General features: G+C 37.5%; 43 protein-coding genes and 1 pseudogene (2 of these 44 running past the window's edge). 26 read left to right on the plus strand and 18 right to left on the minus strand.

Going from position 1 to position 57,671, the window contains the following annotated elements; all coding sequences use genetic code 11:
* The 8 genes from ABXZ36_RS02325 to ABXZ36_RS02360 all read left to right on the plus strand — a co-directional run.
* On the plus strand, positions 1-1,263 hold the 3' portion of the coding sequence (locus ABXZ36_RS02325) for a S41 family peptidase (RefSeq protein WP_354613852.1). Its footprint begins 366 nt before the window's first position; 1,263 of the gene's 1,629 nt are visible here — the last part of the coding sequence; its start codon lies off the left edge, out of view; the stop codon is at positions 1,261-1,263.
* Between the two features lie 199 nt (positions 1,264-1,462).
* Positions 1,463-3,412 carry a S9 family peptidase gene (locus tag ABXZ36_RS02330; RefSeq protein WP_354613853.1) on the plus strand — a complete coding sequence of 650 codons (1,950 nt, stop codon included), beginning with the start codon at positions 1,463-1,465 and terminating at the stop codon, positions 3,410-3,412.
* Positions 3,413-3,518: 106 nt separating this feature from the next.
* Entirely contained in the window at positions 3,519-3,995 is a 477-nt protein-coding gene (locus ABXZ36_RS02335; protein ID WP_354613854.1) for a nucleoside deaminase, read from the plus strand.
* 16 nt (positions 3,996-4,011) lie between these two features.
* Entirely contained in the window at positions 4,012-4,638 is a 627-nt protein-coding gene (locus tag ABXZ36_RS02340; RefSeq protein WP_354613855.1) for a CatA-like O-acetyltransferase, read from the plus strand.
* Positions 4,639-4,748: 110 nt separating this feature from the next.
* Complete coding sequence (locus tag ABXZ36_RS02345) at positions 4,749-4,940, plus strand: cold-shock protein (protein ID WP_354613856.1); 192 nt, start codon at positions 4,749-4,751, stop codon at positions 4,938-4,940.
* An 82-nt stretch (positions 4,941-5,022) separates the two neighbouring features.
* Positions 5,023-5,469: a DUF4174 domain-containing protein gene (locus ABXZ36_RS02350; protein WP_354613857.1), complete on the plus strand. Its 447-nt coding sequence runs from the start codon at positions 5,023-5,025 to the stop codon at positions 5,467-5,469.
* Between the two features lie 127 nt (positions 5,470-5,596).
* Positions 5,597-6,205 (plus strand): YkgJ family cysteine cluster protein, encoded by a 609-nt coding sequence (locus tag ABXZ36_RS02355; protein ID WP_354613858.1) that lies wholly within the window; start codon positions 5,597-5,599, stop codon positions 6,203-6,205.
* Positions 6,206-6,345: 140 nt separating this feature from the next.
* On the plus strand, positions 6,346-7,089 hold the full coding sequence (locus tag ABXZ36_RS02360) for a LytR/AlgR family response regulator transcription factor (RefSeq protein WP_354613859.1): 744 nt from the start codon (positions 6,346-6,348) through the stop codon (positions 7,087-7,089).
* Here the strand turns inward: ABXZ36_RS02360 and ABXZ36_RS02365 are convergent.
* Positions 7,086-9,050, minus strand: coding sequence for a sensor histidine kinase (locus tag ABXZ36_RS02365; protein ID WP_354613860.1), 1,965 nt, complete (start codon positions 9,048-9,050; stop codon positions 7,086-7,088). The genes ABXZ36_RS02360 and ABXZ36_RS02365 overlap by 4 nt on opposite strands.
* Before the next feature lie 203 nt (positions 9,051-9,253).
* On the opposite strand from ABXZ36_RS02365, the gene ABXZ36_RS02370 reads away from it, so the two are divergent.
* From ABXZ36_RS02370 to ABXZ36_RS02385, 4 genes are all read left to right on the plus strand, one after another.
* Complete coding sequence (locus ABXZ36_RS02370) at positions 9,254-9,790, plus strand: ester cyclase (RefSeq protein WP_354613861.1); 537 nt, start codon at positions 9,254-9,256, stop codon at positions 9,788-9,790.
* Between the two features lie 62 nt (positions 9,791-9,852).
* Positions 9,853-10,773: an ester cyclase gene (locus ABXZ36_RS02375; RefSeq protein WP_354613862.1), complete on the plus strand. Its 921-nt coding sequence runs from the start codon at positions 9,853-9,855 to the stop codon at positions 10,771-10,773.
* Positions 10,774-10,949: 176 nt separating this feature from the next.
* Positions 10,950-11,987 carry a methyltransferase gene (locus ABXZ36_RS02380; RefSeq protein ID WP_354613863.1) on the plus strand — a complete coding sequence of 346 codons (1,038 nt, stop codon included), beginning with the start codon at positions 10,950-10,952 and terminating at the stop codon, positions 11,985-11,987.
* A 26-nt stretch (positions 11,988-12,013) separates the two neighbouring features.
* The gene (locus tag ABXZ36_RS02385) at positions 12,014-12,778 is read left to right on the plus strand and encodes a hypothetical protein (RefSeq protein ID WP_354613864.1); all 765 of its coding nucleotides are present in this window, start codon (positions 12,014-12,016) and stop codon (positions 12,776-12,778) included.
* 84 nt (positions 12,779-12,862) lie between these two features.
* On the opposite strand, the gene ABXZ36_RS02390 is transcribed toward ABXZ36_RS02385, so the two are convergent.
* The 5 genes from ABXZ36_RS02390 to ABXZ36_RS02410 are packed head-to-tail and all read right to left on the minus strand — an operon-like array spanning position 12,863 to position 14,582.
* Positions 12,863-13,144, minus strand: a complete 282-nt coding sequence (locus tag ABXZ36_RS02390; protein WP_354613865.1) for a TIGR03643 family protein — start codon at positions 13,142-13,144, stop codon at positions 12,863-12,865.
* A 4-nt stretch (positions 13,145-13,148) separates the two neighbouring features.
* Positions 13,149-13,574: a DUF2452 domain-containing protein gene (locus tag ABXZ36_RS02395; RefSeq protein ID WP_354613866.1), complete on the minus strand. Its 426-nt coding sequence runs from the start codon at positions 13,572-13,574 to the stop codon at positions 13,149-13,151.
* Positions 13,575-13,606: 32 nt separating this feature from the next.
* Positions 13,607-14,155: a glutathione peroxidase gene (locus ABXZ36_RS02400; RefSeq protein ID WP_435601967.1), complete on the minus strand. Its 549-nt coding sequence runs from the start codon at positions 14,153-14,155 to the stop codon at positions 13,607-13,609.
* A 10-nt stretch (positions 14,156-14,165) separates the two neighbouring features.
* Complete coding sequence (locus ABXZ36_RS02405; protein ID WP_354613867.1) at positions 14,166-14,387, minus strand: hypothetical protein; 222 nt, start codon at positions 14,385-14,387, stop codon at positions 14,166-14,168.
* A 30-nt stretch (positions 14,388-14,417) separates the two neighbouring features.
* Positions 14,418-14,582, minus strand: coding sequence for a Lacal_2735 family protein (locus ABXZ36_RS02410; protein WP_354613868.1), 165 nt, complete (start codon positions 14,580-14,582; stop codon positions 14,418-14,420).
* Positions 14,583-14,899: 317 nt separating this feature from the next.
* On the opposite strand from ABXZ36_RS02410, the gene ABXZ36_RS02415 reads away from it, so the two are divergent.
* The 5 genes from ABXZ36_RS02415 to ABXZ36_RS02435 are packed head-to-tail and all read left to right on the plus strand — an operon-like array spanning position 14,900 to position 18,442.
* Complete coding sequence (locus tag ABXZ36_RS02415; RefSeq protein WP_354613869.1) at positions 14,900-15,289, plus strand: hypothetical protein; 390 nt, start codon at positions 14,900-14,902, stop codon at positions 15,287-15,289.
* A gap of 1 nt (position 15,290) precedes the next feature.
* Positions 15,291-16,832 carry a GMC oxidoreductase gene (locus ABXZ36_RS02420; protein ID WP_354613870.1) on the plus strand — a complete coding sequence of 514 codons (1,542 nt, stop codon included), beginning with the start codon at positions 15,291-15,293 and terminating at the stop codon, positions 16,830-16,832.
* 59 nt (positions 16,833-16,891) lie between these two features.
* The gene (locus ABXZ36_RS02425) at positions 16,892-17,140 is read left to right on the plus strand and encodes a pentapeptide repeat-containing protein (protein WP_354613871.1); all 249 of its coding nucleotides are present in this window, start codon (positions 16,892-16,894) and stop codon (positions 17,138-17,140) included.
* Positions 17,116-17,460 (plus strand): pentapeptide repeat-containing protein, encoded by a 345-nt coding sequence (locus tag ABXZ36_RS02430; RefSeq protein ID WP_354613873.1) that lies wholly within the window; start codon positions 17,116-17,118, stop codon positions 17,458-17,460. Before ABXZ36_RS02425 ends, ABXZ36_RS02430 begins: the two co-directional genes overlap by 25 nt.
* A gap of 1 nt (position 17,461) precedes the next feature.
* Entirely contained in the window at positions 17,462-18,442 is a 981-nt protein-coding gene (locus tag ABXZ36_RS02435; RefSeq protein WP_354613874.1) for an MBL fold metallo-hydrolase, read from the plus strand.
* A gap of 5 nt (positions 18,443-18,447) precedes the next feature.
* On the opposite strand, the pseudogene ABXZ36_RS02440 reads toward ABXZ36_RS02435, so the two are convergent.
* Positions 18,448-18,792, minus strand: a pseudogene (locus ABXZ36_RS02440) (HopJ type III effector protein).
* Positions 18,793-18,998: 206 nt separating this feature from the next.
* On the opposite strand from ABXZ36_RS02440, the gene ABXZ36_RS02445 reads away from it, so the two are divergent.
* Entirely contained in the window at positions 18,999-19,373 is a 375-nt protein-coding gene (locus ABXZ36_RS02445; RefSeq protein ID WP_354613875.1) for a hypothetical protein, read from the plus strand.
* Between the two features lie 42 nt (positions 19,374-19,415).
* Here ABXZ36_RS02445 and ABXZ36_RS02450 read toward each other — a convergent pair whose 3' ends face one another.
* Together ABXZ36_RS02450 and rpiB are read right to left on the minus strand one after the other, a co-directional pair.
* Positions 19,416-19,859: a GNAT family N-acetyltransferase gene (locus ABXZ36_RS02450; protein WP_354613876.1), complete on the minus strand. Its 444-nt coding sequence runs from the start codon at positions 19,857-19,859 to the stop codon at positions 19,416-19,418.
* 36 nt (positions 19,860-19,895) lie between these two features.
* Positions 19,896-20,327, minus strand: a complete 432-nt coding sequence (rpiB, locus tag ABXZ36_RS02455; RefSeq protein ID WP_354613877.1) for a ribose 5-phosphate isomerase B — start codon at positions 20,325-20,327, stop codon at positions 19,896-19,898.
* 627 nt (positions 20,328-20,954) lie between these two features.
* Between rpiB and rnr the strand changes: the two genes are divergently transcribed.
* Genes rnr through ABXZ36_RS02470 form a run of 3 tightly spaced genes read left to right on the plus strand, consistent with a single transcriptional unit; the run spans position 20,955 to position 24,554 of the window.
* Positions 20,955-23,141 (plus strand): ribonuclease R, encoded by a 2,187-nt coding sequence (gene rnr, locus ABXZ36_RS02460; RefSeq protein WP_354613878.1) that lies wholly within the window; start codon positions 20,955-20,957, stop codon positions 23,139-23,141.
* Positions 23,142-23,201: 60 nt separating this feature from the next.
* On the plus strand, positions 23,202-23,882 hold the full coding sequence (locus tag ABXZ36_RS02465; RefSeq protein WP_354613879.1) for a head GIN domain-containing protein: 681 nt from the start codon (positions 23,202-23,204) through the stop codon (positions 23,880-23,882).
* A gap of 6 nt (positions 23,883-23,888) precedes the next feature.
* Positions 23,889-24,554, plus strand: coding sequence for a LysE family translocator (locus ABXZ36_RS02470; protein WP_354613880.1), 666 nt, complete (start codon positions 23,889-23,891; stop codon positions 24,552-24,554).
* Between the two features lie 48 nt (positions 24,555-24,602).
* Here the strand turns inward: ABXZ36_RS02470 and ABXZ36_RS02475 are convergent, their stop codons facing one another.
* The 5 genes from ABXZ36_RS02475 to ABXZ36_RS02495 all read right to left on the minus strand — a co-directional run bounded on the left by ABXZ36_RS02475 (position 24,603) and on the right by ABXZ36_RS02495 (position 31,945).
* Entirely contained in the window at positions 24,603-25,109 is a 507-nt protein-coding gene (locus ABXZ36_RS02475) for an OmpH/Skp family outer membrane protein (protein WP_354613881.1), read from the minus strand.
* Between the two features lie 248 nt (positions 25,110-25,357).
* Entirely contained in the window at positions 25,358-26,185 is an 828-nt protein-coding gene (locus ABXZ36_RS02480; protein ID WP_354613882.1) for a class I SAM-dependent methyltransferase, read from the minus strand.
* A gap of 239 nt (positions 26,186-26,424) precedes the next feature.
* Positions 26,425-28,293, minus strand: a complete 1,869-nt coding sequence (mnmG, locus tag ABXZ36_RS02485) for a tRNA uridine-5-carboxymethylaminomethyl(34) synthesis enzyme MnmG (protein WP_354613883.1) — start codon at positions 28,291-28,293, stop codon at positions 26,425-26,427.
* A 9-nt stretch (positions 28,294-28,302) separates the two neighbouring features.
* Positions 28,303-28,722: an rRNA maturation RNase YbeY gene (gene ybeY, locus ABXZ36_RS02490; protein ID WP_354613884.1), complete on the minus strand. Its 420-nt coding sequence runs from the start codon at positions 28,720-28,722 to the stop codon at positions 28,303-28,305.
* Positions 28,715-31,945, minus strand: a complete 3,231-nt coding sequence (locus ABXZ36_RS02495; RefSeq protein ID WP_354613886.1) for a coiled-coil domain-containing protein — start codon at positions 31,943-31,945, stop codon at positions 28,715-28,717. Before ABXZ36_RS02495 ends, ybeY begins: the two co-directional genes overlap by 8 nt.
* A gap of 513 nt (positions 31,946-32,458) precedes the next feature.
* On the opposite strand from ABXZ36_RS02495, the gene gltX reads away from it, so the two are divergent.
* Entirely contained in the window at positions 32,459-33,970 is a 1,512-nt protein-coding gene (gene gltX / locus ABXZ36_RS02500; RefSeq protein ID WP_354613887.1) for a glutamate--tRNA ligase, read from the plus strand.
* 182 nt (positions 33,971-34,152) lie between these two features.
* The gene (locus tag ABXZ36_RS02505) at positions 34,153-35,097 is read left to right on the plus strand and encodes an SPFH domain-containing protein (RefSeq protein WP_354613888.1); all 945 of its coding nucleotides are present in this window, start codon (positions 34,153-34,155) and stop codon (positions 35,095-35,097) included.
* An 84-nt stretch (positions 35,098-35,181) separates the two neighbouring features.
* On the opposite strand, the gene ABXZ36_RS02510 is transcribed toward ABXZ36_RS02505, so the two are convergent.
* The 4 genes from ABXZ36_RS02510 to ABXZ36_RS02525 all read right to left on the minus strand — a co-directional run bounded on the left by ABXZ36_RS02510 (position 35,182) and on the right by ABXZ36_RS02525 (position 38,125).
* Positions 35,182-35,397, minus strand: coding sequence for a DUF6327 family protein (locus ABXZ36_RS02510; RefSeq protein WP_354613889.1), 216 nt, complete (start codon positions 35,395-35,397; stop codon positions 35,182-35,184).
* Complete coding sequence (locus ABXZ36_RS02515; protein WP_354613890.1) at positions 35,394-35,744, minus strand: hypothetical protein; 351 nt, start codon at positions 35,742-35,744, stop codon at positions 35,394-35,396. Before ABXZ36_RS02515 ends, ABXZ36_RS02510 begins: the two co-directional genes overlap by 4 nt.
* Positions 35,745-35,750: 6 nt before the next feature.
* Positions 35,751-36,080, minus strand: coding sequence for a YtxH domain-containing protein (locus ABXZ36_RS02520; RefSeq protein ID WP_354613891.1), 330 nt, complete (start codon positions 36,078-36,080; stop codon positions 35,751-35,753).
* 359 nt (positions 36,081-36,439) lie between these two features.
* Positions 36,440-38,125 (minus strand): glutamine--tRNA ligase/YqeY domain fusion protein, encoded by a 1,686-nt coding sequence (locus ABXZ36_RS02525; protein WP_354613892.1) that lies wholly within the window; start codon positions 38,123-38,125, stop codon positions 36,440-36,442.
* A gap of 261 nt (positions 38,126-38,386) precedes the next feature.
* On the opposite strand from ABXZ36_RS02525, the gene ABXZ36_RS02530 reads away from it, so the two are divergent.
* The 3 genes from ABXZ36_RS02530 to ABXZ36_RS02540 all read left to right on the plus strand — a co-directional run.
* Positions 38,387-40,645, plus strand: coding sequence for a T9SS type B sorting domain-containing protein (locus ABXZ36_RS02530; RefSeq protein WP_354613893.1), 2,259 nt, complete (start codon positions 38,387-38,389; stop codon positions 40,643-40,645).
* 29 nt (positions 40,646-40,674) lie between these two features.
* Positions 40,675-42,759, plus strand: coding sequence for a PorP/SprF family type IX secretion system membrane protein (locus tag ABXZ36_RS02535; protein ID WP_354613894.1), 2,085 nt, complete (start codon positions 40,675-40,677; stop codon positions 42,757-42,759).
* A gap of 484 nt (positions 42,760-43,243) precedes the next feature.
* Positions 43,244-57,671, plus strand: partial view of a T9SS type B sorting domain-containing protein gene (locus ABXZ36_RS02540; protein ID WP_354613895.1) — the 5' portion only. 2,498 nt of this gene lie beyond the right edge of the window; only the first 14,428 of its 16,926 coding nucleotides appear in the window; the start codon lies at positions 43,244-43,246; its stop codon lies off the right edge, out of view.

Consider the following 57,671-nt stretch of genomic DNA (forward strand, 5'->3'; position numbering starts at 1 on the left):
GGTTTAAAAGCGGGGGATGAAATCATCAAAATAGGAGATATTGGCATCTCTGAATTTAAGGATGATGGAAGCGAACTTTTAAAAGGAGCTAATAATACCTCTATAGAAGTGACTTATAAAAGACAGGGACAAACCAGTACAACCACTATTGTTAGAGAAGCTATTGAAGTGGACGCGGTTCCTTATTATAAAATGGTAGATGCCAAGACAGGATATATCGTATTGGCAAAGTTTAATCAGAAAGCATCTGATCAGACAAAAGAGGCCTTGATCAATTTAAAAAATGAAGGAGCTGAAAAAATTATATTAGACCTCAGAGGTAATCCTGGGGGTTTACTTTCAGAGGCCATTAATGTAACCAATCTTTTTATTCCAAAAGGAGAACTGGTAGTCACCACAAAATCTAAAGTCAAAAAATTCAATAGGGAATACCATACAAAAAATCAGCCCGTAGATGAAAGTATACCACTTGTTGTCTTGGTCAATGGCAGAAGTGCGTCAGCTAGTGAGATTGTTTCAGGAAGTTTACAGGATTTGGATCGTGCCGTAATCATGGGAGCTAGAAGCTTTGGAAAAGGGCTAGTGCAAAGACCGCTAAAACTTACTTATGGAACACAGTTGAAGGTAACCATTTCTCGCTATTATACTTCCTCAGGTAGATGTATCCAATCTCTGGATTATTGGAACCGTGACCAGGATGGAAGAGCGGTAAAAAACACCAAGTTTACCGACTTTAAAACACGTAATGGTCGTAAAGTACAAGATGGGGGAGGCGTTTTGCCTGATATAGAGATAAGCGCTTTACGAACCAATGCCCTAACAGAAGGCCTAATAAATAGTAATGTAATTTTTGATTTCGCTACTCAATTTTACTATCAAAATAAATTGAATAGTCCATCTGATTTTAGTTTTTCCGATACCAACTTTCAGGCTTTTAAAACCTTTGTAAACCAAAGTTCTTTTAGCTTTGAGACCAAAACGGAAAAGGCTTTAAAAGAAGCCATGACCCCCGAAGAAAAAGCCATCTATGGAACAGAAGTTGAAGACGGACTTAAAAACTTACTGTTGCAAATAAACAAAAGTAAGCTCACCGCTTTAGACACTTATAAAAACGAACTTGAGAAAAATTTAGAGGACGAAATCATCAAACGCTATTTCTACAGAGAAGGTCTTTATGACTATTACCTTGGTCATGATGATGCAATTTTGGCAGCCAAGGCATTGTTAGCCGACACTTCCAAATATAAGGATATCCTGAAATAATCTTGAAATAGGATTAACAAATTAGTGATAAAAAGGTTAGGATTTGTTCTAGCCTTTTTGCTTTTTATATGGCTATAGAAATAATATCTTATCATCGTTATATTTTATATCTTGGGTAATATTTTTTTTAAAAAAAAACACTATGATATCCAAACACCTTCTACTGCTATGCCTTAGCATGTTTTTAACCTATCCTTTAATGAGTCAAACCCACTTGGGGAAAAAACCCGTAACGATTGAGGAGCTTATGCACCTTAAATCAGTTAAAAATCCGGTACTCAGTCCGGACGGAATATGGGTGGCTTTTACGGTATCTGAAATGGATTTAAAGGAAGATTCTTGGGAGACCAGAATTTGGATGGTTCCGTCAAAAGGTGGGGAAGCCATCCCGATGACTGCAAAGGGTTATTCTGCCTCAGAACCCAAATGGAGCCCTGATAACAAATACCTCTCCTTTCTGGCCTCAAAAAAAGAGGGCGATAAAACTCAAGTTTGGACCATGAACCGTCAAGGTGGTGAAGCTGAACAGCTCACAAAAACTCTCCAAGGGGTTTCTTCTCACGAATGGTCGCCAAAAGGCAAGCAGTTGCTTTTGAGCATTAAAGATCCCAAGCCTGAGGAACTTACAAAAGACAAAGAGGATGACAAAAAACCCAAGCCCTATGTCGTGGACCGTCTACAATTTAAACAAGATTATCAAGGGTATCTGGACAGATACAGAACCCACCTGTATACAATGATCCTTGGCGATTCTATACCTAGGCAGCTAACCTCTGGGGATTTTGATGACGAAGATCCTGTTTGGAGCCCAGACGGAACTCAAATTGCCTTTACCAGCAATAGATCGGATAACCCTGATGGAAATTCGAATAACGATATCTGGATTGTAAATGCCAACAATACCAATAAAGGGAAGTCTTTAAAGCAAGTCACTACCAATTCAAATTCCGATTTTTATCCTCAGTGGAGTCCAGACGGTAAGCACATAGTGTATAGAACCGTTACTGATAAGAAGGCAATTTGGTACGCCACCCAAAAACTAGCTATTATCCCTGTGGATGGGGGACAACCGACTCTGCTAGCCGAAGGGTTAGACCGAAATATAAGTAAGCCAACCTTCTCAGACGATGGGAAGCTCATTTATTTTATTTTAGAGGAAAGCGGCACAAGTATTCTTTCTTCCATTGAACCTACAGGAAAAAATTTCAAAAGGGTGATCCAAGGGGATATTAGCATATCCGACTATGACCTAAAAGCGGACCTTATCATCCCTTTATTAGGCAAGGCAAACCAGCCGTTTGAGGTGTACAGTTTTACAAACACCTTAAAAAAAATTACCTCACTAAACGATGGGTTGTTGGATAATATAGAGAAACCTAGCATAGAAAAAATAAACTTTAAAAGTGCCGATGGTACAGAAATAGAAGGCTTTGTTGTGAAACCAATTGGTTTTGATACAACTAAAAAGTACCCTACCATTCTTTGGATACATGGAGGGCCTGTAAGCCAATATCAATTTGAATACGATGTAGAGCCTCAATTGTACGCTGCCAATGGCTACGTGACCCTCCTAATTAACCCAAGAGGTTCTTCTGGATATGGCCAAGCATTCTCAGAGGCCCTTTTTGCCGATTGGGGGAATAAGGATTACCAAGATGTTATGGCCGCAGTTGATTATGTGATAGGACAAGGGTACGCAGATCCTTCTAAATTGGGAGTAGGGGGCTGGTCTTATGGTGGAATCCTTACTAATTATGTCATCACAAAAACAGATCGATTCAAAGGGGCCGTTTCAGGAGCTAGTGAAGGCTTATACCGGGCCAATTATGGGCATGATCACTACCAGCTGACTTGGGAATTAGAGCTGGGGTTACCTTGGGAAAATGCGGAAGCTTGGGAGAAAATTTCGCCTTTCAATCAGGTTGCTAACATCACCACACCAACATTGTGGATTGGGGGAGAAAAAGATTGGAACGTGCCTATTCTAAATTCCGAACAGATGTACCAGGCCATGAAGAGATTGGGAAGGGAAACCCAATTGGTGGTTTATCCCGGAGAGCATCATGGAATCAGACGTCCAACTTTTGTAAAGGATCGTCTAGAACGTTACCTCCAATGGTTCAAAACCCATGTAAAAGAAAGCAATTAATACGTGACACATAGGGTAAATCCCATGACTTATTGTGTCCTTTGTTGTATCAATTCATGCAAAAAAAAGAAAGCCTTGGTCACTTTCTTTAAAAATAAAATATAACATGACAAAAAGAGACGAATATTTTATGCGTAGGGCAATCCATTTATCTGCTGAAGGAATGAATGCGAATGCTGGTGGACCCTTTGGAGCGGTCATTGTGAAAAATAATGAAATTGTTGCAGAAGGTTACAATAGAGTAACGTCTACAAATGACCCTACCGCCCATGCTGAAATTGTTGCCATTAGGCGTGCCTGTGAAAAGATTGGAACTGCCCAATTGGACGGTTGCACCATATATACATCATGCGAGCCCTGCCCTATGTGCTTGGGAGCTATCTATTGGGCACATCTAAAACAAGTCTTTTTTGCTTGCGACCGTGAAGATGCCGCCGCCGTACAATTCGATGACCAATTTATTTACGACGAGCTGAAAAAGGACATGGGAGACCGAGAAATAAAATTTGTGTGCCTTTTAAGAAAAGAAGGGGTGAAAGTTTTTGAGCAGTGGGCCAATAAAACCAACAAAATAGCGTACTAAATTTCGATAACAAAATATGGAAACTTATTTGGATTTGGAGACCTGGAACAGAAGAGATCATTTTCATTTTTTCAACGGATTTGAAGAACCATTTTGGGGAATTACAGTAGATATTGATTGCTCCATTGCCTATGCTAAAGCGAAAGCATCCAACGTTTCCTTCTTTTTGTGGTACCTACACAAATCGATCACGGCTGTCAACAAAATTCAAGAATTTAAATTTAGAATTGATGACCAGAATAGGGTAGTTATACATGATATAATATCTGCCTCCGCCACCATTGATAGACCAAATGGAACTTTTGGTTTTAGTTATATCAATTTTTATCAAGATTTTGGAACCTTTCAGAAAGAAGCTCAAAAGGAAATAAAAAGGGTGCAAAAAACGAGCAATTTAGTGCCCACTACAAACTCTGACGCAGTGGTCCACTATTCCTCCTTGCCTTGGTTGAAATTCACGGCATTTTCACATGCCAGAAGATTTAGCACAAAAGACAGTATTCCCAAAATATCCTTTGGAAAAATGACAGAAACCAATGACATAAAAACAATGCCCGTCTCAATTCATGTGCATCATGGCCTTGTTGACGGATTTCATATGGGTAAGTATGTAGAACTCTTTCAACAACTCATGAATAAATAATGATATTTTAAAGCGCGGAGCCTTAGCTGCTTGTCTAAAAAAATAATATTGAAAAAAGAAAACAATTAAATATTTGTATTATTTTTAATCCAACATATTTAATTTTCGTCATGAGTAAAGGCACTGTAAAATTCTTCAACGAATCCAAGGGATTTGGTTTTATCGTTGAGGAAGGTTCAAAAAAAGAACACTTCGTTCACATTTCAGGATTAATTGATGAAATCCGTGAAGGTGATGCAGTAGAATTTGAACTAAAGGAAGGTAAAAAAGGAGTGAACGCAGTAAATGTAACAGTACTATAATTTATCTGATTTCTCCACTTTTTAGTACCGTATCAGCCCGTCTTCAACGACGGGCTTTTTTTGACCAAAAAAATTAACTGTTATGATTACGAATACCAAAAAATTAACTGACCCCTACAGCAAAAGTAGCGCTATTGTGTTGTTCACATTAATGGTCATGGGATTACCCCTTCTTCAGGCACAAGAACCATCATCCTTCAAGTGGAAAAATAGGTTGTTATTGATCCTTGTGAAGACCTTATCAGAGGATGTTTATATACAACAGATGGCTGAATTAAATGCCCATAAAAAAGGATTGAATGACAGAAAACTTATGGTATATCAAATACAACCAAATAGGTACACCATTGGCTTATCGGACCATAATTGGCAGCAATCAAGACAGTTGTATGAAAGAAATAAGAAAACAAAGACCCCTTACGAAATCATTTTGGTGGGTTTGGATGGTGGCAACAAATTACGCAAGACCACATTTCTTAGTTGTCAAGAACTTTTTGACGCCATAGATGCAATGCCTATGAGAAGATGAAAAAAGCAATAAAATTCTATGATTGGTCTTGATAACCAATAATATAAGTTGTGTACTCTAAGATGTAATGCACTTAAATATTTTAAACTATGTGACATTTAATGGCGTACATTCGCCCAAAAAATAAATGACCATAGAATCTAGGGTATTAGCAGTTGAAGCATTGTACGGTCAACTTGAAAAAGAAATTTCCGAATTCCAATCCCACACCAAACTACATTGCGTCGCCGGCTGTGGAAAATGTTGTACCAAACCAGACATTGATGCGTCTCCTTTAGAGTTTCTACCGTGGGCATTCCATCTTTTTTTGACAGGGAAAGCAGAAGAAACCTTGGAGATCTTAAAGGAACGATCCTCTACCCTATGTCTTTTGTATAACCCAGTTTCACTTTTTGGCGGTAACAATGGTAGCTGTAGCCAATACAAATACCGTGGATTAATCTGTCGTCTTTTTGGTTATGGAGCCAATAGAGATAAGGTGGGGCAGTTACGCTTAGCTACTTGCAAAATAATCAAAGAAGGGCAAAAAGAAAACTACCAAAAGGCATCTGAAGAAATTACCAAAGAATTACATGTGCCCATTTTTACCGATTATTATATGAATCTCTCACAAATCGACTTTAGAATGGGGAATATTATTGTTCCTATTAATGATGCTTTAAGAATGGCTATTGAGGAGGTATTACAATATTACGCATATCGCCCATTTCCAAGTGGACTTAAAGTTACAGCATAATTGTAACGCTACTTATTTTCTACACTCTTTATAAGCGCATAAAAAACACTTCAATTATTGTCGCTATTTTACTGATTATATGTATCTTACTATACTGTTTGATGCCAAATTCCCCTATAAATTACTAAAATCTGATACCGATGGGGGAAGTTATAAAAATTCTTATTGTAGAGGATGAGATGCTGATTGCCGCTAATATCTCCCTACAACTACAAAATCTTGGTTACGAAATTGGAGGTATATTCCCTAGGGGAGAAGAAGCTTTGGCGCATTTAAAAGAACATCGTGCAGATATTGTCCTATTAGATATTCAGTTAAAAGGCACGTTAGACGGAATTGAAACCGCTGAAAAAATAAAGGAGCTTTACAATCTTGCTATCATCTTTCTAACTGCTAACACAGATGATTTACATTTTAGACGCGCAAAGAATACCCATCCACATGCCTTCATTTCCAAGCCCTTTAAAAAATTAGATTTACAACATGCTATTGAACTTACCGCTAGTAATCATTTGCAGCCTATGCGTCCCAATAATTCATTGCCAAAGGCTGCTAATTCACCAATTATGTTGGAAGACCGCATTTTTGTAAGGCATAATGATAAAATGGTAAAAATCATTATCAAGGACATACAATATATAGAGGCAGAAAGAAACTATTCAAGGATTTATTGCTGCAATAAATCCTTTTTGTTGGTCATTACATTAAAGGAAATGGATAAAAAATTGCCCCAAGAACATTTTATCCGTATTCATAGGTCGTTTGTAATCAACCTGTCACAAGTAGACGAGGTTGCTAATACACATGTGGTCATCTCAAAAAAAGCGGTGCCATTAAGCAAAACATATCGGAAAAATTTAATGGAACGCTTACAGACCATTTAGGGTTGTATCCGACTAAATTTTAAGATTGCCTTTGTGCCGTTATTGGTATGCTCATAGGTGAGTTTTCCGCCCAATTGTTGCACCAGTAAGTCTATTAATTGCTTTCCAAAACCTTTGGTTTTCTCATGTTCTTCTTTAGATTGGCCCACCCCATTATCGGCGACCTGTAACACTATTAGTCTGGTGTTTTCAAGCTGCATAAACAGCCCTATTGTTCCGTTCATGTTGTTTGGAAATGCATACTTAAAACTGTTAGTCAGCAATTCATTTACAATAAGGCCAATGGGTACAGCCGTGTCCATATCAAGACTAATATTCTGAATTTTATAATTGATGTTAATCCTTTCTTCTGCCCCAAAAGATTCTAATACGTGTGTTCCTAGATCACTAAAGTAATCACCCATATCAATGGCAGCTATATTCCTATCCTGATATAATCGTTGGTGAATCATACTCATAGAATATACCCTGTTTTGTATTTCTTGCAATGAGAAGGTCAGCTTACTGTTCTCCAAGTGGGAAGCCTGTAGCGCTAACAAACTAGAGACAATTTCTAGATTATTTTTGACCCTATGATGAACCTCCTTAATCAAATACTCCTTTTCCTTGTTTTGTTCTTGTAGCTTTTTATTTTTTTTTCTGTTCGCCTTAATCGCCATGTATCCAAATCCCAAAAACATCATAGACAAGGCAATAGTTATCACCATAAATACCTGTCGCGTATTTTGTTGCTTCAATTTGGTTTCCTGTAATTGAATCGTATTTTCCTTTTGGGCAACTTCAAACTGCGTTTGAAGTAAGGAAATTCGTTGATCAGCTTCAGCGGTAAAAATTTCCTTTTCCAATTTGTCGTACTCCTCAAAAGCGGAATATGCTTCTTGGTAATTGTGGTTGCCAGCATGTGCCTTTCCCAATGCCTCGTAAGCCTGACTTAAATAAAAAACATCCCCAAATTCGTCCGTTGCTATAGATAAACATTGTTCCAAACTTTCAATGGCCGATATATATTTACCCTGTAAATTTTGAAGTTTTCCCTGTGATAGCCATGAGCGCATCAATAAAAACTGATTATCTAGCAATTGGGAATATTTGATAGCCGAACTGGTCGCCTGCTCTCCCTTATTAAATTTCCCAAGAAAAGAATAAAGGTCTATCAACGATATATAAACATCTGCCAAATTATTATAAAATCCATATCGTTGCCCTATAACAATAGATTGCTCATAATACTTCAACGCGCTTGTATAATCCTCCAACCCTAAATAATTATTTCCTACCACATAAAGTGCAAAGCCATAATCAAGGTCCGTAATTCCCCTTTCCTTAAATAGATTAACCGAAGTGAGGCCATTTTTTAACCCTATTTTAAACTTAGATTGTTTCCAAAAAAGGTTACTTAAATCACTGTAGCCTTGGGCTTGGGCCCATTTATCGTTTAGGGCTTCCCCTAACCGCAAGGTTTCCATCGCATAATCTGCGGCTTTTCCCAAATCGCCCCTGCGTTCAAAAACATATCCAAGTTGGGTGTTTAAAAAAGGAAGGTCTTCTTTTATTACTTTGGTCTTGGCAGCTTCCAATTGCTGTTCTGCTACATTCAAATTCTCCATGCGAAGCAAGATAGCTCCCTGGGTCACTAGTAACCTTCCTTCCCATTGGGTATTCCCCAATCGCTCTGCTAGCAATATGCCTTTTTTGCTGAATTCCAACGCCGTGTTAAGGTTTCTGGTGTGCCAATAATACGCAAGATCGTTTATGACTTTTAATTTTATAGTATCGTTGGTTATAGACGAAAGACCTTCTTCTAATTCATCTAGGTAGGAAATTCCAAAATTATCAGTATCAACAAAAATTTGGTTGTAGGGAGGTTCTCTATCAAAATCGAAGATTTGACCATAGGAAATCGTATTGTTCACAAAGGACAACAACAAGGTCATTATCAATTTTAGAATAGCTCTTTCCATTGATTTATAATACTTTACAAATAAGACCCAAGGTATCTAAAGGTACAATTATTAATAACGTAAATCTTTCGATAATAAAATACCCTATTTCGGGAACAAATAAGTGGCACTCGTCCTAAGGTGGTTGTTTTTAGAGAATAAAAGTTATTCCTTAACTAGCCCAAACTATTTCCCCAATAGTTTATCCAATTAATTTTTGCCTTATGAGAGCCCTATTTTCCTTTTTTATATTCTTCTTTTTTATAGGCTATTCCTGTACCGGAATATCCATGCAAACGGAAAAGGAAAGAATACAAACTGAGCAAAATGTTATAAAAAATATTAGTATCTATATCACCACTGTTTGGAACCTTAATAATGTTGAAGCTTTGGAGGGCATAACCGGAACGGGTTTTATCCGCACTTTAAACGGCATAAAAGTGGTAGCCTCACAAAATGAATTAAAAGCACACATCAATGTTTTTATAAAGGGCTTTCCTGATCTAGAAGTTTCATTGGAAAATGTATACCTCGCTGAAGAAAACGCCTTTATCAATTGGAATTTTACAGGACTAAACTCTGGGGTTTACGGCGAGTATCCCCCTACGGATAAAAAAGTAAGAATTGGAGGTATCAGCCAAATAACATTTAATAAGGAGGGGATTTTAACCAAAGAAGACACGTATTTCAATGAGTTGAGCCTTTTGCAGCAATTAGGGTATCATTTAAACCCTCCCAATCCTAAAACCGATATGAAGTAATCCAAACCCCTTGGAGGAGAAGATTAACATGTATTTAAAATAAACCATTAAATAAATAAATCATGAAAAAACTAATCATTATTGGGATCATTGCCATCCTTTTTGTCGCATGCCAAAGCAAAGCCCCTGAACGTTATTCTACTACAGGGCCAGAAATAGACTTAGTGAAGCAAATGGTTCAGGATTATGAAGCAGGCGATTGGGAAACCTGGATCACACATTTTGCGGATACCGCAAAGATTCATCACAATACTTGGGAAAACATTTCGGCTACACCATTAGAAATAAGAGATAATTTTAAAGCCAATCTTTCTGCCCTCTCCTCCTATGAATTTGAAGATGCCCCAATTTACTATGAAAAAGTAGTAACCGATGAAGGTAAGACTTGGGTTAATTTTTGGGGAAATTGGAGAGGGGTCTTTGCTGCCAATGGAAAGGAAATTACATTTCCTGTACATCTAAGTATAAATGTGGAAGATGGGAAGGTACAAGAAGAGTTTGGTATGTATAATATGGCAGATTTTGTCATGGAAATAAACACGCTACATAACGCGTCTGCTGATGAAAAAGAAATCCAAGCCTCTATTCAAAAAGTTACGGAGGCATGGAACAAAAATGATAAATCACTTTTTACATCCGTCACAGTTAAAGACTTTGTGAGGAATGGAAATGGTATCCGTGTGGCCAATAATCAGGCTGAGTACGGAGGTTTCATGGATCTATATCATAATGCCTTCCCAGACTTTAAAGTAGCTATAAATAAAACAGTTATTACAGGAAATACAGCCTATATAGATTGGACAGTAACAGGAACCAACACAGGAGAATTTATGGGCAATCCGGCCGTGAATAAAAAAATCAAAACCAATGGCTTGAGTGTTTGGACGTTTAACCCAGAAGGTAAGGCGGTTCAAGAAAATGTTTTTTCAGATAATTTGGAAGTATACGAACAGTTGGGGTATACCATGCCAACACCCAAATAAGGAATTATAACAAACCTAACGGCTATGCTATTTTGATTTGTTTTCGGGGGGAAAAAATCAGAGAGTACGTTAGGTTTTTTAAAAAGCATTTATAAAAATGTGTGCAACGATATGATATGCCCCCATCATCGTTTAGAAAAAACATCCCCAGCATTTTAACCCTAAAAAAGTAAGCTATGGACACAAAAATAAAAACTGAAATAAGCCCTTCAAAGATTATAGAGACGGGAATGGGATTTTGGGCCTCAAAAACCCTTTTAACTGCTGTAAATCTTGGATTATTCACCCTATTAGCAAAGGGCACACTATCTGCAGAGGAAATAAAGGAACATTTAGAATTGAATGAACGAAGTATCTACGACTATTTAGATGCATTGGTAGCCCTTGGATTCTTAAAAAGAAAGGGGTTGTTAGAAACAGCCACATATACCAATACGGCAGAAACTGATTTTTATCTTGATAAAAATAAAGCAACCTACATAGGGGGTATGCTGGAGATGGGCAATAACAGATTATATCCCTTTTGGAATAATTTAGAGGATGCTTTAAAAACAGGACTTCCACAGAATGAGGTTAAAAATAGCAACATGCCCCTTTTCGAGGTCTTATATTCCAATGAACAAAGACTGCGTCAGTTTATTAGTGCTATGGGAGGATTTCAAATGGCTAATTTTACTGCTTTTGCAAAGAACTTTGATTTTTCGGATCATAAAACACTTTGTGATATCGGTGGGGCTGGTTGCGAATTATCCATACAAGTTTCTACCCTTCATCCTCATATGAAATGTATCTCCTTTGACCTTCCCAAAGTATCTGAAATCGCAAAGGAAAAATTAGAGGAAATGGACTTTTCCCCGAGAATAAATATTGTTTCCGGTAATTTTTTTAATGAAGATTTCCCAAGTGTTGATATAATCACAATGGGCAACATACTTCATGATTGGGGCACAAGGGATAAAAAATTATTGATTTCCAAAGCATACCAGGCCTTGCCAAAAGGTGGCGCTTTAGTAGTATTAGAGAACCTAATTGACGACGATAGAAATGAGAATGTTTTTGGGCTATTAATGTCTTTGAACATGCTGATTGAAACGTATGAAGGGTACGATTATACGGCCTCTAAATTTAACCGCTGGGCACATGAGGCGGGCTTTGTGCGAACCGAGGTAATGCCATTAATAGGGCCTACAAGCGCCGCTATAGCCTACAAATAAACAATAACTTTTAAATATAAAAACAAATGAAAAAACTACTCTTTACATTATTACTAATACCAGTATTAGTAATGGCACAGGGTGCAACTGAATATGCCGTAATTGAGAACGGTATGATTACAGTAAATCCTACAAAAATTAAAGAATTCGAAAAAGGTGTTGCCGCACATAACAAAATGTTTCACGCAGCTGGTACCTATGGAGCAAGAGTATATTGGATTTCTAATGGACCCAATGTTGGTAAATACATGTGGGTCATGGGACCATTAACTTGGAGTGCCATGGACGCAAGACCAGCAAAGGCAGGTCATGATGAGGATTGGAATGCGAATGTGTTGCCTTATACCATGGCAGAAGGAAATCAAACCTATTGGAGGTTTCATGCAGCCCTTTCCAACTTTCCAAAAGATTTCAATTTAAAATATTTAAAGGTTATGATGCTAGACGTGGTACCCTTTAAAATAGAGCAGTTTTTAGAGCAGTTAGATAAAATTGCCACCGTGATGAAATCTAAATATCCCACCGAGTCCTATGGCATGTATACCAATGAAATGCCTAGTGCGAAGGAAGGCGGGGATTTTGCCTATGTTGATTTTTTTGATAAAATGGGTTTTCTGGGAAGGGAAGATACTTTTCCAAAGGATTTCGAAGCTGTTCATGGTGAACATAGCTGGGAAGAATTTATAAGTGTGATGAATGAGACCACTAAGGGTACGCGAACAGAACTCTGGATATTTCGGGAAGACTTAAGCGGACTTAGCAGTAAGGTAATTGCCATGGAACGGCAATAAGTATCAAAATAATTTATCTGCTGATCAATAAATAAACACCACTGCTAGAACCCGGCTAAACCCGGGTTTTATTTTAAAAGAAAATTACCTTTTACTTATTTTATTTCCGGAAATGGCTTTTTGACGGGAACATTTGAATCTGCTTATCTCAGGGTTACGCTTCTTTAGATGCTTTTGGCTAACACCGCTATTCACCCTCTTTCTCCAACGCTTAAAACTACCTTCTTTAAGATTGGTCCGCATCAATTTTATAACTTCCTTTTCGGGAATTTCAAACTGAAATTCGATGGCTTCAAAAGGCGTTCGGTCCTCCCATGCCATTTCTATAATCCTATCTAGTTCTCTCTCATTAAATTCTGTCCTCATTCAATTATTTTACTTGTTTTAATCCTACGTTAGCCTTCTCCCACATCTGATCTGCGTTTAACCTAAAACTACCCACAAAATCAAAATTACACTCGTGAGGTGCTATCACCGATAAAAAGGGTTCTTCTTTTTTATTCCTATATAAATGATAGGTAGAACCTATTACAGGTTCAAAATTAAAACGAGCCCCATAAATAAGGTTGTTATATTCAAACTGTTCCATCATCTCATCATAGGCCGCCTTTAGTTCAACATACTTGGTGTTGATCTGATGATTGACCTTATGAATGTTCCTGTTTTTCCAGGCAACGGTATCCGTCGCAGTAATTTTAGGAGCCCCCACTCCGGTAGCGTAAGGTTTTAAAGCCGCATCATAACGTTGACTTTCCTCATCAAAAACAATCTGATCTGGTTTTTTTGTGCTACTCATATTATCTTGGTGACATGTGCCAATAGCTTATACTACTTTAAAAAATCGGTGATTTTTGAACTCAAGGGATCGATAGAAGATTCGAACATTTCTAATAATTGGCCTTTTTCATCCAACAAATATTTTTGAAAGTTCCATTTAACATTGGAACTCTTATTCCCGTTTTTATCTTTTTTTGTCAGCCACTGGTAAAGAGGATGCTGTTGATCACCTTTAACCTCTAACTTCTCTGTCATTAAAAAATTAACCCCGTAATTACGTTCACAAAAATCCTTAATCTGCTCTGCATTTCCAGGCTCTTGAGAACCAAACTGATTACAAGGACATCCTATGATGACTAATTTATCTCCAAAGGCGTCTTGTAATTTTTGTAATGGGCCATATTGTTTTGTATACCCACACTTAGAAGCTACATTTACGAAAAGCAGCTTTTTTCCCTTAAATTTATCCAAATGAATTGGATTTCCATTCAAAGCATTTATTTCAATAGTGTATATGGTCGAATCTTTTACCGGCTGATTAATATCCATAGGAATTTTATTCAATACCAATTTCTTGGCTAAAGTTTTTAAGGGATGCATGACCGTAATTTTATGCTGACAAATTACCTTTTAGGCGCTTTTCTATTTTTTGTTTGATAACGGTCAGACGCTTCATGAGATCCATGATCCCACTGTCCTTTTTTTCCTTGTAAACCTCATTGAGTCCAAGGATAAGTTCCTTAACCTCTCGAGAGGCAACAATACGGTCGTTAGTAGATTTGAATGAAGTTTTGCGTTGTTCAAACTCCAAAGCTCTATCCATTATATCCATAGAAGAATTATTTATTATTTATTTTTAATATCAATCCAATTGTTCCAATTTCTTCATAATTTCTTCAGCTTCAAAAACTTTTTCATCACTTTGCTTTCTATTTGTGGTGGAAAGGGCGTGAGCCTCCTTCATTAGTTTTTGATATTTTTCCTGAAGAACTTCTTTTTCTGATTTCTTTTTGAACAATCCGAACATAGCAATTTATGTATTAATTTTTGGAGTACACACTTTCTTAAGTTGATATTAACATGTAAGTGGTGAATTTACAAAATGTTTATATATATTTTGTTTTTGTTAAACAAAATAACATACATTTAACCTTTTTTACCTCCCTGATATTCGGTAGAGTCAGTTTCCGGATTTCTACGACCTTGAAGATATTCATGTTTTTGAGAATATTTTTTATATTTAGTGTGATTTGGTTCCGTTTTCGTCACCCTCCTAAAATCTTTTTTAAAAATTGCTTGGGCTTCTGGGATATTCGTAACTTTTCCTCATAAAAATCAACCAAGATGAAAAGACGTAATTTCTTTTTACTTTCCTTGGCCGGAGTAGCAACTGTGGCCATTCCTTCCTACTATATTTGGAATAACAGAAATTTAAGGAAAAATCTTCTTTATGAGCCAAGAATTCTGACTTCTATTTTAGAAACTTCAGATATTGTTACTATAGGAAGAATCTACAGCGAGCAGTTCCCCAAGATTAAGCTGAAAAAAAAATTACAAAATTTTCTTATTGAAAACAAAGACAGGGAAAATAGGGATCTAGAAATTATTTTGGAGGCGACCGTTAAAAAAGACTTCCAAACTGGGAATACAGTTGTTCTGGACGGTTGGATCCTCTCAGAAACAGAGGCTATACAATGTGCCCTTTTTTCAACTTCAGAATTAAATCAATCCTAAAATGCATATAGACTCAAGAGACCTGGAGGCCAATACTGTCATAGAAGGTGACATATGTATCATTGGAGCTGGTGCTGCCGGCGTAAGCATAGCGCTAGATTGGATTAATTCTCCGTTTAAGGTAATCCTCTTAGAGGGTGGTGGGTTTGAATATGAAGATGAAATACAAGATTCTTATGCAGGGGAAACTTCTGGCCAAAAATATTATCCTTTAAAATCTAGCAGATTACATTATTTTGGAGGAACAACAGGACATTGGGCGGGCATGTGCTCACCATTTGATGACATAGATTTTATGGAACGTGATTGGGTGCCAAACAGCGGTTGGCCTATTACCAAAAAAGACTTAGATCCATACTACAAAAAAGCACATGAAACCTTACAACTAGGCCCTTACAATTACGATTTTGAGTATTGGCAAAGGGTTATTCCAAATCTGAACCCACTCCCTTTGGACAAAAATGTGGTTTGGAACAAAATGTGGCAATATAGCTTGGCTCGTTTTGGAAAACTCTATAAAGATACCATTACAGATGCCTCAAATATACATCTCTATACCTATGCGAATGTCACCGAAATAAATGCCAATCTCAATGGGAATCATATTGGGAAAGCAACACTTAAAAATCTTGCGGGTAAGACCCATACTGTGAGAGCCAAATATTTTATAATGGCTTGTGGAGCCATTCAAAATGCTCGACTTTTATTAGCATCTAAGTCCATTGTCCAAAATGGGTTGGGAAATGATAACGACCTTGTGGGACGTTATTTTATGGAGCATTTGGAAGTGCCGTCTGCCGAACTTTGGCTGTCAAAGCCCTTTCCAACAGATCTCTATTCATGGACATTTGGAAAAACTAAAGCTAGTGCAGAATTGGCCATTTCTGAAAAAATGCAGCAAGAACACCGTATTTTGAATGGTACTGCTTCCTTGGTTCCATTAACTATTGGCAGGCTTCAAAAATCTAGACTGGATACTTGGGCAGATGAAGATCCTAAAAAAGCCATGAAGAGTATGTTGCAAGATTGGGAATTGGCCGCGGAAAAGGCTAAAAAAGAGAATAAAGGTGCCATTTCCAAAGCATATCAATTGAATACTAGAATAGAACAGGCACCAAACCCCAATTCCCGAGTGACCCTGGGCTCAGAACTAGATGCGCTAGGGGTACCTAGAGCTAACCTTCATTGGGAACTTACGAGCTTGGACAAAAGAAGTATCCGTAAAATATATGAACTAATCGGTCAACAAATGGGAATATGCAATTTGGGCAGAGTACGTCTTTTAGAGTTTCTTCAAGATCCTAATGACAATTCTTTCCCAGAGACAGTTAATGGAGGATGGCATCATATGGGCACCACAAGAATGGCTAATGATCCAAAGCAAGGCGTAGTGGACGCCAACTGCAAGGTGCATAGGATATCTAATCTTTATGTGGCCGGGTCTGGCTGTTATACCACCTCTGGCGCACCTAATCCAACCCTGACATTAGTAGCCCTTTCCCTTCGTTTATCCGATCATTTAAAAAACAAAATAAAAGACTAAAACCTCCAATAAACAGAGAGCCTATCATTATTGGTAACATATTAAAAATAAGGACAGCAATGGACACATATATTGAGGAGGGAGCCTTTAAAGGGATCAATTTTCTAGAATCCACGCTAAAAAAAGCAACCTATGAATATTGTTCCTTCGATAACTGCATTTTTTCAGAATGTTATTTATCCAATATGGTATTTGTGGAATGTACTTTTACCGATTGTAATTTTAGCATAGCACATCTAAAAAAGCTGCTTTTCGAGATGTGGTATTTAAAGATTGTAAACTTATGGGGCTGCGTTTTGATGAAATAGATGAATTTTTATTTCAGGTAAGTTTTACAGGATGCAACCTGCAATTATCCTCCTTTTATCAGAAAAATCTCTCCCACACAAAATTTGCACATTGCAATCTAGAAGGGGTAGATTTTACAGGAGTAACTCTACTTGAAGCAACTTTTGACCAATGTAATCTTAGAAATGCCTTATTTGATAGGGCCAATTTAGAAAAATCGAACTTTTCTACATCCTATCACATACAAATTGATTTAGATAGGAATAAATTAAAAAATGCCAAATTCTCAATCGAAGGGGCTCTTGGACTTTTGGTTAAATACAAAATTAAAATTGAATAGTATGAAAACTTTACATGTTGTTCTAATCATAGTGTTGGCCCTCGTTTCATGCAAAGAAAAGAATACATCTAGGTCTACATCAGTAATAGATTCAGGTGCTATTCCCCTAATTTCAAATCAGGTTTCCTTGATTATTTTGGGAACTATCCAAGATGCAGGTTCTCCCCATATTGCATGTACCAAGGCTTGTTGTGAAAATTTATTTTTTAATCCAAATATTGACAGAAAAGTGGTCTCTTTGGGTGTAATAGACTCAGATCATAAAAAGAAATACCTCTTTGAGGCCACCCCAGATATTTCTAAACAGATTAAAGCACTTAAGAACTACGACTTGTCTATCCCAGGGGAAACTCCCGATGGTATCTTCCTAAGCCATGCGCATATTGGACACTATACGGGTCTTATATACCTAGGTAAGGAAGCAATGAATTCCAAAAATATTCCTGTTTTTACTATGCCAAAAATGAAGACCTTCTTAGAAAATAATGGTCCTTGGAGCCAGCTAGTGAACACTAATAATATTACCCTTCAAAAATTATCCAATATGCAAGAGGAGAGACTAACAGACCATCTAACTGTTGTTCCTTTTACAGTGCCGCATAGAGATGAGTATTCTGAAACCGTTGGTTATACCATAATAGGTCCCAATAAAAAAGTGTTATTTATACCAGATATCGATAAATGGAATAGATGGGATACCAATATCATAGAGGCTATTTCCAAGGTAGACCTTGCCTTTATTGATGCCACCTTCTACGATAGTGAAGAATTGAACAATAGGAACATGGCAGAAATTCCACATCCCTTTGTTATTGAGAGCATGGCTCTCTTTAAAAACTTTTCTCCTAAGGAAAAAGCCAAAATCTATTTTATCCATTTAAACCACACTAATCCGTTGTTGGATAAGAATAGCGAAGCATATAAAAAAGTTATATTTAACGGTTTTCAGGTCGCGAATATCAATGACGTATTTTCCTTATAAAACAGTTATTTTTTGGTAAGCGCCTCTTTTTCAAAAGAGATGGCGTCCCACCCTGTCTCTATAAAACTCCGTATATTTTGATGATCATCCTTATCCGGATTCTGTAGTACATCAATCCTATAATAGCCTCCAAAACAAACCAAAGTTTCTTTTTTGTTCAAAGCATGGAGTTTAGCAAAAGAAAAAATCTTACAGGATCCGGAATTCTATCCTTCCTCGTTTACCAGCTTTCCGTTGATGAACCTTACTGGCACAAAATTGTAATTATTCTCTATTACATTCATGGTATTCTTAAATGATATTCTTGAAGGATTATTCCTTATTTTTTCTAAAAATGCCGAAATAGTCATTAAAAGTTGTTTTGCCGTTTTTGTATGCAAATATATACCCTGTAAAACGTTAGTTTAAATTGTGAAAACAATATCTGTTTAATTATATCCCGTAAAGCAGAGGTTGTTCCTTTTAAAGGTATAGTTATATCGTTTTTATTCGTTAAAATACTGTTAATCAAATATTTAAATTTGTGTTTTAAATATTTTGTAGTACCTTAACAGGTATGATACAGTCGGAAAAGCTAGAAAACCAGGAATTTTTAAAAAAATCAATACGCCATTTAGAATCTAGGGGCTTCGAATCCATAAAGGCAGATTTGGAAGGCTTCGAACACCCTAAATCCTATTTAAAAAAGAGTAGTGGAATGCATGTTACTCCAGACATTGTTGCCATTAAAAATGGTAGAAAATACTTTTTTGATATCAGTCTTAAATCAGAAAAACATTCGCTTCTTAAATCAAAATGGTTATTCTTGGATACCCTGAGCAGAATGAAGAGCAATCGTTTCAAAATCATAACCACTAAGGGTCATTATAAATTTACAAATACGCTAATGGAAGATCTCAATATGGGTGGAGATCACTTAATGAAAGTATAAAAAGTGCTTATTTAAAATTGTTAAAGGAGGTATATACCTCCTTTATTTGTTTCTAGTCATTCCAATATGTGGAATACCATCTTCTAAATATTCTGCTCCTACTTCTTTAAATCCAAGTGAATTATAAAAATTTTTGAGATAACACTGTGCTGAAAGATGAATGGTGGTCTCCTTAAATAAATTCTCAACGGCTGCAATGGATGCTTTCATTATCTCAACTCCATATCCAAATTTCCGTTCCAAAGGTTTTACAACTACCCTCCCAATACTTGCTTCATGGAAATAATCCCCACTTCTAAAAATACGGGTATATGCTACTACCTTATCATCCTTATAACCAATAATATGTAGTGCCTTTTTATCCTTACCGTCCAAATCTTGGTATACGCAATCCTGCTCCACCACAAAAACTTCACTTCTTAATTGAAGTATATCGTATAATTCTTGGCTTGTTAGTTCTTGAAATTTTTTTATTTCTAATTTCATATCAAACTGTAAAAAACGTGTGTCGTTTGATCATGTTTATAAACATGGAATTTTTTCAATTCTTCTCTCATGTCTACCGCCTTCAAACTGAGTTTCCAAGAAAGCCTTTACCATATCTAATGCTTGTGGTAATGAAATATATCTAGCAGGCAAACTTAGAATATTGGCATCATTGTGTTCTCTTGCTAAAACTACTATCTCTTTATTCCAGCAAAGTGCACAACGTATCTTCTGATGTTTATTAGCAGTCATGGAAGCTCCATTACCACTACCACAAATTATAATACCAAAATCCACTTCTCCACTTTCAACATCACTAGAAACGGGATGCACAAAATCTGGATAATCCACACTATCTGTGCCGTCGGTACCATAATTTTGTACCTCAATTTTCATAGACTTTAGGAGTCCTATAATAGCTAATTTATATTCTGTACCTGCGTGGTCATTTCCAATGGCTATTTTCATAACAAAATCATTTTAATCCTTCACAAATGTACAATAACCTATGCTTATACCACATAATAGAGGTTGTTAACAACATAAATTTTAAGTTTTATCAAACTTGCTGTAATTATGCGACTTACGTTTTAATGCTAATTGTTAATAACACCCTAATAAAAAGTAACGACTAAATTTTTATTTCTTTCCTTTATATTCCATTAGAAAATTAATTGGATTTAGCATTATTTACTTCTCATTAAATAGGAAAAAGATATTAAAGGTTTCTTCTTCGAAGTTAACATTATTTACAAATCAACTTATTAAAAAAATGATGTTGATAACGGTTATGAATAATCGTTAATGAAATTTATAATAACTTGATTTTTAAGATAAAATTAAGAATATAACAGGTGTATAAATTGTCAACAAGTATTCATTTATATAGATAACAATCTTTTGAGCTATTTTTTATATACGCTATCAACAACCCATAATAACCACCATTGTTTTTTTAAATTAAGAAAATAAATATAATATTATACTATATATGTTTATAACATCATATGTTTTATCTTATGATTAAGTTAAGTTGAAGTTTTCAATAAGCTTCAATGGATTATAATTTGTAATTTTCCAAAAATAAAGAAATTAATGTCAAAGAAGGATAAAAGGTCAAAAAGCCAGAAGAGAAATGAGATAACAAAAGGCATTTTTACCGTTTTAGAAAATGGAGAAGGTAAAAGCTTTAATTATAAACAGATAGCTGAAAAACTTAATATTACTGAAGGTAACGGCAGAAATGAACTCATTAAAAAGCTTGTAGAACTTAAGGAGAAAAAGCGGATACTAGAAGAAGGTAAAGGGCAATATATGGCAGTTCCAAGTACAAAAAGCTATCACACGGGCCGTGTAGATATTACTGGAAGAGGTAATGCCTATATAATAGTGGAAGGATTAGAGGATGATGTATTTGTTCCCTTTAACAAACTCAAAAAGGCTTTTCATGGAGATCAGGTTGATGTTTATATCTACCCTAGGAGAAGAGGAAGAAAACTAGAAGGTGAGATTACTAAGATAATTGAAAGAAAAAAAACAACGTTTGTAGGTATTGTAGATCTTCAAAAGACGTTTGCATTTATTAGGCCTACTGATCATAGAATGTATACAGATATATTTGTGTCTTTGGATAAGGTGGGTAAAGCAAATGATGGTGATAAGGTTATTGTTAAAATAGTGGATTGGCCTGAGGATAGGGATTCTCCTATGGGAGAGATTACTGAGGTTCTTGGTAAACCTGGGGAGCATAATACAGAGATACATTCCATTCTTGCTGAGTATGGTTTACCCTATGAGTTTCCTCTAGAAGTAGAACATTTTGCGGATACATTAGATACCTCTATAAAAGAAGATGAAATTGCCAAAAGAAGGGACATGCGTAATGTTTTAACATTTACTATTGATCCTAGGGATGCTAAAGATTTTGATGATGCACTATCTTTTCAGAAGCTCGATAATGGTAATTATGAAATAGGTGTGCATATAGCAGATGTTTCTCATTATTTGAAAACAGATACTATTTTGGATGATGAAGCTTACGAAAGGGCCACCTCTGTTTATCTTGTTGATCGTGTGGTCCCTATGTTACCTGAGGTGTTATCTAATAATGCCTGTTCCTTGCGACCTAACGAAGAAAAATATACTTTTTCTGCCATATTTGAGTTGGATGAAAACGCTATTTTAAAAAGTGAGTGGTTTGGAAGAACAGTTATTAATAGTAATGAAAGGTTTGCTTATGAAGAAGCCCAGTATATTATAGAAAATGCTAGTGGAACTATTCCTAAAGAAGTTTCTATTAGAGGTGACGGTTATAATGTGGATGAGGAAGTAGTTAATGCTACTTTGACATTTGATAAGTTAGCAAAGATTCTAAGGGAAAAGCGAATGATTTCGGGAGCTATATCATTTGATAAAGTTGAAGTTAGATTTAATTTAAATGAGAATAGTGAACCTGAAGGGGTTTACTTTAAAGAAAGCAAGGATGCTAATAAATTAATAGAGGAATTCATGCTTTTGGCTAATAAAAAGGTTGCTGAGTTTATTGGAAAACAGAAGCCAACAAAAACATTTGTATATAGAATACATGATGAGCCTAATGAAGATAAGCTTATGGCATTAAATGGGATAATATCTCGTTTTGGTCATAGTCTTAACTTTAAAAGTAAAAAAGACATTAGTGACTCGTTAAATAAGCTTCTAGAAGATGTTAGAGGTAAGAAAGAGCAAAATTTAGTGGATACTTTAGCTATAAGGAGTATGAGTAAAGCCATCTATACAACGGACAACATTGGACATTATGGTTTAGCATTTGATTACTATACCCATTTCACTTCTCCAATTAGGAGATATCCAGATATAATGGTGCATCGTTTGTTACAACACTATTTAGATGGAGGTAGTACGGCGAAAACAGAAGTATACGAGGAAAAATGTAAACATTCATCTAATATGGAATCTTTGGCCGCAAGCGCAGAGAGGGACTCTATTAAGTATATGCAGATTAAATTTATGGAAGATCACAAGGACCAGGAATTTATCGGAGTAATATCAGGAGTTACAGAATGGGGAATATACGTTGAGATCATAGAAAATAAATGTGAGGGCATGGTACGAATAAGGGATATAAAGGATGATTATTATACATTTGATGATAAGGAGTATGCCATTATAGGAGAGAAAACAAAAAAATCATACCAATTAGGGGATGAAGTGTTGGTTATGGTTAAAAATACGGATTTAATGAAGCGTCATTTAGACTTTTCTCTTTTGGGTAAGGCATAACAAATTTTTCTTTCGAATAGTATTTGTATTTATAGCTATTCTTAATTTAAAGCAAAAGGAATGAAATATGTATTTTGGTTATTCTTCATTTGTTTTGGGACTCATTTGTTGGGTGCGCAAACGGAGAAGATTACCCAAGAATTACAGAAGTTTAAAGAGATTAAGGCTTTTGATGGTATTTCTGTTAACTTGATTAGGTCCTCAGTAAATAAAGCGGTGATTACAGGCGTTAATACAAAGAAAGTAGCCATTGTGAATAATGAGGGGGTATTAAAGATTCGGATGGAAGTTGATAAGATATTTAGCGGATATAGGACGTTTGTTGATGTATATTATACTGAAAAATTATTAGTACTTGATGTGAACGAAGATGCCAGACTTACTTCGGATGACATTATTAAACAGGAAGTATTAGAATTAAAGGCACAGGAAGGTGCTCAGATTATTGTAAAGGCACAGGTTGAACAATTGTTGGTTAAAACGGTAACAGGAGGTATTATACAGGCTTCAGGATTCTCTGATAACCAAGACGTACTTATAAATACAGGAGGTATTTACGAAGGCAAGGATTTCAAAACAAAATTTAGCACCGTTAATGTAAATGCAGGTTCAAGGGCTTCTGTAAATGCAAGCAATTATGTAAAAGCTGTGGTAAAGGCAGGTGGTGAGGTATTGGTGTATGGTAATCCTTCCAAGATTGAAGAAAAAACTGTTTTTGGTGGTACCATCAGGAAAATGTAAAGCACTATGTTAGAAGATATTCAGGCAGCTATCCCCTTAGGTTTTTTTCTAAGCTTTATGATAGGTCCGGTATTTTTTGTTTTGTTAGAGACCAGTGCATTGCGCGGTTTTAGAGCGGCGGTGTGCTTTGATCTTGGTGTAATAATAGCAGATATCATTTTTCTAACTGTAGCTTATTTCAGTAGTTTTCAATTGTTGGAAAATCTAAGTAACCAGCCTGGATTATATGTATTTGGTGGAGCAATCTTATTAGTGTACGGATTGGTTATTATTTTAAAGAGGGGGGTAAAACATAAGGAGACTAGGCTTAAAACAACCAAGGGCGATTATTTAGGGCTTTTTATTAAAGGGTTCTTACTTAATTTTATAAATATAGGAGTTTTAGTATTTTGGTTGGGTGTACTAATAGTCGTTGGACCAAGCTTGGATAATGAGCCAAAAAGATTGGTCGTTTTCTTTTCATCTATGATTGGGGCTTATATGGTAACTGATTTATTCAAAATACTTTTGGCTAAACAACTTCGAAAGAAGCTTACTGCACCAAGAATTTATAGGATTAAAAAAGGATTGGGATGTGTTCTAATTATTTGTGGAATGATTCTGATAGTAAAGGGTTTTCTCCCTAAGGACAAACTTAGTATAGAAAGAGGTATAGAAATGATTAGGGAATAAAAAAAGCCCAACTGTGGTTAGTTGGGCTTTTGTATTACTTTTTGTGAATTACTTTTTGTATTTGTCGTTTAGAATAGTAAGGACTTCTTTTGTTACATTTTTACCTTCCTGACCGTATAAAACACTTCCACCTTCACCTCCACCAAGTATAAAAGTATATCCTTTATCTTTTCCAAAGGCCTTTATTTCTTTTTTTACTGTACTTATGATACTGTCCATTTCAGTTTGACTAGATGCTTGCAGCTGTTGTTCTTGTTGTTGTAACTGTTGTCCTATTAGTTGTCCTCTTTGCTGTAACATGCCATATTCTTGTTGAGCTTGGTCTGCAGGCATCTTATCGGCTTTTGTTTGGAAGGTTTGTGCTTCTAATTGAAAGGCTTGGGAAATACTATCTCGTCTTTTGTTCAACGTTTCTGCTTTGATTTTAAATTTGGATTCCATATCTAATTTTTCTTGATATTCATCCATTAATTTTACATTATCTACAAAGGCTATTTTATTTTGTTGGCATCCTACGAATGTCATTACAATAGCACTGAAAATTAGTTGTTTCATTTTTATCATTTTTATGCTGGCTAAATTAGAAAAGCTTTTTGAATATCGTATCACATGTGTACAGGTTTTAAGAGGTCATTTTTTTGAATTTGTGGTTTATAGATTTTAACTATGACGACTTATATATTTATTGGTTCTACTTATATTTTTTTAGCAATTTAGGGGCTTTCGTACAGCGTTTAATAATATGGCATATGTAAGGGGGCTTGGATTGTTAGATAGCGTCGTATAGGAGCCTTAAATAAGTTTCAGCTCGTTTTTAATATATATATGAGGGAAGAATACTCTTTAGTAAAGAAACCATAGATATTTGAAATGAAGCCTATTAAAAAAGCTTTAATATAGTTGTTGTTATTATTGCTGTACTTTTCAGATAATAGGGATACATAATACGCATCAAAGAGCATGGGTTTGGTAAGCCTAATAGAAAGATGATATTTAGAAAATATTCTACTCATGCTGTTTCGTGAAAAATGATGAAGATGTCTGGGTACGTCAAAAGCGGCCCAATAACCCTTGTAATGTTTTGCATCGTAGCTCTTGAAATTGGGTACTGCAATAATAAGGGTTCCATTTGGTTTTAATAACAGCTTAAGTTTTGCTATATGTTCGTGTAAATTCGGTATATGTTCTAGTACATGCCACAACGTTATAACATCATATTTTTGAAGGTTGAGATCATCTAAGGAATTTAAAAGTTGAATATTCTTGTTAGCTGCTAAATTTCTTGCCTTGATATTTGGTTCTATTCCGCTTATGTTCCAACCATTCTTCCGAGCTTCATTTAAAAAGTCGCCTGTACCAGCGCCTACATCTAAAATAGTACTACATTCAGATGAAAAGCTGTTTATTAAGTTTATCTTGTTTTTAAGATTAATCTTCTTTACATATTGGTAGATTTTATCCTGAATAGATTTGGATGAGTCGGTATGTGATATGTATGCCTCACTTTCATAATAGGTAGTTAGATCATTTGGAATGGGATGGGTACTATAGTACTCCAATTCATCATTATATATTAACGTGAATTCTTCTTGGCTTATACTGTGATCTTTTACTATTAAGTTAGGATGCATAGGCATAATTAAGTATTGTTAGGAATGCAAATATACTTTGATCAAGTGAATGTAAAAATATTTTTATGTGCTATTAAAGATAGGTGATGGCTTAACGTTTCATCTAAAACATTTTAATTTATATTTATAAGAGGTCTGGTCGAGGTCGTGGGCGTAAGGAATATACTATATGCTTGTAAAAAAAAAGGATTGTTCCACGTGGAACAATCCTTTTTTTGTTAGTTGAAGAATAAATAATTTTATCTTCCCATAAAGACTAATAGGACACTTATGTCGCTTGGTGATACGCCACTAATTCTAGAGGCTTGTGAGATGGTAACCGGTCTTATGGCGTTCAGTTTTTCTCGTGCTTCAAATGAAAGGGATTTTAGCTTAGAATAATCAAAGTTGTCTGGGATTTTTATATTCTCTAGGCGTTGAAGTTTGTCGGCGTTATTTTTTTCTTTAGAGATATACCCAGAATATTTTACTTGTATTTCGGTTTGTTCTAACACATCTCTTTTGAAATCTCCTTCAGCAACGAATTTAGAAACATTTTCTAATTGAAGCATATGGTCCATTGTAACATTTGGACGAGAAAAGACTTTAAACATTTTTCCAGTTTGATTTACAAGGGCCGAACCAACGCTTTCTAGAATAGGGTTAATATCTTCCGCAGTAACACTTGTTTCCCTGAAAAAGTCAATGAACTTATTAGAGTTATTTTCTTTTTCTTCCATTCTTTTTAATTGATCTTCATTTGCTAAACCAATGGCGTAGCTTCTGGGCGTCAATCGTAAGTCTGCATTGTCCTGTCTTAATAGGGTTCTGTATTCTGCCCTAGATGTAAACATGCGATATGGTTCTTCTGTTCCTTTGGTTATAAGGTCATCTATTAGTACACCAATATAGGCTTCGTCCCTTTTAAGAATAAAGTTTTCCTTTTCGTTAATTTTTAAATGGGCATTAATTCCTGCCATCAAACCTTGAGAAGCTGCCTCTTCATAACCAGTGGTTCCGTTTATTTGTCCGGCAAAGTATAAATTATCAATTAGCTTTGTTTCTAAGGTGTGTTTTAATTGTGTCGGTTGGAAGTAATCGTACTCTATAGCGTATCCAGGTCTAAAGAATTTCACGTTCTCAAATCCAACGACTGACTTTAATGCTTTGTATTGGACATCTTCCGGTAAAGAAGTAGAAAAACCATTAACGTAAACCTCCACGGTGTTCCAGCCTTCTGGTTCAACAAATAGTTGATGACTGTCTTTATCTGCGAAGCGATTTATTTTATCCTCAATGGATGGACAGTATCTTGGCCCTAAACTTTTAATCCGTCCATTGAACATAGGGGATCTGTCAAAGCCTTCTTTTAAGAGGTCATGAACTAATTGACTGGTGTGTGTCATATGACAATCCCGCTGTAGTTTTAGGGGAGTTGTTGGGGTATATGAAAATTTTTCCGGAATAGGATCGCCGGGCTGTATAATCATTTTAGAATAATCTAAGGATCTACCGTCTACCCTAGGAGGCGTACCTGTTTTCATACGGCCGCTTTCAAATCCTAGGGAAACTAATTGTTCTGTAATGCCTGTAGATGCTTTTTCTCCGGATCTACCGCCTCCAAATTGTTTGTCACCTATATGTATTAGTCCATTTAAAAAAGTGCCATTTGTTAGTACTACTGCCTTACTTCTGATACTAAGACCTAAGGAAGTTTTGACGCCTACTATTTTTATTCCTTCCATTAGTAAGCCGGAAACCATGTCTTGATAGAAATCAACGTTAGGTGTTTTTTCTAAGGCTATTCTCCATTCTTCCGCAAAACGCATTCTGTCGTTTTGTGTTCTTGGACTCCACATGGCTGGTCCTTTAGATTTATTGAGCATCTTGAATTGTATGGCTGACTTGTCACTTACAATCCCGCTATATCCTCCAAGGGCATCAATCTCTCTTACAATTTGGCCTTTAGCGATTCCTCCCATGGCAGGATTACAGGACATTTGACCAATGGTCTGTAGGTTCATCGTAACTAGCAAGGTTTTAGAACCCAGGTTTGCCGCTGCCGCTGCTGCTTCTGCTCCTGCATGCCCGCCGCCTACCACAATTACATCATACTCTTTATCAAACATATATTTTGCTTATTGTTCCACGTGGAACATATTGATACATTCAGTTTCTTTTTGTCTCATCAACAGAGAATCTTCTTCCGATTTATCTTTGTATCCCATTAGATGTAATATTCCATGAGACATAACACGCAATAACTCATCCTTAAAATCTACTTTGAATTTCGAGGCGTTTTCTTTTAACCTATCTACTGAAATAAAAACATCCCCCCCTATTACCTTCTGCTCAGTGTAATCAAAAGTGATGATATCTGTGTAGGTGTTGTGGTTAAGATATTTTTGATTGAGATCTAAGAGATAGTTGTCATCACAAAATATATAGTCAATTTGGGAGTGCTTTCTCTTGTTGGTTGTTATTATTCTAGCCGCCCAATCGGAATACTTGGATACATCCTCTAGCTTAAAATCAGTTTCAAAGTGAAAATCAATCATTTCTTTTAAAATAGGTTTTTACCTTCTCTTTGTAAATTTGCCGCAAAGGTAATGCTTGTCTATTTAAAATTTCGACATCGTTCCTATAATTCTCTAACTCTGATGGTTTGGTCGTAATAGGGTTGGTAAAATTACGATTGTTGGTGTTGCTTTCTCGTTCAGATTTTTGTCCTTGTTTTAAAACAGCGTTTTCAAGCTTCATTAATTCATGTTGTATAGTATTCATTTTTTCCATACCGCGTTTAGTGATGCCATTTTCCAAAAGATCGTTTTCAAAATTCTCCATCTGCTGAAGCAATTTTTTGGTTAAATCACGGTCTTCTTTGTTAATCATGTCCAATAACTGTTGTGCAAGCTGTTCTCTTAATAATTGTTGTTCTTTGTAAATCTGATAGATTTCTTGTAATTCTTTCTCATTATTTTCATTACGACCCGGTCCGGCTAAACCGTTTTTAAAGCCGTTTTTGCCATTTCCATCAACGTTACCCTCTCCTTGTTGGCCGTCTTCTCCTTCCCCGCCCTGGCCTTCTTGTTGTCCTTTTCCTTTTTTGGTTCCTTTGCCTTCTCCTTCCCCTTGACCTTTTGCGGAGGGACTTTTGCCGCCTTGGCCCATTTTATCTTTCAATGCCCCCTGCCCTTTTATAATGTCTGGTAACTGAAAGCCTTGTTCCCCATCTCCGGAACTAGAGCCTTTTCCAGATTGCATGCTTTGCTGCATATTGCCTAAAATATTGGCTAAAATGTCAGCCAGGGTGTTGGATGCCGTTAGCACATATTGCTGAGCAGAAAGTGATTGGTAGGTTCTGCTTTCTGCTAAATTTTCTAGGGTCTTATTTATATTGTAATAGACCTCTGTGATCTGTTCGTTAACGATTTCTGATAGCTCAATTCTTCTTAATGAAAGCGCAAATAAACTATCGTCTACATGCTCAAATAAGTTTTTGAGCTCTTGTTGGTCCCGTATTGTTTTTGAAGCTTGTGCTACATCAACGTCTATTTGTTCTAGCTTGTTGTATAATTTTTCCTGTTTGAAGGAAAAAACTAAAAGATTATCCAGAATTTGCCTAAGCATTTCTGCGTCTTCTGTGATAGTGGATCCGCCTCCACTTGAAGAGGAAGATTCCTGCAACGCTTCGCTCATTTGTTGCATTTTATCTGAGGCCGACTTTTGTTTTTTTGACGCTCTGTTTTCTTTTTTTACTTTCTCCTCTGAGTCCAAAGACTGTTCGGTGCTTTTTGTTTTCTTTAATTCTTCTAAAGCATCGTTTTGATCGTTCTTAATCTGTTCTTTCTTGTTGGAATCTATTTCCAAAGAGATTGGATTTTTAAGGGTTTTATTATCTTTCTGTAGTTCCTCCAATTCTTTATCCAAATTTTTAAATGTCTCATTTAGTATATTTTGTTCTTTTATTGAAAATTCGGATGTAACATCCAATTTGGATAGTATGTCTTGACGATCAGAAAGTTTCTCCAAATCCTTAGCTAATTGCGATGCTTTTTCTGTGACGTAATAGCGTTTGGTAAGCTCTAATAATTGCTCTAAGTTACGTTCGCTATTTTGTTGTTTTTTAGCTATTTGCTCTAAACGCTCAGTGAGTTCTTCCTTGTTTATTTTATCAGCAATATTATTTAGTTCTCTTAATAATTTTTCATTCTTTTTAGCCTCAATTTCCTGTCGCTCCAATCGTTCCTGAAGTAATTTATTCATCTCTTTATCCTGACCGGTCTTTTCTAAATTTTCATTAAGCTGTTTGCTAAATTTTTGCATTAATTTTTCTTGTTGCTGTTGGTTTTGAAGAAAATCAGAAATTTGGTTTTGATCATTAAAATTCAGGTTAGATTTTTCTTTTTGTTCTTTATTTAGTTCTTCTAATTTTTCTCTTTGGTTTTTAAATTTGGTTAAGGATTTATCCATGTTTTTAATAATTGCTTGCTGGTTTTCAAGCTCCCTATTGTTTAGTTGGTCAGCATTTAATACGGTGATACTAAAAACTTCGCTTTTAGTTGATTTGCCTTTATGAATAGCATCATTGTCTGTAACTTGGAAGTAGAAATCGTAATTTTGTCCAGGCTTTAAATTGAGTCCACTAGGAAATGTATAATAAAATTTATCAAAATTGGACTTAGATGTTGGGAGCTTAATTAGCTGTTTTTTGTCTGAATTGTTTTGAGGATAGCAAACTAGAATTATTTGGGATATACCATAATCATCTGAGGCCTCGCCTAGAAAAAATGAAATGTTGGGGTTTAATGAATCTTTTACCTCGTCCACAGCTATGGATGGATTCGCATCTCTGATGACATTTATAGTATAAGCCAAGGCTTCATAATCTTTTACATTGGAATTGGAAGAAGAAAGAGTATATGAAAGCTCTTTATATATTTTTTGGCTTAATGTGTGATTAGTACTGTTTTTTATAAATTTCAAGGAGGTGTCCTTCGTTTTTAATGTAATAAGATTAATGTGCTCGCCTACAATATTCCATTTTATTTTGGTGCCTTCTGGAATGGTTGCATTACCACCACTGTTAATCAATTCAGTGGGTTTATTCAGGTATTTTGGAAATTCTAAAAGCATATTAAACGACTGCATAACTGGTGATTTAAGCGCATTTATGTTGAAAATAGCAGATTTTACATCGTTTGATTTAAAATAAAATTCATTAGATTTTAAAGGAGTGCTTAGGGTGTAGTTATAAACTCCGTTTTGCATTTTTAATAGCATTTCTTTCCCGTCCATCACCATAAACACTTCAAGGGGTCTTATTTTACCTTCAGTAATGACCTGTATATTTAAGGGCTCACTCTCTAAAACGCTAAGGGAGTTATTTAATAGTCTAAATGCGAAAGGAGCGGGTGGTTCATAGGCTAGTTTATAGTTAACAACCCTATCATAAGATCCAAAAAATGAATTCAAGTTCCCTGTTAACAAAAGGGTCCCTAAAAGAACTATGGGAATAAGTAGGTATTTACCATAGGCAAAACCTTCTTTATAGTTTATCGCTTTGGCAAAAGGCACACTTTTTAAGTTATCGGATCTTTGGTCAATACTAGCTAAAAGAAGTTCTGATTGGACGGGATCATCCACTAATTCCAATAGATTGTACAACTTATCCCCTACTTCAGGAAAATGTTTACCAATGAGTAAAGATGCTTCTTTGTTATTAATTCCTTTTTTTATGCGGAAGAGATAAAATAAAGGGGTCAGGATATACTGAAACAACAAAAAGGATTCAAAGGTAATAAAAATCAGGAATAGCAGGAATCGCCCATTTGAGTCTAGCCAAAGTAGATCTTCTAGCCCCAAAATTAGTAACATAAAAATAAGCCCTAGAGACAAAAAAAGGAGTGAACCTTTTAATAATACTCTAGTATAATACCGCATTGTAAAACGGTTTAGTTTGTCAATAATCGTACTGAAACTATTCAAAATCAGAAGTATTTTATACCAAGATACCTGATTGCTTAAAAAAATGGTTTAAAAATCTGTTAAAAAGCAGACCTACGCATTGTTATGGATGGAATAAAGGTTTTGGATGTCATTGGCGTGGAAATATTTAAAGTACACAATAAGCAGTCTGTTAGATGAATCAAAGTAAAATTAGATATGTTTCTTTGCAACTTTTATATTTATTATCAATTGTATTACATCTCCACAATGTTGTTTCTAGACCTACTGCTAAAATGTTTTTTCTTGGCACTACAAGCCCTATCTTTGTGTTTTTAAAATAGTATTATGACCAAAAGAGTACGTGTGCGCTTTGCACCTAGTCCAACTGGGGCTTTACATATTGGAGGAGTTAGAACGGCCCTTTTCAATTATTTATTTGCGAAGAAACACAAAGGAGATTTTATACTGCGAATAGAAGATACGGATCAGAATAGATATGTAGAGGGTGCTGAAGCATATATTATAGACGCTCTAAACTGGTGCAACATCCCATTTGATGAGGGGCCGGGTAAGGAAGGCAATTACGGCCCATATAGACAAAGTGAAAGAAAGCCTATTTACAAAAAATATGCGGATCAGTTAGTAACTAATGGACATGCTTATTATGGGTTTGATACAACTGAAGAGTTGGATGCCCATAGAAAAGACCATGAGGAAAAAGGCAAGACCTTTATATACAATTGGCATAATAGGGAAAAATTAATTAATTCGCTTTCCCTTTCCAAAAAGGATGTTGAGAGTAAATTAAACTCAGGAAAGGATTATGTTATCCGTTTTAAATCGCCCCAAGATCAAAAGTTGTCTCTGGAGGACATCATCAGGGGAACAATAGAAATAGACACCAATGTATTAGATGATAAGGTGTTATTTAAAAGTGATGGCATGCCCACGTATCATTTGGCAAATATTGTAGATGACCACCTCATGGAAATTTCACACGTGATCCGCGGTGAAGAATGGCTACCATCCTTAGCCCTTCATCAACAGTTATATGACGCCTTTGGATGGGATGCACCTGAATTTGCCCATTTACCGTTAATTATGAAGCCTGTTGGGAAAGGGAAGTTGAGTAAGCGAGACGGTGAAAAATTAGGATTTCCAGTATTTCCATTAGCATGGAACCAATCAAAGGGGTATAAAGAGGAAGGATATTTTCCGGAAGCTGTGATAAACTTTTTGGCGCTTTTGGGCTGGAATCCAGGAACAGAACAGGAGATCTTTAGTTTAAATGAACTAACAGAGGTTTTTACCTTGGAAAGAGTTCATAAGTCGGGAGCAAGATTTGATCCTGAAAAGACCAAATGGTATAACCACCACTACCTACAGGGAAAAAGTGCGGAAGAACTAGCGGTATTATTTAGAGATATTTTAAAAAAGGAACGCCCTAATATTCTACATTCTAATGATTTAAAAAATATTACTGAAATAATTACTTTAATAAAAGAAAGGGCCACTTTTGTAAAGGAATTTTGGGAACTAGGGGATTATTTTTTTGTAGCTCCTACCATATACGAGCAAAAGGTAGTGAAAAAACAATGGAAGAATGACACGCCGGAAATATTAAATTTACTAGTAAGCGTATTGGTTGGGATTGACGATTTTTCTTCAGAAAATGTAGAGAACATTGTTAAGGAATGGATCGATGTTGAGGGGCTTTCTTTTGGAAAGGTAATGCCCCCGTTGCGTTTAGTTTTAGTTGGAGATATGAAAGGGCCACACGTTTTCGATATTCTCGGGCTCATTGGTAAAGAAGAGGCAATTGGTCGTATTAAAAATGCCATTGTAAGCCTTACATGATACTTTAATGAACCTGATGTAGCAAAACTCTTTTTTAACTGATTTTTTGGCGCTATAAGTTGTCCTAAAAGTAAATGGCTCATACTTAATATCTCAGCATTATTTATAACAATTGCAATTTTTTACGACAGATACTGAGATGTGTTTTGTAAATTCATATAATTAATTTAAATCTTATAGTCATGGGTAGTTATGTATTGATTCCAATCTTATTAATTGGTCTGGTGATTCTTTTTTCATCCTTTTTTACAGTAAAGCAACAAACGGCAATAATCATAGAACGTTTTGGCAAATTCCAGAGCATTAGAACGTCTGGTCTACAAATGAAATTGCCATTAATAGATCGAATTGCGGCAAGAATGGGTCTTAAAATTCAACAATTGGATGTGATTGTAGAGACCAAGACACTAGATGATGTTTTCGTTAAATTAAAGATATCTGTTCAGTATGTGGTCCTTAAAGAAAAAGTTTACGAGGCTTTCTATCAGCTAGAATATCCACATGATCAGATTACTTCCTATGTTTTTGACGTTGTGCGTGCAGAAGTACCAAAAATGAAATTGGATGACGTGTTTGTAAAGAAGGATGACATTGCTATAGCAGTTAAAACAGAGTTACAGGATGCCATGTTAGACTATGGATACGATATTATTAAAACTCTTGTTACAGATATAGACCCAGATGCTCAGGTAAAAGAAGCAATGAACAGGATCAACGCTTCTGAAAGGGAAAAGATTGCAGCGCAATTTGAAGGGGATGCTGCGCGTATCCTTATAGTAGAAAAGGCGAAGGCCGAGGCGGAAAGCAAAAGATTGCAGGGGCAGGGTATTGCAGACCAGAGGCGTGAAATTGCTCGAGGTTTAGAAGAGTCTGTAGAAGTGTTAAATAAGGTGGGCATTAACTCCCAAGAGGCCTCGGCCTTAATTGTGGTTACACAACACTACGACACCTTGCAGTCTATAGGTGAAGCTACAAACAGCAACTTAATTTTATTGCCTAATTCACCACAGGCTGGAAGTGATATGCTGAACAATATGGTGGCTTCTTTTACGGCAAGCAATATGATAGGAGAATCTATGAAAAACAAGATAGTAGCTCCCAAGGAAACTAAGAAGACCAGAAAATAGTAAGCTGTACAATTGAAATTAAGGAACCCATCTTATTTGAAAAGGGATAAGATGGGTTTTTAGTTGAGATATTTCTTTTGAAACTTAAGTAAATTTTTTAATTACTTTTTTCAGCACAAAAGAAAGTAAGACTTTTTGAATTACGCCACTAAACTCTCCAAATATATGGGAAGGGTAAAATGTTTCCTTTGATTTTTTTAAATTGAATTTCAAAGACTCCCTACTAATATCTCTTTGTAATCGTAAGATTTTTAATCGGTCATCTATCTCCTCAAATGAGCTATATTTCTTGGCAATCATATCTCTTCAAAATAAAATTCAGAAAATTTTTCCAACAGTGGTTTATTTAACTTGTCTTTCATCAAATAAACTAATACGCCTAGCAGTATATAAAACATACCCACGCACAAGAACCCGTAAAAGATATTGTCTAAGGCCTGTCCTATGCCATAAGCGGCTGCGAATGACAGAATAAAAAGGGCCAATAGGGCAATAGATCCCAATAACAACATTTTAATGAGAGAGGTAACCACTTTCATTAAAACCTTGAAGGTTTTAAGTTGATAATATTCCTTACTGTGCTCTACAAAGGCTCTTGCATTTGCGTCTGCTTCGGAAAGATTTTCTTTTAATTCTTCAAAAGCCATAAGCGTTTATTTCTGCAGTTGGGCATTTTTTTGCCTTAACTCTTCCAATTTCTTCTCTAAAGTTACAATAATATCATCTGCCTTATAACTCATGCTAGAAATCGTTTGTTCTAACTTTTTTTCAAAATCTACTTTTTTGGCATCTGCAGTTTTAGTAAGTTCATCTGTTAGGTGAGAAACGCGTTCGGTTACGTCTTTTGTGGTATCCATCGCTTTTTTCTTTATTTTTTTTCTGGTCTTAGTTCCTTTATCTGGAGCGTATAGTATTCCTACAGCAACACCTATTGCGGCACCTGTTAATAGAGCTAAGAATGTATTTCCTGTATTGTCTGACATGTGTTTAAATTTAAAGATTAATATTCTATTTAGCTTAAAAGATACCATCAAATCTCTAAACTCACTGTTAAGAATCGGTTAAATCAAAATTAATCGAGAAAAGACAAGGGGAGTAAAATGTTTTTGAAATTGCCTTTCAATCCTAAAGTGAAGAGGCAAGCGTGGATAAATTGATTTCATCCATAAAATTTTTGACTGTATTCTCAATATGGTCATTCTAGGACTATGTAATGAGGTATTAAACAGAGGGACACAATCGCCCAGTAATAAATTAAAAAGCCCCTGAGAGGGGCTTAAAATTAATTCTTTTTGATAAAAAATAACCATTGGTATGTTTCTACGGATAGGAAATGGCTATATTATTCTTTTTCTTGAATTTTACCCCACGTATCCCTTAAACCAACTGTGCGGTTGAATACTAGCCTTTCAGGAGTGGCATCTTTTTCAATATTGAAATAACCCAAACGTTGGAATTGGAAAATATCACCGATTTGTGCCTCTTTTAAACTTGGTTCCACATAGCCAGTTATAATCTCTAGTGAATTTGGATTTACAAAATCCATAAAATCCTTTTCTTTATAGGCGTCAGGTGTGGCATCTGTAAAAAGACGATCGTATAATCTGATTTCTGCCGGTAGAGCATGGGCTGCTGAAACCCAATGTAATGTTCCTTTTACCTTTCTAAGACTTTCTTCTGTACCGCTTCCACTTTTGCTTTTTGGATCGTAAGTACATTGTATTTCTGTAATAGTACCAGCTGCATCCTTGGTACAACGCTCCGCTTTTATGATATAGCCATTTTTGAGTCGGACTTCGCCTCCTAATTTTAGCCTAAAAAACTTCCGATTTGCCTCTTCCTTAAAATCATCTTGTTCAATATAAAGTTCTTTCGAAAATGGTACTGTTCGGTATCCAGCTGAATCGTCTTCTGGATTGTTTTCCGCTTCAAGCCATTCTACCTCTCCTTCAGGATAATTGGTAATGATTAATTTGACTGGATCTAAAACAGCCATTACGCGGGGTGCTATTTTATTGAGGTGCTCCCTAACACAAAATTCTAACAAGGAAACATCTACCACATTTTCCCTTTTTGCAATCCCTATGGTATCCACAAAGTTTCGAATGGATTCCGGGGTATATCCCCTTCTTCTTAATCCAGAAATGGTAGGCATTCTAGGATCGTCCCACCCTGTTACCACATTTTGCTCTACCAATTGTAATAACTTGCGTTTACTAACAATGGTGTGACTCAGGTTTCTTCTTGCAAATTCCCTTTGTTTTGGGCGGACGTTATTGGGTTCAACGACTTGATTTAAGAACCAATCGTAAAGTTCTCTGTGCATTGCAAATTCCAACGTACACAAGGAATGGGAAACGTTCTCTATGTAATCACTTTCTCCATGCGTCCAATCATACATTGGATAAATACACCAATCGGTATTGGTACGATGATGAGCCTTATGAAGTATTCTATATAGAATGGGATCCCTCATCAACATATTAGAGGACGACATATCTATTTTAGCTCGCAAAACGTGTTGACCTTCTTTAAAATCACCATCTTTCATGGCTTTAAAAAGGTTTAGATTCTCGTCTATGGACCTTTCCCTAAACGGGCTATTCGTTCCAGGTTCTGTAGGGGTGCCTTTTTGTTTGGCGACATCCTCAGACGACTGGCTATCCACATAGGCTTTATTTTCTTTTATGAGCTTTATGGCCCAATCGTACAATTGCTGAAAGTAATCTGACGCATAACATTCGGTATCCCATTCAAAACCAAGCCATTCTACATCTTTTTTTATGGCGTCTACATACTCCTGTTCTTCCTTGGCAGGATTAGTATCATCGAACCTTAGGTTTACGGGTGCATCATAACGCAATCCTAGTCCAAAATTTAAACAAATGGAGCTGGCGTGCCCAATGTGTAGGTACCCATTGGGTTCTGGTGGAAATCGAAATCGAAGTTTTTCTTTGGAGAAGCCATTGGCTAAATCCTCATCAATAATGTGCTCTATAAAATTAAGAGACCTAGATGTTTCGCTCATGTATTTGTATTAAGAGCACAAATGTAGCAAAAATGCGGTGATCACATGGAAGAAAAACAGATGACCCTGTAATAAAAGGGTTTCACAACAGAATTAATCCCTAAGACAACATTAAGTTTTCAGGGCTATAATTAAATACAATATTTGTTGTTATATACCATAGAGCTATAAGGTTATCAAGGTTTTATTAACAATCTAAAGTCTTTTATATACCAATTATGTAAAAGATTTTCCTAGTAGTTCTATGAATAAACCCAGATTATGAGATCAAAAAAAAATATTAGGCCATACATTATTCTAATTGCCTTTTTATTATTGGGATGGTCACATGCCATAGCACAAACCCTAAATAAACCGATTCCTGCGGACAACCCAAATATAGCGGGTAATAGTCCTTGGACCGCTGTTTGTGCCTCTTCAGATTTTAATGAATACTTTGTAAAGTTTACTTGGAACACGCCACTAGTTAATAGCAACAACTCTTTTATATTAGAATTATCCGATGCGAATGGAAGTTTCACTACTCCTACCCAACTGGCATCCGACAATACAAAGAACACCACATTTAATTTTGATTTTAGATTTGAATTACCCAATACTGCAAGGGGTGATGGTTATAAATTAAGAGTAGTAAGTACAAGCCCGGCAAAAACAAGTCCGGCTTCAGACGCTTTTTCAATGTATTATATAGATTTTAAATCTTCTTTATTGATTAGTCCAAACGGAAACGGGAATATCCCTTCGGGAGGCACCATAGAACTTTGCGACGGTAATAGCGCAACCTTAGCCGTACACAATGTAACAAATCCACAGACTTATCGGTATAATTGGTATAGGAGTGGAACACCTCTTGCAGAGAAAAGTCATACTATAACAATAACTCAGGCCGGTATTTATATGGTTGAAGTGGATTATGGTTCTTTATGTTCTGGTTCTGCCAATACCTTATCTAATGATATTGAAATTACCACAGGGGCAAGTTTAGGAATTGCGCTAAATACCCCTTCTAAAACAGCATTGTGTAGTGGCGAAACTGAAACTTTAGAAGCAAATATAATGGGTCAAGGGCTGTCCTATACTTGGTTTAAAAATGGAACAGCCGTTACAGGGCCTACTGTTGACGCACATACCTACGCCGTTGATGCCTCAATTCCCGGTTTTGAAGGCGAATATGCGGTAGAGATAGATGGAGATGGCACTTGTTTGGAGCGTTCTTCAGGGGTAACTATTACAAATGCAGGCGATTTTACTGTAACCAGAAATAATGACCCTAATATTGTTTTATTGCCGAGTCAAACTAAAACACTTTCTGTGACCACCTCTGCTTCTTCCCCTGTTTACCAATGGTATAAGGATGGAGTTATTTTAGCGGGTCAAATAAGCAATACATTAAATGTCAATCAACCTGGAGGGTATTTTGCAAGGGTTTCACAAAGTGGTGGTGCGTGTGCCGCTACTGCCATTGATTCTGAAATTACAACTGTTGTAATTCCGGCCTCTTTTGAAATTACCATAGCCTATACCGCTGAATATGAAGATTGTAAGAACAATAGTATAGTTTTGGGCGTAGCAACTATAAATGCGCTAGATACTCAAGGAGTTAAAACCGACGTCACTTCTGAACTTATCGGAAACTTTACATATCAATGGAAAAAAGATGGTATAGGAGTCAACGGCGCCACTGCTAGTTCAATTAGCTTAACGGATATTTCTGAAAATGGTATTTATGAATTAGATGCTGTTGTAGAAACGTATAGTCCTACTTCTAACACCTTAAGTGTTTTGCTTTTGGTAAATGAAACTTTAGCGATTACCGCTAGTAGTTTGGTAAGTTGTAATGATGCTGAATTTATCACTATTAGCACAACAACAGATCTATCCTCAACCACCTTTGATTGGATCAAGGATGGGGTAGATTTAAATAGTTTAACCGAAACGTTGAATGTTTCAGAAACGGGAAAATACCAATTGGTTGTGTATAGAAACGGTTGTCCTTTGCCTTCTAATGAGATAACTATTTCACCATTGGATGATTCGTTGATTACGTTAGATTCGCCTAATACGGTTGTGTTCCCAACTGGAGGATCTAAAACAGTTACGGCAAGTGGTGGAACAGCCTACCAATGGGTGGATATAAACAACGTTTTATTGAGTGATTCGGCATCTGTGACCTTTACCGAAGAGGGCAGTTATTTATTGATTGCCAATATAGAGAACTGTGAAATAACTAAGCAAATTACGGTGGTATTACAAGATATATTCAAGGTGCCCAATGTAATAACCGTTAATGGCGATGGTATCAATGACCAATGGATCATTCCCAACACTTATTCTAGGAATAAGGATATCAATGTATTGATATATAACGCAAAGGGGGAGGTCATATTAAATGTTTTCGATTACCAGAACAACTGGCCAGAATCCACAATTGCCTTTAAGAAACAGAATATGGTTTTTTATTATAAAATAAAAACCAGTAAAGAGGTTTTAAAACAAGGCACCATAACTATCATACGATAAAGATTATGTTTAAGCAACCCATTATATATATGCTATTGTTCATTATGGTTCTGACCAAGGTCGGAGCACAGGAGGAGAACCCTTTTGTGGCCTATGATGTCCCAGCACAAAACTTACTGAAGTTTAATCGGTTTCTGATTAACCCTACTTTTTCTACGGTAAGGGAAGACAAATCCTATGTGAATCTTTTACACAGAAACCAATCAGTATCTTTTAATGATAACAATCAAACCTATTTTTTAAGCTATAGTGGACGTATAGATGATAGATCCGGGTTGGGCTTGAGCCTTTACACCCAAAGGGAAGGCATTATTAGCAATTATGGAGTTTTGGCGAATTACGCCTATGGGATTAAATTAAGTGATAAAAGTAACTTTACCTTTGGTGCTAACGTATCTTATTACAACAGTGGCTTTGATCGAAACAGGTCCAATCCCATAGAAGAAGATCCTTTATTGAATGGTTTTCAAGACAGTTCTCTACTGTCTGTACAACCTGGATTTAATATTTCTTATGGTAAATTCGATTTTGGTCTGTTTGCGGAAAATCTCTTCGATTATAATATGAAGAGCAGTCAGTCCGTTACTCAGTTCAACGAGAAAACCTTTTCAGGACATTTACAATATACCCATCAGTTTAATAACCAAAGCGGGATTATGGAATCTTCGCGTTTGATGCCTATGGCCAGAGTTCGCAAAGTAGGTGAAAATGAGGTTGTATTGGGCGGAAGTCTTATTTTAGACCTTCCAAAGCTAGGGTGGGTACAAGCGGGATATGACGATTTCTATGGAGCTGCGGCTGGAATAGGATTTAATTTGAATAAACGCTTATCCCTAGGATATACAATGGAAAAAGGGTTATCTAATAATTTTGACAATTTTGGGGTTACCCATGAGATTTCCTTTGCGTATTCCTTTACACCTAACCTTACAGAGGATCGGGTAATGTTGGAAGATCAAGAAGAAGAAGAGTTAGCCAGTTTGGAGGAAGAAATAAATATAGATGAGGCAGTAACATCTAAGGATGACGAAATAGAAAAATTAAAAATGGCATTGGCCGAAAACAATGAAATACTTGCAGAGCTCATGTTCCGTCAAGATTCCTTAGAGGAGAATAGAAAGACCGATTTGGAAAAGCGATTTGAAATGGTGATGCGCATGGTCCGCAACGAAACCCAAGGAAAGCGACCAGATCTGGAAGAAAAGGCCAAAAGTATGTATTTCTTAAATAACGATAATGTTCTTGCAGAGAATTCTAAAATTGAGGTTAGTACAGAACAACCTTCCGTAAGGGACGATTTTAAAAGGATAATTACATATTCTGAAACTAAAAATACAAATGGTATAAATCCGAGGGAGCGAGTTAGGGACGAAGTGGTTTCTAGAAAAGCAATAGTTGAGGATGAGTTTACCCAAGTGACCAAACAAAATAATATTAAAAGTAGGAGGTTCCAAGATCTTGATGGTGTTGCAGATGGGTATTATGTAGTGGCCAACGTATACAAGGGAGAACACTACCTCAATAAATTTGTGGTAGATCTTAACACGAAAGGCTTAGAAGCAGATTATTTCACCAATAAGAACAATGGCTTAAAATATGTTTATTTGAAGCGTTTCGATACCTGGCAAGAGGCCGTTGCAGCTTATAAATCCAACGTGGATGGCACCTATGCAGGGGACAAATGGATCATGAACGTGGACAACAATAAATATAACGATGCGGATAAGGCCTATGTGGACAATGTGAGCAAAATCAAGAAGCAATCTACGAAATACGGAGTTGACGTACTTCAAAAGAATATCGTTGCAAAGGACAGGGTGACTTCCAATACACCATCAACCCAGGCCTTTAAAATTAACGGTGTGGATTCTGGTTACTATATTATTGCCAATGTGTTCTCTAATCCAAACAATGCCAACCGCTTTGTGAAAATGTTGAATGCCCAAGGCTTGAACGCAAGTTACTTTATCAATCCAAAAAACAACTATCGCTACGTATATCTTAAAAAGCATGGTTCTTGGAACAATGCTTTGGTATCCTATTACTCTAAAATCAATCGGGCTTATGATCAGAAAATGTGGATCATGAAGGTTACCCCTTCTCTTATAGCTTAAAAAGGAGAAATCAAATGAATTGAAAAGGGGTGTAATTTGATTAAATAGGTAGTTGTAAAAGAGATAGAAATTAAGTAACAGAAATTCAGTTTCATGCCCAAATTCCTTTAGGATCTATCCCATTTTTCTTATTCAAATTTTATAGCTAGGTCGTCCTTACTACGCCAAAATAGGTGAAGAACACCCGTTTACCGTTAATTACTGCATTTTGTCGAATTCTCATTATTGCCCCATTTTATAGAAAAAGAGATCAAACCATACGTAAAATGTGTTTCACAACATAATTTTACCTCCCTACAACAATAACTTCTTAGCCTAAGTATTATATACAATATTTGTTATTGATTGTTAGGGTTTTGGAACTTCCCCATGGTTTTCTCAATGAAAAAAGCGATACCAAATCCAACTTCCTGCAATTCAAAATAACAAAAACGCATATCTACCAGAAATGGATCGTGTGGGTTTTAACAAATGAATTAGCCGAATGAAAGTTACCTTATTTTCAAAAATAGTCCTGGCCATTGTCATCCTTTTCGGGTATGCTGGATTTTCACAGGAATTTAATAATTTTCAGGTACGATACCAGGATAATATTAAAGGAGACCTGACCTTTATTGCAAATAACATTATTAACCGTGACGGTGGTTCGGGTACAACAAGGCCTAATAACGCCTACAACAACTTGAGCACCAATGGAAATGGTAATGCAGAATCCGGAGGAGCAAATAATTACAATGACTACAAAAACATGCAGTATATTGATGTGGATGGGGACACATCAACATTTAGCTCAAGTAGTGCTAATTTAACCTATCCTTCCCCGGAATGTAACCAGATTAGATATGCAGGGCTTTATTGGTCTGCGACCTATCCTAGCGCACAGGGCGGGCAGAGTATTGGTACAGGAAGGCAAACTGATTTTAATAGAGTAAAATTAAAGGTACCAGGGGGTACCTATGTTGATATTACGGCTAACGAGGTGTTGTACGATGGCTTTACCAGTACGGACGCGTCCATGAGAACAAATAGCCCTTATGCCTGTTATGCAGATGTGACCTCTATATTGTCTGGTCTTGCCAATCCACAGGGGACCTATACTATTGCCAATGTGAGATCTATTATTGGTAACGGAGTATCCGGTGGTGCTGCCGCAGGCTGGACCTTGGTTGTTGCGTATGAAAACCCTACCGTTACAGGAAAATTGATAACAACATTTGATGGCTTTGCAAGGGTAAACGGAGCCAATCCAACCGTGAATGTTAACTATACTGGTTTTGAAACCATCCCGGCAGGTCCGGTAAAAGCAAATATTGGTGTTGCGGCCCTTGAGGGGGATTTTAGAATTAGTGGAGACCAACTTAGTATAAAAGCAGCCAGTAAAGCAACATTTACCCAGTTGAGCAATGCAACCAACCCGGCGGACAACTTCTTTAACAGTAACATCACCTTAAATGGAGTATCGGTCAACAACAGAAACCCCAACAGCACCAATACACTTGGGTACGACACAGATTTCTTTTTCTTGGACAATCCCGTCAATGCCACTTTGCCCAATTCAGAAAGTGCTGCTACTTTTAGGTTCACGTCAACAGGGGATCAATATTATCCTTTTTTCAATTCTTTTAATGTAGAAATAATTGAACCGGAGATAGATGTTACTAAAAATGTAGAGGACGTCATGGGCAATAACATTGCCAACGCCGACGTAACCCTAGGACAGGAAATGTTCTATATTCTGAAGTTTCAAAACATAGGAAATGATGATGCGGTAAATTTCACTTTAAAGGATGCGCTGCCCACCAATGTGGATTTTCTTCCAAGTGGTCTGGTACTGCCCCCTCCTATTAATGGACAAGCTATTACATATGTTTATGATGATGTTAATCATGAAATTGTTTTTACTGTACCCAACGAATTTGTACAAAAGGGAGACCCACAATACACCATAAAGCTAAAGGTAAGGGTGGTTCCGGATTGCTACAGATTAAGGGACGCCTGTTCCAACATCATACAAAACACTGCATATGCCACATATAGCGGATCTTTTAACAATAATATCATTACCGATGACCCAAGTGTCTCCAAGTTTGACAATTGCGGTTATGCAGTTCCAGGTGCGACTAACTTTTTGGTAAATCTAGAAGATTGTGATTTTACTAGAGAACAATATTTATGCGGAAGTACGGCTACGTTGACCGCAGGTACAGGTTTTGACACGTATGAGTGGAGGAATCAAAATGGCACTGTTGTTGGAAATACCCAAAGCATAGTGGTTACCCAACTGGGCACCTATACAGTAACTAAAACGGCTCCTGCACCTTGTTTGACTTTTGACGAGGTGATAGAGGTGGTTCCCTTTAGTAACAATGTTCCAAATCCAGTAATTCCTTATGCGGATATTGTAGATACATGTTCCAATGATGGTTCATCACTTCCTAAAATATTTTTGTGCGGTGCCAATGATGAGCGATTAATAGAAACCACTTTTACAGATGCTATTTCTTTTGCATGGCAAAAATTAGATGAGGGGAGTTGTTCTGCCCCAGCCTCTGACAATTGTGTGACCACTAACGCATCTTGTGTTTGGAATACCGTTGCCACTACAGAGGATTATATAGCAACCGAGGAAGGAACTTTCCGTTTTGTTGTAAGTTATGAGAATGGGTGTTCCAATCGTTTCAACTTTAAAGTATATGAAAACATACTTTCTCCTGATGTCATTAAAAAGGATATCATGTGTGGGCAACCAGGAAATATTACCATTACCAATGTTCCCGGCAGTTATGAGTATAGCCTAGATCAAAACGATTGGAGTTCCTCAAACACTACGGGTGTATTTGATATTGTAACTCCTGGATCATATAATGTATATATTAGACAACAGAATGTATCTACCAATCCATGTATCTTTGTTGTTAATAGTATTGATATATTCCAAAGAAATTTCTCCGTAAATGTTACTAAGACAGATCCATTATGTATAAATGATAAGGGAAGTATTAGCATATCTGTAAACGATGTTGATCCCCAATACTATTATGAATTAAGACAGGGTGGGTCATTAGTTGACTCATTTGGCCCTTCAGATGATAATAATTACACCTTTGCCTCCGTAAATATTGGAGACTATACTATCGTTGCCACAACAGATGATGGGTGTTCTTATTCTCAAGATGTTTCCATTGCATCCAACTCTACAATGAGTGCTTCGGCAGTGGTTTCCCAAAATGTGAGCTGTAAGGAAGGAAATATACAAGTAAAAGGAGCAGGAGGCTCTGGACAGTATTATTATGCAATTTGGAGTTATATTAACGAGAGCGGAGTTGGAGGACCACTTTACAACGAAATTAACGATATACCTGCATCGGAATTTCAAACCAGTGTAATATTTGATGTAAAGATAGGGGAGCAGGGCACGTATCAATATGTTGTTTTAGATGGAAACAACTGTGCTGCCATTTCCAACCCTGTAACCATTGCCTTGGAGGAAGAAGCAGAATACACTGTAAATTCTACCGATGAGACTTGTTTTAATGCCAACGATGGAACGATAAGTGTAAATCTTATAAATGACAATGGATATAATCTAGAATATAGTATAGATAATGTAAATTTCTTTCCGAGCAGCAATTTTTCTGATTTGTCTCCAGGAGATTATGTGCTTTATGTTCGATTAAAAAAGGGGAACCGAGACTGTGATTATTTTTACCCCATTACCATACAGCCAGCTGCAGAAATAACAGCCACCGCTACCTTGACACAAAACTATACCTGCCTTCAAAATGGGATCATTTCCTTTTTAGGGATCACAGGTGGTTCTGGAAGCTATGAATATAGTATAGACGGGGTTACCTTTGGTGCGACTACAACATATTCTAATTTAACAGATGGGATTTATTCTCCGAGTATTAGGGATACCAACAACCCTGCTTGTGTTATCTCCTTACCACAAATAATTATTGATCCGTTAAGCGCACCTACAGATCTAATTTTTAGCGCAACTCAAATTACATGTGCAACCCCTACCTCTAACGTTACACTAAGTACTTCAGGAGGCTCAGGTGCGTTGACTTACCGTATGACGAGTCCGTCTGTAAAAAATGCAGATTCGACGGACGGAGTTACAGCAACTTTCAACGGATTGGCTGTTGGCACTTACACCTTTGAGGTAACCGATGAGAATAACTGTACCTATACCGAAAACTATACCATCAATGACATAACCTATATAGCGGTTAATGGAGCTCTAGTGAACAATGTGAGTTGTTTTGGCGGCAATGATGGGGCAATTGATTTTAATGTAGCCGGATTTGGCACCACCTATCAATATACCATTAATGGAGGAACAGCTATCACCGGACAGTCTTCTCCCACTATAAATCTTACCGGTCTTATTGCCGGCGACTACATCATTGTGGTAACGGATGAAGCCACGGCTTGTGCAGACACCGCGACCATTACCGTTAATGAACCTTCGGCAGCCCTAGGATTCACTTTTACTGTTTCACCTCTAACCTGTGCGGCCAATGGATCAGTTTCCATCTCAGCTTCCAATGGGTGGGGAGGGTATACCTATCAATTGACACAACCGGATGCAAGTGTTCTTGGACCAAAAGCAAGTAATGTTTTTTCTGGGCTTACTCAGACAGGCACCTACACCGTAAGTGTTGTGGATGCTGGGGGTTGCATTGTTACCAATACCTTTACTATAACCGCTCCTGTAAATCCCACAGTAACCTTAGATCCTACTACGGATCTATGTTATTCACCTTCAACAGGCGTTAGTTTAACCGCTACGGCTACCGCTGGCGTTACCCCATATACCTACAGTTTAAATGGGGCACCTGCCCAAAATGGAAATGTATTCAACAACCTGACTCCAGGATCTTATACCGTAGTGGTAAGGGATGCCTATGGTTGTACAGCTACTTCAAACACTGTTGTTGTGGAACCACAATTGACAGTAGCTTCAGTTTTGACAAAGGAATTGGATTGTAGTGCCTCCCCAGATGCGGTAATCGACATCACTATTAATGGAGGATATGCTGGGTATTCATATCAAATAAATGGGGGTGCAAGCACCGCCGTTATTGGAAATACGATTACGTATACTACCTCAACCGACGATACTTTTATCTTTACTATTACTGATTCTGAAGGGTGTACGGCTCAGACCACTGTGATTGTGGATCCTATTACGACCCCTGTTGCAATCCATAATGCTATTGATCCAGATTGCGACGGCGCTACTAACGGTAGTGTCGAAATAATCATAGATGGTAATTTTGGAACACCGGCATACCAAGTAGATTTTAATGGTATGGGCCTCTCTGCCCAAACCCTATATACAGGCTTGGGAGCTGGAACCTACACCTATGTTGTAGAGGATAGCAAAGGATGTACCTATACCGATAGTGTTACCCTAACAACTCCAAACCCTATTGCCGCTGATGCCGTATTGACGCAACCATATACTTGTTTGCAAGATGGCATAATTCAAGCACAAAATGTTATGGGAGGAACAGCTCCTTACACCTACAGTATTGATGGTGTTACTTTTGGAGGGTCAGATACTTTTACCAATTTAACAGATGGCACCTATACCATTACCGTAAGGGATGCTAGTGGGTGTACATTTGTTACCAATAGTATCATCATACCTGCTTTAGACCCACCAAGAGATATAGCTTTTAGTGCAACAGCACCAAATTGCCCTGCGCAAACATCTGACGTAACCTTAACTGTTACAGGAGGTACAGGGTTAATTACCTATGAGATTACGGCACCTACAGCGTTCAATAACGGAAACAGTAATATGTTTGCAGGATTGGCACCAGACACGTACACCTTTTTGGTGACGGATGCCAATGGATGTGCATATACCGAAACCTTTACCATATCGCCTGTAACTCCTATTACTATTACCGGCACTTTGGTTAGTAACGTAACTTGTTTGGGAGCAGCTGATGGGGTCATCTCTTTTGATGCCTCTGGTTTTACTTCCACATACCAATATACTATAAACGGCGGGACCCCCGTAACTAATCAAACGGCGACTACAACAACAATAAATGGTTTGGTTGCTGATGATTATATCATCGTGATCACAGATGAAACTACCTTGTGTTCCGATACTACGACCATCACCGTTAGCGAACCGGCTACACTATTGACAATAGACGCTATTGCAGTTACCGATCCCACTTGTTCCCCTAGTGGAACAGTGTCTGGTTCCGTTGCTATTACCGTTTCTGGTGGATGGGGAGGCTATACCTATGAGATTACAGATCCTAGTGGAGCTATAACGTTCAATAATACCGGTACTTTTGGCGGCTTATTGGATACTTCTGCACCTTATAATGTAGCTGTAACCGATGTGAATGGATGTGCTGTCACCAGTACATTTACATTAAATCCTATTATTGCACCAGATCTTACCATAAGTGCCAATAGTTTATGCTATGATGCCTCCACAGGGCTTACCATTACCGCAACAGTAGCTTCAGGTGGACAAGCTCCCTTCCAATATAGCGTGAATGGTGGAGCATACCAATCTAGCAATGTCTTTTCAGGATTGGCTCCTGGCACCTATATCGTAGATGTTATAGACAGTAAGAACTGTACGGATTCAGAAACAATTACTGTGAATCCTACCCTTACTGTAAATGCTACTTTGGTAAAGGATATGGATTGTACTGCCTCCCCTGACGCACAAATTAGGGTATCAATTTCTGGGGGAACCAGCACGTTTACTTATGAAGTTCTTTTGGATGGCGCTCCATTCCAGGCAAGTACTGCTGTTCCAACAATACCTTTTACGTACACAACAGGAACCGCAGGTTCTTATGAGTTTATCATTAGCGATGGTTCTGGTTGTACCATTACCTCAAATACTATTATAGTTAGCAGCAATGTCCCTCCAACAGCAGCACCAGTGGTAACAGAACCACGTTGCGCTGGCTCTGCTGACGGATCTGTAAATTTGGGCGTTACAGGTGGAACACCACCTTACCAGATTGTTTTTAACGGAAGCACCCCATCAACCCAAACCGTTTATTCTGGTTTGGCTGCGGGGAATTATAATTATACCATTACGGATGCTAAGGGATGCCAGACTACTGGAACGGTTACTTTAACAGACCCACCAGCCCTAACGTTGACAACGGCTGTTTCACAAGATTATACTTGTACTACGGGTTCTGCTACCATAGATGTGACTAGTGCAGGGGGAGGAACTGCTCCTTATGCCTATAGTATTGATGGTGTAAATTTTGGACTTGGAACTTCTTTTTCTGGATTAACTGCCGGGACGTATACCATTACAGCAAGGGACGCCAATAATTGTACTGTTACAAGTACAGAAACTATCGATCCACTAAATGCCCCAACCGATCTTTCTTTCGCATCCACGGCGATGACTTGTCCTGCAGAAGTTAGTAACCTAACGGTGAGTGTAACTAATGGGAACGGACCTTTTACCTATGAGCTGATAGCCCCGGCTCTGAGCTATAGAAACAATGGAAATGATCCTACATTTACAGCACTTACCCCAGGCACTTATACGTTTAAGGTGACCGATGCCAAAGGGTGTACGGTACAGGAGTCCTATACCGTCAATACCATACCTAAGGTTAGTTTGTTGTACCAATTGGTCAAAAATGTGACCTGTAAAGGGGATTCTGACGGAGAATTTGCCTTCACGGTAAGTGACTTTGTGTCCACCTACAGCTATACCGTTACAAATAGTTTTGGCACGATTGTACAATTTGAAAACAATATTTTCCAGACTACTCCTATTCCAGTTATAGGAGTTGCTGCCGACTCCTATAGCATAAACGTAACTGATGATACCACTACGTGTATGGCTTCTGCACCAGCTGTGATCAGTGAGCCATTCCTTGCCTTGGATTTTAGTACAACCAATACAGATGTGACCTGTTTGAACAATGCTGCGATTACGGTAAATGCCACGGGGGGCTGGAGTTCCTACCAATACCAATTAATGGATGCCACTAGTACAGTTACCATAGTGCCTTATCAAGGGAATAGGGTTTTTAGTAACGTTCCGGCTGGCGATTATACCGTTTATGTAATGGATGCCAATGGATGTGTTGTGAACAAACCTATTTCCATTTCTCCAGCTTCAGCACCTAATTTAGTTTTAAACGGTAGCTCGGACCTTTGTTATGATGCCGATGGAGTGTCAATCATTTTAGACGCATCTGCTGGCCAAAGTCCTTATCGATATAGGGTTAATGGAGGTGCTTATCAATTAAGCAACATCTTTAACGGGTTAATACCCGGAACCTATGATTTTGATGTTATAGATGCTTACGGTTGTGAGGCGATTACCTTACAAATAGTAGTACCCAGAAGGTTAATTGTAGCAAGTGCAGTATTAACTAAGGGCATAACCTGTTCTGCAACAACCGACGCCGTAATTGATGTTGCAATTGATGGTGGGTATACCCCATATGATCGTTATGAGTATAGCACTGATGGAGGTGCCACCTTTATACTAGGAGGAGCAATAACGGGAGCTACTTTTAGCTTTAGCACCAATACTGCAGGGGACTATATTTTTAGGGTATATGATGATTATGGTTGTGATGCATTTTCCAACACAATCACTGTTAGCCCCACAGAACAACCTGAATTGTCTGTAACGGCAACGGATCCATTATGTAATGGAGATGCTACAGGTATGTTGAACATTACGATAGATAGGTCCAAAGGAATTGGACCGTTTACAACGGAAGTTATTGAAATTGGAACACCAACTAATTACGGAAATCAAACTGCAGGTTTACCTGCAGGGAATTATGAGGTTACTATTACCGATAGTAAAGGGTGTGCTTCCAATCCTTTTGCCATTACCATTGGGCAACCAGATCCAATAGCCTATGATTATTCTGTAACTCCGATACAATGTGATGCGGGTGGAATAGTTAATGGAGCTATCACTGTTGAAAACCTAACAGGAGGAACGGCTGAATTCAGCTATTTCTTAACGGGTAACAATGGATACTCTCAGCAATACGACACTACTTCTGGTGGTGAAGATCACACTTTTACTATTTTAGAATTTGGTATTTATGAAATTGATGTGGTGGATGCCAACGGGTGTTCATTGCGCAAAACAGATATTATTGCCTCCCCACCAGATGATCTGGATATAGATGTTTCTGCCATAACAGCTGATTGTACAGCAGGAGGAACTGCATCCGTATCTGTTTCTCCAACATCCGGAGGTAGTGGAAATTATGAGTTTGCCATTTTGGACAGCTATAGTACACCATATGCCACTTCCTATCAGGCTCCAGACGTTCCTAGTGGCGATACGGCCACATTTACCGGGTTGATCCCTGGGGTAACGTATACCTTTGTGGTAAGGGATATTACCAATAATTGTTATTATTTTGAAACTGCGGATGCGCCGATCGATACCCCTTCAAATTTGACATACATTTTGGAACCGGTTTCCAATGTTTCTTGTAAAGGAGCTGCAGATGGATCGATATCTTTTAGTTTTGATAATTATGATGGTGGCGCCACTGCTGTTTCCTATGAAATATTCAATTCACAATCTAACATATCTACAGGTATTTCAAACAGTTCTCCAGTAAACCCTCCAGCAGGACCTGTAAGTGTAACAGACTTGGGACCATTGGGACCTGGAATTTACTATATCCTTTTCAAAGAAGTAGGTGGCGCGTATGCGGATTGTTCTGTGGGTTCAGAACGTTTTACCATTGATGAATCTTCGGTCTTATTGGAACTTACAGCTGCATCTGTAAAAGATGACAACTGCCTACCAAATGAGGGTATTATTACCGGTACAGCAACTTACGGCACTTCACCTTATCAATATCAATTCCTGACTCCAGCGGACGCCGCACCAACGGCATCCAGTCCAGGGTGGATTTCACAGAATTATGCGAACGTAGAATATGGGGACTATATCATTTATGTAAAGGATGCCAATAATTGTATTGTATCGGATGCCGTAACCAATAATTTGGAACCAGAATCTACCATTTCAATTGACTTGACAACGGCCTGTGCTATTGAAGGTTCATATGAAATTGAAGTGACCTTGGATAACGATGGGGTATTTCCTTATTATATGAGTGTAGACGGCGGTGCCTTGGAACCGGTAAACCTAAATGTCTCCGGGGATAGTGTATTGGTTTCCAACTTATCTTCAGGTACCCATACCATAAGAGTGGTGGATTCAAGTGGTTGTGGAGAAGCAGCTGAAGCAATAACCATCCATCCACCGTTATTCGCTATGGCGACGCTAACGGCAGAAGAACAGTGCACCCCTGCAAATAGTGCTGAGGTTACCATTATTACTGACGGTGGATCCAATGATTTTACATTTACCCAAACCAATCCAGTTGGTCCGACCCAGATAAATGATCCAGTTTTTACTGGATTGACTAGTGGCACTTATGATTTTGATATTTTAGATAATATTACAGGTTGTAGCAAGAGTGTTTCTATTACTATTGATGCCCCAACCAACCCTATATTTTCCCTTTCTGAAACAGATGTGAGCTGTTATGGAGGTGCCGATGGAACCATTACGGTAGCATTGGATGCAGGAAATTTAGATACTCCTTACCAATACAGTTTGGATGGTGGGACTACTACACAAAACTCTAATATCTTTGCCGGCCTTTTAGAAGGAACGTATACAGTAACCGTAATTTCTGCGAAAGGATGTACCCATGATGAGACCATAACGGTTAATGAACCATCACAATTGGCAATCACTGCCACTGCCTCGGATTATACCTGTGATGATAATGCCAGTACTGTATCTGTAACAATTAATGATGATACTTTTGGTAACCTATCCGGTACAGGCCCTTACTTGTATAGCTTTAACGGCGGTTCTTTTCAGGGATCCGACACCTATATGGTTGCTTACGGATCTCCAGATGTGAGTGTTATTGTTAAGGATGATAATGGTTGTACAGTTTCTACATCAGTGGCCATACCTGCCAGACAAAAGGTAACAGCTACCATAGACCAACTACAGGCTATTAATTGTAGCAATGGTCAAGAGGTTATAGAAATTGTTCCTGCCAATGGTTCTGGTAACTACACGTATACAGAATTGCCAAGTGGTAATGTAGTTTTGGACCCAACCAATATTATACTAACTGCTCCTGGCAATTATGTGTATGAGGTTTTGGATACGACTACGAACTGTTCTGTAATTGTAGAACACAATGTGGCACCATATGACCTTATAGCCGTAACCGCTTCTTTAGTAACAGATGCAACTTGTAGTGATAGTTCTGACGGACAAATGCAAATTAACATAGCGGGCTATATAGGAACCTTTGATTATAGAGTTTTGGATAATGCAGGGAATCCTGTGGCAGGAGCCGCTGGAAGTTCCAATGCGGTATCGGATCCCTTTAATTATGTAATTCTACAAACGTTGCCAGCTGGTATTTATACCGTTGAGGTAACAGAAACACAGAATCCTTTCTGTATAGAAGGTTCCAATTCTGTGACCATTGATGCTCCAGAAGAGGTTGTAGTTGTTGAGGTAAGCAACACCCCGGACAACTGTAATGAGAATGCCATTGTTGTGGTACAGGCAAGTGGAGGAAAAGGCCCATATACCTATGCAGTGGTTTTGGATGGCGCCGCCATGCCAGTAACTTTCCCAGAAGACGAAACCTTAAGTTTGGATTATACCATCGGAGCTAATTGGGATGTGTATGCCCAAGATGCCAATGGTTGTATTTCCCAAGTCTTGGACATTATCATTACCGAGGATACCAGACCTGATATTTCATTGGCGATTGTTGATGAGTGTGAAGACGAAGGTAGCTTCTCAATAAATGTAAGTTTGGACGCGATTAATACAGGTGTTGCCCCTTATAGAATTAGAATAGTTGGTAATGCTTTCCAAAATATAAATGCTTTCCCATACACTTTTAGTAACCTGTCTTCAGGGTCTTACGATATTGAGGTCTTGGATGCTAATGGTTGTGGAGAAATAGAATCGATTACCATTAGTCCTGAACTTGAATTTACCGCTACGGTAAATACGCAGCCTACATGTATTGCAAACGATGGGATCATTGACTTTGCCGTAACCGGTGGATCTGGAGTTAATACTGTAGAATTATTTGAAGCGGATGGAATTACCCCAACCGGAATTGCTCCAGTTGGAAGCCAATTTACTGGTGTGGGCTTTGGCACCTATGTGGTTCGTGTAACGGACAATACTTTAGGAAATCCTGCTAATTGCACCAAGGAAATACAGGTAATTTTGGAAGAACCTACACTGGTAACCTTACAAACTACCCAAAAAACGGATATTAGCTGTTTTGGTGCTGCCGATGGCACCATAAATGTGAGCTTGGTTGCTCCAAGTGCTGGAGTAAATGACAATCCTCCGTATACCTATACCATAGATAACGGAACAGATCCAGCAATTACCCAAAGCACAGGGTTCTTCTCCGGGTTGAATCCAGGGGTTTACAATATCACAGTAACCTCAAACAGGAACTGTGAGGCCACCGATCAGGTGACTATATTGGAACCAATGCAATTAGTGGCTTCTATAAGTAATGTGATCGATTTTGCATGTGATGTCAATAATACTGGGCAAACAGCTTCTTTTGATATTACTGTGGATCCTACTACTGGAACAGGACCTTACTTCTTTAGTATTAATGGAGGGGCTTATTTTGAAGGAACAGGAGTTGCCAAGAACAGATACACCTATGTAACCAATGTTGCAGGTAATTTTACAGTGAACGTTAAGGATAACAAAGGATGCACCATTGTTGCTCCATTGTCACAAACGATAGATCCACTTCCGGTGATCACTGATGTAACGTTTACCCAACAAACGGCAATTACTTGTGCCAATGATGAGGTAGTAAGGTTAACAGTGACCGGAGGTTCTGGAGATTTCACCTTTGATTTATTACCTATGGGAACTGCCACGGTTACTCCGGGATCGGGCTTCAATACTGCCAACTTTACGTTAACGGCCGTTGGAGATTACACCTTTAGAGTTACGGATAATGTAACGGGATGTTATTATACAACAGCTCCTTATACCATAGCACCTTACGATATTATAGATGTTAAGGCAACAGCCATTACTCCAGTAACCTGTTTTGGGGACTCGGATGGTGAATTGAGCCTTCAGGTGAATAATTATTTAGGGAATTACACCTACGAAGTATTGGATGGAGCCGGGGCTTCTGTAACAGGAGTGATGGCATCAAACACCTCAAGCAACCCAAGGTCAATTTCTGGATTACCAGCGGGGAACTATACGGTAAGGGTTATCGCAATAGATACACCTTTTTGTGATGATATTACAAATACAGTGACCATTGCTTCACCTAGTGCAGCGTTAAGTTTATTGGAGATCAACAACACCAATGCAAATTGTAATATTGGTGCACAGGTAAGTGTAAGAGCTAATGGGGGAACCCCAGGTTATACCTATGCTTTTGTGACATCTGGGAATGTGCCCGTCTTAGGAGACTATTCAGGTAGCGCAAACGCAACGTTGAATCCTGCGACATACCCTGCAAATTATGATGTTTATGTAATGGACTCCAGAGGATGCTTTACGTTTATTACTGTAACAGTAAATGAAGATCCATTGCCAACAGTAACGGTTCCAGCTTATGCAGATAACCAGTGTATTTCAAATGGAACTTCATATACTTTCACGGCTACCGGAACGGGTATTGGACCTTTAAGGTATAGCGTTGGAAATGGCTTCCAAACCAGTGCCACGCTTACTGTATCTGCCCCAGGAAACTATACCGTTTCCGTAAGAGACGCTAATGGCTGTATTGCTACTGCACCAATGGTTATATTGCCTCCTTTAGGAGCAACGCCTCAGGCCACAGTGCAACCTTCGTGTGCGCTTAATGATGGTGAAATTACCATTACGGCAGCAGGAGGGTCAGGTAATTATGTTTATGATTTATTGGACAATACAGGGACCAGTGTTATAGGTGGAACTCCTCAGGCTTCCAATTTGTTTACAGGATTGGCACCAGGCAGCTATACTGCGATTGTTCGCGATAATGGTGGTTCAGGATGTGATTTACAGGCAGTTGTTTCTTTGGAAACACCCTCTCCAGTAGTATTTACCTATACACAGGAAGACATTTCCTGTAACGGTGGTGCCGATGGATCTATACAGGTCATCTTGGATGCTTCCAACACTAACCCGCCTTATATCTTTACAATTTTTGATGGGGTAACTACCTTTACTCAAACTAGCAGTTTGTTTACAGACTTGGCGGCAGGAACGTATGATATTACGGTTACCTCTGATAGGAACTGTATAGGTGCTCAAACCGTAACTATTACAGAACCATTACCTGTAACAATTAGCGCCACAAATACTGAGTTTGCTTGTAATGCAAATAATTCGGTAGCACAAGCAATAATTACGGCCACAGGTTCCAACGGAACTGCACCGTATACGTATAGCATCAATGGAGTTAATTTTGTTAATTCCAATACCTTCGCTATCACGGATACCGGCGTGGTACAGAATATTACCGTGACCGTTAAGGATGACAATGGTTGTACCAATACTACCTTGGTCTCCATTAATCCACTGCCAAAAATTACGGCTGTTAATTTCATACAGCAAACAGCGATTACCTGCAGTAATGATGAAACAGTACGCGTTAACGTAGCTGGTGGTTCTGGTGATTTTACTTTCGATCTCTTGCCTATAGGAACCTATACGGTGACTCCTGGAGCAGGAAATCAGACAGCAGACTTCACGCTAACAGCCCTAGGGGACTATGTGTTCAGGGTAACAGATAATGTAACAGGTTGTTATTTCTCGACTTCTCCATATACCATTGCACCTTTCGATGTAATTGAGGTAGTAG

The organism is Sediminicola arcticus, from assembly GCF_040566695.1.
Taxonomy (GTDB): Bacteria; Bacteroidota; Bacteroidia; order Flavobacteriales; family Flavobacteriaceae; genus Sediminicola; species Sediminicola arcticus.

Coding starts and splice junctions, on each gene's coding strand:
- ABXZ36_RS02340 (WP_354613855.1), top strand. CDS start 4,012: ATGGAAACTTATTTGGATTTGGAGACCTGGAACAGAAGAGATCATTTT.
- ABXZ36_RS02385 (WP_354613864.1), top strand. CDS start 12,014: ATGAAAAAACTACTCTTTACATTATTACTAATACCAGTATTAGTAATG.
- ABXZ36_RS02345 (WP_354613856.1), top strand. CDS start 4,749: ATGAGTAAAGGCACTGTAAAATTCTTCAACGAATCCAAGGGATTTGGT.
- ABXZ36_RS02360 (WP_354613859.1), top strand. CDS start 6,346: ATGGGGGAAGTTATAAAAATTCTTATTGTAGAGGATGAGATGCTGATT.
- mnmG (WP_354613883.1), bottom strand. CDS start 28,293: ATGTTTGATAAAGAGTATGATGTAATTGTGGTAGGCGGCGGGCATGCA.
- ABXZ36_RS02350 (WP_354613857.1), top strand. CDS start 5,023: ATGATTACGAATACCAAAAAATTAACTGACCCCTACAGCAAAAGTAGC.
- ABXZ36_RS02365 (WP_354613860.1), bottom strand. CDS start 9,050: ATGGAAAGAGCTATTCTAAAATTGATAATGACCTTGTTGTTGTCCTTT.
- rnr (WP_354613878.1), top strand. CDS start 20,955: ATGTCAAAGAAGGATAAAAGGTCAAAAAGCCAGAAGAGAAATGAGATA.
- ABXZ36_RS02470 (WP_354613880.1), top strand. CDS start 23,889: ATGTTAGAAGATATTCAGGCAGCTATCCCCTTAGGTTTTTTTCTAAGC.
- rpiB (WP_354613877.1), bottom strand. CDS start 20,327: ATGAAAATAGCCATTGGAAATGACCACGCAGGTACAGAATATAAATTA.
- ABXZ36_RS02375 (WP_354613862.1), top strand. CDS start 9,853: ATGAAAAAACTAATCATTATTGGGATCATTGCCATCCTTTTTGTCGCA.
- ABXZ36_RS02535 (WP_354613894.1), top strand. CDS start 40,675: ATGCTATTGTTCATTATGGTTCTGACCAAGGTCGGAGCACAGGAGGAG.
- ABXZ36_RS02435 (WP_354613874.1), top strand. CDS start 17,462: ATGAAAACTTTACATGTTGTTCTAATCATAGTGTTGGCCCTCGTTTCA.
- ABXZ36_RS02520 (WP_354613891.1), bottom strand. CDS start 36,080: ATGTCAGACAATACAGGAAATACATTCTTAGCTCTATTAACAGGTGCC.
- ABXZ36_RS02530 (WP_354613893.1), top strand. CDS start 38,387: ATGAGATCAAAAAAAAATATTAGGCCATACATTATTCTAATTGCCTTT.
- ABXZ36_RS02370 (WP_354613861.1), top strand. CDS start 9,254: ATGAGAGCCCTATTTTCCTTTTTTATATTCTTCTTTTTTATAGGCTAT.
- ABXZ36_RS02390 (WP_354613865.1), bottom strand. CDS start 13,144: ATGAGGACAGAATTTAATGAGAGAGAACTAGATAGGATTATAGAAATG.
- ABXZ36_RS02510 (WP_354613889.1), bottom strand. CDS start 35,397: ATGATTGCCAAGAAATATAGCTCATTTGAGGAGATAGATGACCGATTA.
- ABXZ36_RS02525 (WP_354613892.1), bottom strand. CDS start 38,125: ATGAGCGAAACATCTAGGTCTCTTAATTTTATAGAGCACATTATTGAT.
- ABXZ36_RS02410 (WP_354613868.1), bottom strand. CDS start 14,582: ATGTTCGGATTGTTCAAAAAGAAATCAGAAAAAGAAGTTCTTCAGGAA.
- ABXZ36_RS02405 (WP_354613867.1), bottom strand. CDS start 14,387: ATGGATATAATGGATAGAGCTTTGGAGTTTGAACAACGCAAAACTTCA.
- ABXZ36_RS02450 (WP_354613876.1), bottom strand. CDS start 19,859: ATGAAATTAGAAATAAAAAAATTTCAAGAACTAACAAGCCAAGAATTA.
- ABXZ36_RS02430 (WP_354613873.1), top strand. CDS start 17,116: ATGGGGCTGCGTTTTGATGAAATAGATGAATTTTTATTTCAGGTAAGT.
- ABXZ36_RS02395 (WP_354613866.1), bottom strand. CDS start 13,574: ATGAGTAGCACAAAAAAACCAGATCAGATTGTTTTTGATGAGGAAAGT.
- ABXZ36_RS02415 (WP_354613869.1), top strand. CDS start 14,900: ATGAAAAGACGTAATTTCTTTTTACTTTCCTTGGCCGGAGTAGCAACT.
- ABXZ36_RS02475 (WP_354613881.1), bottom strand. CDS start 25,109: ATGAAACAACTAATTTTCAGTGCTATTGTAATGACATTCGTAGGATGC.
- ybeY (WP_354613884.1), bottom strand. CDS start 28,722: ATGATTGATTTTCACTTTGAAACTGATTTTAAGCTAGAGGATGTATCC.
- ABXZ36_RS02335 (WP_354613854.1), top strand. CDS start 3,519: ATGACAAAAAGAGACGAATATTTTATGCGTAGGGCAATCCATTTATCT.
- ABXZ36_RS02380 (WP_354613863.1), top strand. CDS start 10,950: ATGGACACAAAAATAAAAACTGAAATAAGCCCTTCAAAGATTATAGAG.
- ABXZ36_RS02505 (WP_354613888.1), top strand. CDS start 34,153: ATGGGTAGTTATGTATTGATTCCAATCTTATTAATTGGTCTGGTGATT.
- ABXZ36_RS02515 (WP_354613890.1), bottom strand. CDS start 35,744: ATGGCTTTTGAAGAATTAAAAGAAAATCTTTCCGAAGCAGACGCAAAT.
- ABXZ36_RS02480 (WP_354613882.1), bottom strand. CDS start 26,185: ATGCATCCTAACTTAATAGTAAAAGATCACAGTATAAGCCAAGAAGAA.
- ABXZ36_RS02465 (WP_354613879.1), top strand. CDS start 23,202: ATGAAATATGTATTTTGGTTATTCTTCATTTGTTTTGGGACTCATTTG.
- ABXZ36_RS02425 (WP_354613871.1), top strand. CDS start 16,892: ATGGACACATATATTGAGGAGGGAGCCTTTAAAGGGATCAATTTTCTA.
- ABXZ36_RS02445 (WP_354613875.1), top strand. CDS start 18,999: ATGATACAGTCGGAAAAGCTAGAAAACCAGGAATTTTTAAAAAAATCA.
- ABXZ36_RS02400 (WP_435601967.1), bottom strand. CDS start 14,155: ATGCATCCCTTAAAAACTTTAGCCAAGAAATTGGTATTGAATAAAATT.
- ABXZ36_RS02330 (WP_354613853.1), top strand. CDS start 1,463: ATGAGTCAAACCCACTTGGGGAAAAAACCCGTAACGATTGAGGAGCTT.
- ABXZ36_RS02420 (WP_354613870.1), top strand. CDS start 15,291: ATGCATATAGACTCAAGAGACCTGGAGGCCAATACTGTCATAGAAGGT.
- gltX (WP_354613887.1), top strand. CDS start 32,459: ATGACCAAAAGAGTACGTGTGCGCTTTGCACCTAGTCCAACTGGGGCT.
- ABXZ36_RS02355 (WP_354613858.1), top strand. CDS start 5,597: ATGACCATAGAATCTAGGGTATTAGCAGTTGAAGCATTGTACGGTCAA.